At 68.2% G+C, this 44,065-nt stretch carries 38 protein-coding genes (1 of these 38 only partly in view); 23 read left to right on the forward strand and 15 right to left on the reverse strand.

What is annotated here, in order from left to right:
* Positions 1-85: the 3' portion of an RNA polymerase sigma factor gene (locus ABUE31_RS10175; RefSeq protein WP_367723421.1), read on the forward strand. Its footprint begins 1,178 nt before the window's first position; only the last 85 of its 1,263 coding nucleotides appear in the window; its start codon lies off the left edge, out of view; the stop codon is at positions 83-85.
* Here ABUE31_RS10175 and ABUE31_RS10180 read toward each other — a convergent pair.
* The 5 genes from ABUE31_RS10180 to ABUE31_RS10200 all read right to left on the reverse strand — a co-directional run bounded on the left by ABUE31_RS10180 (position 75) and on the right by ABUE31_RS10200 (position 7,048).
* Entirely contained in the window at positions 75-449 is a 375-nt protein-coding gene (locus tag ABUE31_RS10180; protein WP_367723422.1) for a DUF1850 domain-containing protein, read from the reverse strand. The genes ABUE31_RS10175 and ABUE31_RS10180 overlap by 11 nt on opposite strands.
* Positions 446-2,566, reverse strand: coding sequence for a TRAP transporter permease (locus tag ABUE31_RS10185; protein WP_367723423.1), 2,121 nt, complete (start codon positions 2,564-2,566; stop codon positions 446-448). The genes ABUE31_RS10180 and ABUE31_RS10185 overlap by 4 nt, the downstream gene beginning before the upstream one ends.
* A gap of 51 nt (positions 2,567-2,617) precedes the next feature.
* Positions 2,618-3,568 (reverse strand): TAXI family TRAP transporter solute-binding subunit, encoded by a 951-nt coding sequence (locus tag ABUE31_RS10190; RefSeq protein WP_367723425.1) that lies wholly within the window; start codon positions 3,566-3,568, stop codon positions 2,618-2,620.
* A gap of 148 nt (positions 3,569-3,716) precedes the next feature.
* Positions 3,717-4,025 carry a hypothetical protein gene (locus tag ABUE31_RS10195; protein WP_367723426.1) on the reverse strand — a complete coding sequence of 103 codons (309 nt, stop codon included), beginning with the start codon at positions 4,023-4,025 and terminating at the stop codon, positions 3,717-3,719.
* A gap of 743 nt (positions 4,026-4,768) precedes the next feature.
* On the reverse strand, positions 4,769-7,048 hold the full coding sequence (locus ABUE31_RS10200; protein WP_367723427.1) for an NADP-dependent malic enzyme: 2,280 nt from the start codon (positions 7,046-7,048) through the stop codon (positions 4,769-4,771).
* A 194-nt stretch (positions 7,049-7,242) separates the two neighbouring features.
* On the opposite strand from ABUE31_RS10200, the gene mutS reads away from it, so the two are divergent.
* Positions 7,243-9,888 (forward strand): DNA mismatch repair protein MutS, encoded by a 2,646-nt coding sequence (gene mutS / locus ABUE31_RS10205; protein ID WP_367723618.1) that lies wholly within the window; start codon positions 7,243-7,245, stop codon positions 9,886-9,888.
* Between the two features lie 19 nt (positions 9,889-9,907).
* Here the strand turns inward: mutS and ABUE31_RS10210 are convergent, their stop codons facing one another.
* The 3 genes from ABUE31_RS10210 to ABUE31_RS10220 are packed head-to-tail and all read right to left on the reverse strand — an operon-like array spanning position 9,908 to position 11,711.
* Positions 9,908-10,510: a methyltransferase domain-containing protein gene (locus ABUE31_RS10210; RefSeq protein WP_367723428.1), complete on the reverse strand. Its 603-nt coding sequence runs from the start codon at positions 10,508-10,510 to the stop codon at positions 9,908-9,910.
* Positions 10,511-11,317, reverse strand: a complete 807-nt coding sequence (locus ABUE31_RS10215) for a glycine-rich domain-containing protein (RefSeq protein WP_367723429.1) — start codon at positions 11,315-11,317, stop codon at positions 10,511-10,513.
* On the reverse strand, positions 11,229-11,711 hold the full coding sequence (locus ABUE31_RS10220; RefSeq protein ID WP_367723430.1) for a hypothetical protein: 483 nt from the start codon (positions 11,709-11,711) through the stop codon (positions 11,229-11,231). Before ABUE31_RS10220 ends, ABUE31_RS10215 begins: the two co-directional genes overlap by 89 nt.
* A gap of 186 nt (positions 11,712-11,897) precedes the next feature.
* On the opposite strand from ABUE31_RS10220, the gene ABUE31_RS10225 reads away from it, so the two are divergent.
* The 7 genes from ABUE31_RS10225 (at position 11,898) to ABUE31_RS10255 (ending at position 19,369) form a co-directional block, all read left to right on the forward strand.
* On the forward strand, positions 11,898-12,953 hold the full coding sequence (locus ABUE31_RS10225; RefSeq protein ID WP_367723431.1) for an aminopeptidase: 1,056 nt from the start codon (positions 11,898-11,900) through the stop codon (positions 12,951-12,953).
* A gap of 123 nt (positions 12,954-13,076) precedes the next feature.
* Complete coding sequence (locus ABUE31_RS10230; RefSeq protein ID WP_367723432.1) at positions 13,077-13,457, forward strand: hypothetical protein; 381 nt, start codon at positions 13,077-13,079, stop codon at positions 13,455-13,457.
* 156 nt (positions 13,458-13,613) lie between these two features.
* The gene (locus ABUE31_RS10235) at positions 13,614-14,141 is read left to right on the forward strand and encodes a YcnI family copper-binding membrane protein (protein WP_367723433.1); all 528 of its coding nucleotides are present in this window, start codon (positions 13,614-13,616) and stop codon (positions 14,139-14,141) included.
* A 103-nt stretch (positions 14,142-14,244) separates the two neighbouring features.
* A complete protein-coding gene (locus ABUE31_RS10240) occupies positions 14,245-15,801 on the forward strand; it encodes a copper resistance CopC/CopD family protein (RefSeq protein ID WP_367723619.1) in 1,557 nt (518 codons plus the stop codon).
* A gap of 32 nt (positions 15,802-15,833) precedes the next feature.
* Positions 15,834-16,289 (forward strand): copper uptake system-associated protein, encoded by a 456-nt coding sequence (locus tag ABUE31_RS10245; protein ID WP_367723434.1) that lies wholly within the window; start codon positions 15,834-15,836, stop codon positions 16,287-16,289.
* Between the two features lie 126 nt (positions 16,290-16,415).
* Complete coding sequence (locus ABUE31_RS10250; protein ID WP_367723435.1) at positions 16,416-18,050, forward strand: PEP-utilizing enzyme; 1,635 nt, start codon at positions 16,416-16,418, stop codon at positions 18,048-18,050.
* Positions 18,047-19,369, forward strand: a complete 1,323-nt coding sequence (locus tag ABUE31_RS10255) for a PEP/pyruvate-binding domain-containing protein (RefSeq protein WP_367723436.1) — start codon at positions 18,047-18,049, stop codon at positions 19,367-19,369. The genes ABUE31_RS10250 and ABUE31_RS10255 overlap by 4 nt, the downstream gene beginning before the upstream one ends.
* On the opposite strand, the gene ABUE31_RS10260 is transcribed toward ABUE31_RS10255, so the two are convergent.
* Genes ABUE31_RS10260 through ABUE31_RS10275 form a run of 4 tightly spaced genes read right to left on the reverse strand, consistent with a single transcriptional unit; the run spans position 19,320 to position 21,958 of the window.
* Positions 19,320-19,985, reverse strand: a complete 666-nt coding sequence (locus ABUE31_RS10260; RefSeq protein WP_367723437.1) for a CDP-alcohol phosphatidyltransferase family protein — start codon at positions 19,983-19,985, stop codon at positions 19,320-19,322. The two genes, ABUE31_RS10255 and ABUE31_RS10260, sit on opposite strands and share 50 nt — an antisense overlap.
* Positions 19,978-20,382: a hypothetical protein gene (locus ABUE31_RS10265; RefSeq protein ID WP_367723438.1), complete on the reverse strand. Its 405-nt coding sequence runs from the start codon at positions 20,380-20,382 to the stop codon at positions 19,978-19,980. Before ABUE31_RS10265 ends, ABUE31_RS10260 begins: the two co-directional genes overlap by 8 nt.
* A complete protein-coding gene (locus tag ABUE31_RS10270; protein WP_367723439.1) occupies positions 20,367-21,314 on the reverse strand; it encodes a phosphatidate cytidylyltransferase in 948 nt (315 codons plus the stop codon). The genes ABUE31_RS10265 and ABUE31_RS10270 overlap by 16 nt, the downstream gene beginning before the upstream one ends.
* On the reverse strand, positions 21,311-21,958 hold the full coding sequence (locus ABUE31_RS10275) for a lysophospholipid acyltransferase family protein (RefSeq protein WP_367723620.1): 648 nt from the start codon (positions 21,956-21,958) through the stop codon (positions 21,311-21,313). Before ABUE31_RS10275 ends, ABUE31_RS10270 begins: the two co-directional genes overlap by 4 nt.
* Positions 21,959-22,276: 318 nt before the next feature.
* Here ABUE31_RS10275 and ABUE31_RS10280 point away from each other — a divergent pair, with 318 nt between their 5' ends.
* The 12 genes from ABUE31_RS10280 (at position 22,277) to ABUE31_RS10335 (ending at position 38,952) form a co-directional block, all read left to right on the forward strand.
* On the forward strand, positions 22,277-24,967 hold the full coding sequence (locus ABUE31_RS10280; protein WP_367723440.1) for a bifunctional diguanylate cyclase/phosphodiesterase: 2,691 nt from the start codon (positions 22,277-22,279) through the stop codon (positions 24,965-24,967).
* A gap of 85 nt (positions 24,968-25,052) precedes the next feature.
* A complete protein-coding gene (locus ABUE31_RS10285) occupies positions 25,053-27,827 on the forward strand; it encodes a [protein-PII] uridylyltransferase (protein WP_367723441.1) in 2,775 nt (924 codons plus the stop codon).
* A 66-nt stretch (positions 27,828-27,893) separates the two neighbouring features.
* On the forward strand, positions 27,894-29,486 hold the full coding sequence (gene murJ / locus ABUE31_RS10290) for a murein biosynthesis integral membrane protein MurJ (RefSeq protein WP_367723442.1): 1,593 nt from the start codon (positions 27,894-27,896) through the stop codon (positions 29,484-29,486).
* A 168-nt stretch (positions 29,487-29,654) separates the two neighbouring features.
* Complete coding sequence (locus ABUE31_RS10295; protein ID WP_367723443.1) at positions 29,655-30,197, forward strand: dTDP-4-dehydrorhamnose 3,5-epimerase family protein; 543 nt, start codon at positions 29,655-29,657, stop codon at positions 30,195-30,197.
* A complete protein-coding gene (locus tag ABUE31_RS10300; protein ID WP_367723444.1) occupies positions 30,190-31,113 on the forward strand; it encodes a Gfo/Idh/MocA family protein in 924 nt (307 codons plus the stop codon). Before ABUE31_RS10295 ends, ABUE31_RS10300 begins: the two co-directional genes overlap by 8 nt.
* On the forward strand, positions 31,110-31,967 hold the full coding sequence (locus ABUE31_RS10305) for a glycosyltransferase family 2 protein (RefSeq protein ID WP_367723445.1): 858 nt from the start codon (positions 31,110-31,112) through the stop codon (positions 31,965-31,967). The genes ABUE31_RS10300 and ABUE31_RS10305 overlap by 4 nt, the downstream gene beginning before the upstream one ends.
* Positions 31,968-32,049: 82 nt before the next feature.
* Positions 32,050-33,117 (forward strand): tryptophan--tRNA ligase, encoded by a 1,068-nt coding sequence (gene trpS / locus ABUE31_RS10310; RefSeq protein ID WP_367723446.1) that lies wholly within the window; start codon positions 32,050-32,052, stop codon positions 33,115-33,117.
* A gap of 107 nt (positions 33,118-33,224) precedes the next feature.
* Complete coding sequence (locus ABUE31_RS10315) at positions 33,225-33,716, forward strand: universal stress protein (RefSeq protein WP_367723447.1); 492 nt, start codon at positions 33,225-33,227, stop codon at positions 33,714-33,716.
* A gap of 141 nt (positions 33,717-33,857) precedes the next feature.
* A complete protein-coding gene (locus tag ABUE31_RS10320) occupies positions 33,858-34,436 on the forward strand; it encodes a NifU family protein (protein WP_367723621.1) in 579 nt (192 codons plus the stop codon).
* A gap of 90 nt (positions 34,437-34,526) precedes the next feature.
* On the forward strand, positions 34,527-35,186 hold the full coding sequence (cmk, locus tag ABUE31_RS10325) for a (d)CMP kinase (RefSeq protein ID WP_367723448.1): 660 nt from the start codon (positions 34,527-34,529) through the stop codon (positions 35,184-35,186).
* A 197-nt stretch (positions 35,187-35,383) separates the two neighbouring features.
* Positions 35,384-37,084 (forward strand): 30S ribosomal protein S1, encoded by a 1,701-nt coding sequence (rpsA, locus tag ABUE31_RS10330; protein ID WP_367723449.1) that lies wholly within the window; start codon positions 35,384-35,386, stop codon positions 37,082-37,084.
* A 215-nt stretch (positions 37,085-37,299) separates the two neighbouring features.
* Positions 37,300-38,952, forward strand: coding sequence for an MFS transporter (locus ABUE31_RS10335; protein ID WP_367723450.1), 1,653 nt, complete (start codon positions 37,300-37,302; stop codon positions 38,950-38,952).
* 25 nt (positions 38,953-38,977) lie between these two features.
* Here the strand turns inward: ABUE31_RS10335 and ABUE31_RS10340 are convergent, their stop codons facing one another.
* The 3 genes from ABUE31_RS10340 to ABUE31_RS10350 are packed head-to-tail and all read right to left on the reverse strand — an operon-like array spanning position 38,978 to position 42,149.
* Positions 38,978-39,691, reverse strand: a complete 714-nt coding sequence (locus ABUE31_RS10340; RefSeq protein ID WP_367723451.1) for an SDR family NAD(P)-dependent oxidoreductase — start codon at positions 39,689-39,691, stop codon at positions 38,978-38,980.
* A 3-nt stretch (positions 39,692-39,694) separates the two neighbouring features.
* A complete protein-coding gene (locus ABUE31_RS10345; protein ID WP_367723452.1) occupies positions 39,695-41,281 on the reverse strand; it encodes a 5-guanidino-2-oxopentanoate decarboxylase in 1,587 nt (528 codons plus the stop codon).
* Positions 41,282-41,300: 19 nt separating this feature from the next.
* Entirely contained in the window at positions 41,301-42,149 is an 849-nt protein-coding gene (locus ABUE31_RS10350) for a dimethylarginine dimethylaminohydrolase family protein (protein WP_367723622.1), read from the reverse strand.
* 223 nt (positions 42,150-42,372) lie between these two features.
* Here ABUE31_RS10350 and ABUE31_RS10355 point away from each other — a divergent pair, with 223 nt between their 5' ends.
* Both ABUE31_RS10355 and ABUE31_RS10360 read left to right on the forward strand, forming a co-directional pair.
* The gene (locus tag ABUE31_RS10355; protein WP_367723453.1) at positions 42,373-43,188 is read left to right on the forward strand and encodes an ABC transporter ATP-binding protein; all 816 of its coding nucleotides are present in this window, start codon (positions 42,373-42,375) and stop codon (positions 43,186-43,188) included.
* Between the two features lie 54 nt (positions 43,189-43,242).
* Entirely contained in the window at positions 43,243-44,022 is a 780-nt protein-coding gene (locus ABUE31_RS10360) for a transporter substrate-binding domain-containing protein (RefSeq protein WP_367723454.1), read from the forward strand.
* The last annotated feature ends 43 nt before the right edge of the window (positions 44,023-44,065 follow it).

A 44,065-nucleotide genomic window follows, 5' to 3' on the forward strand; every position in this document is an offset into this window, starting at 1 on the left:
CCTCGAGACCGATCTTGCAGTGCGCGCCTTCCTGAAGCGCCGGAGGAACGAGGCGGCCCGGCGCGACGATGCGCTCAGCGGCTGACGCCGTCGGCGCAGGGACGAAGCGTCGCCGTCGTGCCGGCCTCGGCGCCAAGCGTGATGCAATCGGTGCCGGCGCAGAGCCGCCAGCCGCCGCCGGTTGCGCCGGACGCCGCAAGCACGAGTTCCGCACGCGGGCCGATCCCGGGCGTATAGACCCACCAGCCGTCCCTGAGCACCGCGCCCTCGGCCGGCTCCATGCCCGCGCCCGACCCTTCGACGCGCGCCTCGACGATCTCCAGGCCGGCGGGCGTCACCCGCCAGTCCTCCTCCCAGCGCGTCTTCTCGACGGAATGGCTCCAGGACAGCGTGAAGGCCGTTGCGGCGAGCACCGTCGTCTTGCCTGCGGCGAGGATGCAGAGGCTCATGGAGGCGAGGCGCTGCCCGGCGGCCCGGCCGGTCGGCTTGCGCGCGTGCGCAGCCAGTGCTGGCCGACCATCAGGGCCGCCAGCGCAAAGCCGATCTCGTCGGTCATCGGCAGCGCGGCGACGAGGGTGAATGCGGCGGCGGCGGCGAGCAGTCGTTCCCACGCTACCAGCGGCGCACGCAGGAACCCGATCACCGCGGCGCCCCACAGCGCGATCGCCAGCGCCGCCTTGACGACGATGTAGGCGACCGCCGGCAGATAGCCGATCGCGGCGGCGAGGGGGCCGCCGTCCTGCAGCATCAGCGCCGGGGTGTAGACGGCCATGAACGGGATGACGAAGCCGGCGGCGGCGACCTTGATGGCCTCCAGCGAGATCTTCAGCCCGCTCTCGCGTGCGATCGGCGCCGCCGCGAAACAGGCAAGCGCCACCGGCGGCGTCAGGTCGGCGAGGATGCCGAAATAGAAGACGAACATGTGGCTGACCAGCAGCGGCACGCCGAGTTCGAGCAGCGCCGGCCCGGCGATGGACGAGGTGATGATGTAGTTCGGGATGGTCGGGATGCCCATGCCGAGGATGATGCAGGTGACCATGGTGAGCACCAGCGACAGCAGCAGGCTGGACTCGCCGACCGAGACGATGAACTGGCCGAAGGTGGTCGCCACGCCGGTCAGCGTCATGGTGCCGATGATGACGCCCACCACGGCGCAGGCGACGCCGACCGGCAGCGCCGTCCTCGCGCCCTCGGCCAGCGAGTCGCGGCAGGCGGCCAGCGTGTCGCGGCCGCCGCTGACGAAGATGTTGGCGACCACCAGCACGGCCGCCGCCGCCAGGATGGCGTTGATGCCGATGCGGAAGAAGCTGGCGGCCACGACGCCGAGCCCGATCCAGAAGACGACGCGCAGCACCGTCGACGGCAGGCCGAGCGCCACCGACCCGCCGAGGATCAGCAGCACCGTCATCGCCAGCCCGATGGTGCCGGCGTAGAGCGGCGTGTAGCCGGAGAACAGCAGGTAGACGAGGACGGCGAGCGGCAGGATCAGGAACCACCCGTTGCGCAGCGCCTTCAGCGGCGACGGCAGTTCGGCCCTGGAGAGGCCGAGCAGGTTGTGCTTGCCGGCCTCGAGATGCACCATCCAGAAGGCGGAGGCGAAATAGAGCAGCGCCGGGATGAGCGCCGCCTTGACCACCTCGTAATATTCGACGCCCAGCGTCTCGGCCATGATGAAGGCGACCGCGCCCATCACCGGCGGCATGATCTGACCGCCCATCGAGGCGGTTGCCTCGACGCCACCGGCGAAGGCCGACCGATAGCCGAAGCGCTTCATCAGCGGGATTGTGAACTGGCCGGTGGTGACGACGTTGGCGACGCCCGAGCCGGAAATCGTGCCCATCAGCCCGGAGGCGATGACCGACACCTTGGCGGCGCCGCCGCGCGCATGGCCGACGAAACCGAGCGAGACGTCGGTGAACAGCCGGATCATGCCGGCGCGCTCGAGGAACGAGCCGAACAGGATGAACAGGAAGATGTAGGTCGCCGAGACGTAGACCGGGATGCCGTAGATGCCCTCGGTGCCGTAGGCCATCTGGTCGATGACCTGCGCGAAGTCGTAGCCGCGGTGGTCCAGCGGGGCAGGCAGGTACTCGCCGAACAGCGCGTAGAGCAGGAAGGCGCCGGAGATGATCGGCAGCGCCGACCCCATCATCCAGTAGGCCGCGAGGAACACGGTGGCCAGCGCGACCACGCCGAAGACGAGGTCGAGACTGTTGAGGTCGCCGGCGCGCAGGATCAGCGGCTCGTATTCGACATACTGGTAGACGGCGACGGCGACGCCGGCCAGCGCCAGCCCCCAGGCGAGCGCCTTGCCGGTCGGCCCGCTGCCGCGCGCCGAGGCGACGAGGGGAAAGGCGAGCAGCATCAGGAAGCCGACATGGTCGGCCCTGAGGATCTGGCTCGGCACGCTGAGCACATGCGCGGCGGTGGCGATCTGGAACGCCGAGAACGCCACCGCGATCCAGAACAGCAGCCGCCCCTCGGCGCCGGCGGCGAAGCCGCCGCCGGTCGGGTCGTGGGCGTCGCCCGCCGCGGTCGGCGCGCCCGGCTCCGCGCTGTTGGCCATGCCTGCCTCCGAACGGTTGTGCCGGCGGGGCTGGCCCCGCCCGGCGTCCGGCTACATCAGGCCCTTTTCCTTGTAGTAGCGCTCGGCGCCCGGATGCAGTGGGATCGGCAGGCCCTTGACCGCGTTCTCCAGCGAGATCGCCTTGGCCGCGTTGTGCGCGGCGACCATCTGGTCGAGGTTCTCGAAGAGCTGCTTGGTCATCTGGTAGGCCTGGTCGTCCGAGAGGCCCGAATGGGTGACCAGGATGTTGGTGATCGCCAGCGTCGGCACGTCTTCCGCCTGGCCCTCGTAGGTGCCGGCGGGAATGGTCGCCGCCTGGAACGGCGCGCCGAGTTTTTCGGCGACCTCGGCCGGCACCGCCACCACGGATATCGGCAGCGACGTCGCGAGATCCTTGATCGAGGCGACGCCGAGGCCGGCCGACTGCAGCGTCGCGTCGAGCTGGCGGTTCTTGATCAGCTCGACCGATTCGCCGAACGGCAGGTATTCGGTCCTGGCGAGGTCGTCATAGCTCATGCCGAGCGCGCCGAAGATGGCGCGGGCGTTGAGCTCGGTGCCCGATTTCGGCGCGCCGACCGACAGGCTCTTGCCCTTGAGGTCGGCGAAGGCGGCGATGCCGGATTCCTTACTGGCGACGATCTGCACGTAGTTGGGGTAGATGGCGGCGATGGCGCGCAGCTTGTCGAGCGGCTTGGCGAAGCCGGCCTCGGCGTTGCCCTCGGCCGCCGCCTTGACGGAATCGCCGAGCGCGAAGCCGATCTCGCCCTTGCCCTGCTGCAACAGGTTGAGGTTCTCGACCGAGGCCTTGGTGGACTGCACCTGGGTGCGCGCGCCCTCGATGGTCTTGCCGTAGATCTCCGACAGCGCCACGCCGAGCGGATAATAGACGCCTGACGTGCCGCCGGTCAGCACGTTGATGAAGTCCTGCGCCTTGGCCGGCACGGCGGCGAGCGCTGCCGCGAACACGGCGGCGGCGGCGAGGCGGGTTGCGGATCGCGGCATCTGTTCCTCCCTGGATGCGTCGGAGCGGCGAGTTTAGACGCCGCGCGCGATTTGCCAACCCGCTAACCGCTACGACGATGGGAGGGGATGCCCCGCCGGCAAATGCGGCCGGAAGGGTGTGCCCGGAGGGGCCGCCGGGGAGCCGGCGTCAGTCGCCGGGCGCGCCGATGATGCCGATATAGGCGCCGTTCTCCTCGAAGCGGCAGTCGAAGCCGGCGTCGCGGTCGGTGCCCTCGTCGTCCACCGTGCCCATCACGACGAGCTTGCCCTCGCGCCGCACCGGCGGGTCGGTGGTGATGGCGTCGGGCTGCACCTCGAAGCGCGCCGCCGCCGCCTTCTGGCAGAACATGGTCATCTCCCCCTCGGGAACGACGGTGCCGGCCTCCTGGGCGATGCCGCCGTCGGCCCAGCCGGTGATCGCGAGCGCCAGAACCAGGGTTTTCCCATATGTCGTCATCGGAGATACCTCCTCGTTTGAAGACGGCCGCGGGACTTTCGCCGCCCTGTCCGTGGCGGCACATGAGCTTACGCCGCGGCAGCGCCTGCGCCTAGTGCGCGCCATCGCCGTGCCGGGCGGGGCTTCCGGCGGCGAGCGCGTTTCGCCCTCGCCACGCCCTGCCTCCGCAGTCTGGCCTTTGTCAAAGAACGCTCCTCGCCGCGGGAGGAGAAGTCGGGAAGCGGGGCACGGGGCCTGCGCCTTCCTAGTCTGGTAACGTGGCGCGGCTTCCGCGCCCCGCCGGCGATTTCCGTCCGCGTCCGTTCCGCTGCGCCGGTTCTGGCGATGTCGGGCATTTTCGCCGCTCCACCGCCGCGTCTCGCTTTCGCGAGCCTTCGCCAGCTCCGCCTGTGTGCCTCGTCCGGCGCGCGCCGCCCGTAGTGGCGGCAGGGACCCCTGGACGCGGCCTCCCCGGGCGCGGGCTACGTTGGCCCACGCCGGAGGCGCCGTCTCCTCCCCACCTGACCACCGTCGCGACCGGCGTTCCCTCGGGAGGAGCGAGGTGGAGTATGGGGGCAGTGGGAAGAGGGTGGACTAAAATGTCGGGAGATTTTTTGGAGAAGCGCCGGCTAAGTGTCAGAAATCGCAAGTGAGGGGAGCGGTTCACGACAGACTTCCCCCCTCTCTTGCAAACCCCAAGGACTTGGCTGCGCCAAGCCCAGGAATTTGCTTTCTCCCCCGCAAGGGGGGAGATAAGGCTGGCGCTAGACGCCCGCGCTGTACGCCGCGATCGCGGCCATGTTGACGATGTCGCTGTCCTTCGCGCTCAGCGGGACGATCTGCACCGGCTTGTTGAGGCCGACCAAGAGCGGGCCGATGACGGTGGAGCCGCCGAGTTCCTGGAGCATCTTTGTCGAGATCGAGGCCGAGTGGAAGGCGGGCATGACGAGCACGTTGGCCGGGCCGGACAGGCGGCAGAACGGATAGCGCTTCATCACCTCGGGGTTGAGCGCCACGTCGGCGGCCATCTCGCCGTCATATTCGAAGTCGACGCGCCGCTTGTCGAGGATCTTGACCGCCTCCTGGACACGCTCGGAGCGCTCGCCGGCGGGGTGGCCGAAGGTGGAATAGGCGAGCATGGCGACGCGCGGTTCATAACCCATCCGGCGGGCGAAGCCGGCGGTCTCCTCGGCGATGTCGGCGATTTCCAGCGCGTTCGGCATGTCGTGCACGGCGGTGTCGGCGACGATCACCGTGCGACCCCGGCACAGCGCGATCGACACGCCGATGACGCGGTGGCCGGGCCGCGCGTCGATGACGCGCCTGATGTCGTCGAGCGCGGTCGAATAGTTGCGGGTGACGCCGGTCACCATCGCGTCGGCGTCGCCCTGCGCCACCATGCAGGCCGCGAAATGGTTGCGGTCGTTGTTGATCAGCCGCTGCGCGTCGCGGAACAGGTAGCCCTTGCGCTGCAGGCGCTCATAGAGGAAGTCGGCATAGACGCCGTTGCGGCGCGACAGGCGGGCGTTGATGATCTCGATGCCCGGACGGTCGAGGTCGACGCCGGCGGCGCGCGCGTTCTCGCGCACGATCTCCTCGCGCCCGACCAGGATGGCGGTGCCCAGCCGCTGCTGCGCATAGGAGGCGGCGGCGCGCATGACCTGCTCCTCCTCGCCCTCGGCGAAGACGACGCGCTGCGGCTTGCGGCGCACGCGGTCGTAGATGCGGCTGAGCGTCGAGGCGATCGGGTCGCGCCGCGCCGACAGTTCGAGCGCGTATTTGTCGAAGTCCTGGATCGGCTTGCGGGCGACGCCGCTTTCGATCGCCGCCTTGGCCACCGCCATCGGGATCGCCGAGATGAGCCGAGGGTCGAAGGGCACGGGGATGATGTATTGCGGGCCGAACTTCGGCCGGTTGCCCTGGTAGGCGGCGGCGACGTCGTCGGGCACGTCCTGGCGTGCGAGCTCGGCGAGCGCTTCCGCCGCGGCGACCTTCATGGCGTCGTTGATGGTGGTGGCGCGCACGTCGAGCGCGCCGCGGAAGATGTAGGGGAAGCCCAGAACGTTGTTGACCTGGTTCGGATAGTCCGAGCGGCCGGTCGCCATGATCGCGTCGGCGCGGATCGCTGCGACCTCCTCCGGCGTGATCTCGGGATCGGGGTTGGCCATGGCGAAGATGATCGGATTCTCAGCCATCGAGCGGATCATGTCCTCGGTGAAGGCACCCTTGGCGGAGAGGCCGAAGACGATGTCGGCGCCGTCGAGCGCGTCGGCGAGCGAACGCGCGTCGGTCTTCGCGGCATGCGCCGACTTCCACTGGTTCATGCCCTCGGTGCGGCCCTGCCAGACCACGCCCTTGGTGTCGCACAGGATGATATTTTCGGGCGAAAAGCCCATCGACTTGATCAGCTCGATGCAGGCGATGCCGGCCGAGCCGGCGCCGTTGCAGACGAGCTTCGCCGTCTTCATGTCGCGTCCCGTGAGGTGCAGCGCGTTGATCAGCCCGGCCGCCGCGATGATGGCGGTGCCGTGCTGGTCGTCGTGGAAGACCGGGATGTCCATCAGCTCGCGCAGCTTCTGCTCGATGATGAAGCAGTCGGGCGCCTTGATGTCCTCGAGGTTGATGCCGCCGAAGGACGGGCCGAGATAGCGCACGCAGTTGATGAAGGCTTCGGCGTCCTCGGTGTCGACCTCGAGGTCGATGGAATCGACGTCGGCGAAGCGCTTGAACAGCACCGACTTACCTTCCATCACCGGCTTCGAGGCGAGCGCGCCGAGATTGCCGAGGCCGAGGATGGCGGTGCCGTTGGAGATGACGGCCACCATGTTGCCCCGGGTGGTGTAGTCGAAGGCTTTTGACGGATCGTCGGCGATGGCCTTGACCGGCACCGCGACGCCCGGCGAATAGGCGAGGCTGAGGTCGCGCTGGGTGGCCATCGGCTTGGTCGGCACGATCTCCAGCTTGCCCGGGCGGCCCATCGCATGGAAATGCAGCGCCTCCTCCGGGCTGACGGACGGGCCTGCGTTTTCCGGTTTCCTGGCCATGCCGATGTCCCCTCCCAGGGATGCTGTCTGTGGACTGCAGCTTTGTTTTTGTGGAGCGTTCGGGATTAAGGCTACACTCGAAAGCCGTAAAGGGCCAAACAGATGGCCCATCCCGACAATCGGCCGCAACGGAAGACGTGGTGAACGACGAGACGCCGATCAAGCGCGAGACTGCCCAGCCGGCCGCCACGCCGATGATGGAGCAGTATGTGGAGATCAAGGCGGCGAACCCGGATTCGCTGCTGTTCTACCGCATGGGCGATTTCTACGAGCTGTTCTTCGGCGACGCCGAGGAGGCGAGCCGCGCGCTCGGCATCGTGCTCACCAAGCGCGGCAAGCATCTCGGCGAGGATATCCCGATGTGCGGCGTGCCGGTGCACGCCGCCGACGACTACCTGCAGAAGCTGATCGCGCTGGGGTTCCGGGTCGCCGTGTGCGAGCAGGTCGAGGACCCTGCCGAGGCCAGGAAGCGCGGCTCGAAATCGGTGGTGAAGCGCGATGTCGTCCGGCTGGTCACGCCGGGCACCATCACCGAGGAAAAACTGCTGGCGCCCTCGGAATCGAGTTTCCTGATGGCGCTCGGACGGGTCAAGGGCAGCGGCGACAACGCCTATGCGCTGGCCTGGACGGAGATCTCGACCGGCGCCTTCAAGGTGGCCGAGACCAATGCCGAGCGGCTGCTGTCGGACGTGCTGCGGGTCGACCCGAAAGAGCTGATCGTCGCCGACAGCGTGTTTTACGACGAGGAGTTGCGCCCCGTCTTCGACGTGCTGGGACGGGTGGCAAACCCCCAGCCGGCACAGCTCTTCGACAGTTCCGCCGCGGCGGGCCGCGTCGCGCGCTTCTACGGCGTGGCGACGCCGGACAGTTTCGGCACGTTCAGCCGCGCCGAGCTGTCGGCGATCTCGGCGGTCATCGCCTATGTCGAGAAGACGCAGATCGCCGAGCGGCCGCCGCTCGACCTGCCCGAGCGCGAGGAGAACGGCGCGACGCTGTTCATCGACCCGGCGACGCGCGCCAACCTCGAGCTGATGCGCACGCTGTCGGGCAGCCGCGACGGCTCGCTGTTCAAGGCGATCGACCGCACGGTGACGGGCGGCGGCGCGCGGCTGCTGGCCGACCGCCTGACCGCGCCGCTGACCGACCCCGGGGCGATCAACCGGCGGCTGGATTCGGTCTCCTTCTTCCGCAGCGAGGCGCGGCTCGGCGAGGCGCTGCGCGCGTCGCTGAAGGGCGTCGCCGACATGCCGCGTGCGCTGACCCGGCTGGCGCTCAACCGCGGCGGCCCGCGCGACCTCGGCGCGCTGCGCGCCGGCTTTGCGGCGGCGGGCGAGATCGCCGCGCAGTTCCGCAGCGCGCCGCTGCCGGACGAACTGGCCGAGGCGATGCGGGCGATCTCCGCCTTGCCCGCCGGTTTCGCCGGGCACCTGGAAGAGGCGCTCGCCGACGAACTTCCGCTCCTGAAGCGCGACGGCGGCTTCTTGCGCGAGGGCTATGACGGCGGCCTCGACGAGGCGCGCGGGCTGCGCGACGAGTCGCGAAAAATCATCCTCGGCATGGAGCGCGACCTGCAGGATCAGACGGGCATCCGCTCGCTGAAGATCCGCCACAACAACGTGCTCGGCTACTACATCGAGGTGACGGCCAATCATCAGGCCGCGATGAACGGCACCGACGAACTGAAGGGCCGCTTCATCCACCGCCAGACGATGGCGAACGCCATGCGCTTCACCACCACCGAACTGGCCGGGCTGGAGACGAAAATCGCCAACGCGGCCGACCGCGCGCTGACCATCGAGCTCGCCGCCTTCGACCGGCTGGCGGCCGAAGCGGTCGAGGCCGCCGACGCGATCCGCGCCGGCGCGCAGGCGCTTGCCGTGCTCGACGTGTCGTCGGCGCTGGCAGCCCTGGCGGCGTCGCAGGACTATTGCCGCCCGCAGGTGGACGACAGCCTCGCCTTCGCGGTCGAGGCAGGGCGGCACCCGGTGGTCGAGCAGGCTCTGCGCCGCCAGGCGGCGGCGCCGTTCGTCGCCAACGACTGCGACCTGTCGCCCGAGGACGGCGCCAGGAACGGCGCGATCTGGCTTCTGACCGGTCCGAACATGGGCGGCAAGTCGACCTTCCTCAGGCAGAACGCGCTGATCGCCATCCTCGCGCAGACGGGCAGCTACGTGCCCGCGCGCTCAGCCCATGTCGGCGTTGTCGACCGGCTGTTCTCCCGCGTCGGCGCATCCGACGACCTGGCGCGCGGACGCTCGACCTTCATGGTCGAGATGGTGGAGACCGCCGCGATCCTCAACCAGGCCGGCGAGCGGAGCCTCGTCATCCTCGACGAGATCGGCCGCGGCACGGCGACCTTCGACGGCCTGTCGATCGCCTGGGCGGCGGTGGAATACCTGCACGAGCAGAACCGCGCGCGCGCGATCTTCGCCACCCATTTCCACGAGATGACCGCGCTGTCGGGGAAATTGAGCCGGCTTCACAACGTCACCATGCGGGTCAAGGAATGGGAAGGCGACGTCGTCTTCCTGCACGAGGTGGCCAAGGGCGCGGCCGACCGCAGCTACGGCGTACAGGTGGCGCGGCTCGCCGGCCTGCCGGCCGCCGTGGTGGCGCGGGCGAAAGACGTGCTGGCGCAGCTCGAGAGCGGCGAGACCGCCAACAAGGCGGAAAAACTGATCGACGACCTGCCGCTGTTTTCGGCCGCCGTCCGGCGCGAGACGCCGGCCGTCGCGAAGGCCGATCCGGTGGCCGACGCGCTCGCCGCGATCAATCCGGACGAATTGACGCCGAGGGAAGCGCTGGAAGCGCTCTACCGGTTGAAGGGGCTGGGAAGATAAATTCGCTCAGTCGCGGCCTTCACACGTCCGGCTTTCGGCATATGCACTGATAGACGTGCCACCTCTTCGGTCGGCCTTTCGCATCTGCGCCCATGAACTTCCGTTCCCGCAGGACAAGTTGCTGGAGTTGCGCCAAGCCCGCCGCGACTTCCTTCCTTTCAAGGAAGATCAGCCGGGGTTTCGTGCCCGCCCACTCGTCCTGGCATCCGAACAGCGTGCAGCACAGCAGACCTCCCGATGTCAGGCCAGCGATGGCGGCAGCCGTCACACTCCGCAACTCGGCGCGAGAAAGGAACGGCAGCACGTGGATCGCAACGATCAGGTCGTAGGCGTCCGGGGCGATCACGAAGTCGCGGATATCGCGCTCAAACAGGCGAAGACGCGGATCGCCGATCGCCGCCGCGTCGGAAGCCACGGCCGGATCGCTATCGACGGCATCGACGAAAAAGCCATGACCCAGCAGAAGACGCGTTTCGTTGAGGGCACCGGCGCCAAGATCAAGTGCGCGTCCGCCTGTCGGCGGGCGTAGCGACAATGCCTCCAGCACCAGCGGATGCGGCGTCCGCGCCAAGCCGGCAACCGAAAGTCCTGGATGTGACGGCTTGGAGTCGAGGCGAACCATTCAGCCGGCCACCCGCAGGACGCCACTTTCGACAAGTGCGGCGGCCAGCCCGACCTTTTCCTCGTCGTCGAGACCGCCCGGCAGTTCACGAACGTAGAACGCCGGGCTCCTGGCGATGAAGGCCAGCGCATCGCCGGCGATGTCGTTGATCGTCAGGAGGATGTCGCCGGTGTCCGCGACAAGATCCAGCGTCTCGCCCTGCCGCCTGATCGTCAGCTTTCCCGCCAAAGCGTTCCGCAGGCGGCGGTCGGGCGCCAGGCTTCGCTCATCGTACCAGACGTCCGGCAGAGACTGGCCGAAGAGTTGGCGGTACCGAACGCAAAATTCCGCAAACGAAGCGACCGGCGCGGCGCTTCCGGCGCCGGATCGCGGCGCATTGTTCGGCGCGTGGTGAACATAGTGGCCAAAGTAGCTTTGGCAGAACCGGCTGTATTGCGCGGTATATAGAATAAACTGGTGCCAGACCTCGTCGACTCGAAGGGAATACATGTCCCAGACCCGGCTTTTGTCGGTTGCGGCAAGGACGAGATACTTCTTGACCTCGTCGAACAGCGCGTCTGCCTCATCGACCGAGGCGGCGAGCTGATGTTTGACAAGCCTTTCGACAAGATAGGGCGCTTCGAAGCCGAGAGCGGCAAGCGGGCTTGGAGCGCCGCCTGCCCCATCTTTCGTGGATTCGTCGGTTGCTTGGGCCATATGCGGATGCCGGCCGCTGCCGTCACTCCTCAAGCGCTTTGCACTCGGAACTGCACTCCCTGCAGTTGCACGGACTGATGCAAAGGCTGCACATGCTGATACAGTTGCCACAGGCATCGTCCCGGGCGCTGCGGATGCGCGTCAGCATCTTCAATCGCCCCTTGCTGATCGCCACGAGCTTTCTGTTTCCCAGGGCGGGTGTCATGTCCTCCGCGTCGCCGGTGCGGCGCCTGGTAATCTTTGCCTTGCTCCTGATCCAGATGCGCTTTGCTCCGAACGGCAACACCGCCTCCGGCACGTCCTCGACGTGGAGCACGTCCTCGGAGGGAACTTCGATGCAATCCGCCAGTTCGTTTAGGCTTGCGTAGAGGACCATCGATCCGTTGCCGGTGGATGGGCCGCAATAGCCCATGAAGGTCACCGAGTCGGTAGCCTCCTGCCTGTTCGCGCTTTCAAAAAAGGGGTGGACGGAGATTTCGGGTGTCTTGCCTCGAGCCTTGGCCATAGCCGTTGCCTCCCGACAACTGCCCAAGTCCCCGGCAAGACTATCTGCCCAGTTCTTCTTGTTGGCAATTTCTAATTTTTCAGGCCTTTCCAGTCTCGGCGTGGCGGTTGCGACCCGCCTCAACCGCACCGCCCGCTTGCCCGCCGCTGCGCGGGCGGGCTAAATCCGAGCCATGGATGGCAGGGCGTGAGGCGAACGTTGTTCCGGCTGCTTGCGGCGGCGGTCGTGCTGTGCGCCTTGACCGGCTGCGCTGGCTACTACGCGCAGTCGCTGAAGGGGCATGCCGAGATCCTGGCGGCGCGCAGGAACGTCGCAAGGCTGATCGACGATCCATCGACGCCCGAGGCGTTGCGCGCCCGACTGGCGACGGCGAGCGCCATCCGCCAGTTCGCGAGCGAACAACTGGCGCTGCCCGACAACAGCAGCTACCGCAGCTATGTCGACATCGACCGCGACTACGTGACCTGGGCCGTCTTCGCCGCGCCGGAGTTCTCGCTGGCGCCACGCATCTGGTGCGTCCCGGTCTATGGCTGCGTTCCCTATCGCGGCTACTTTTCCGAAAAGGCCGCGGCGGGCCAGGCGGCCGAACTGCAGCGGCAGGGATACGAAATCTACGTCTCGGGCGTCACCGCCTATTCGACGCTCGGCCTGTCGAGCGACCCGCTCCTGAGCACGATGCTGCGGCAGGGCGAAACCTGGCTGGCCGGCGTGGTGTTTCACGAACTGGCGCACCAACGCGTCTATGTGAAGGGCGATTCCGCATTCAACGAGGCGTTCGCCGTCGCCGTCGAGACCACCGGCGTCGAGAAGTGGCTGCGCGCGACCGACAATCCGGCCGAACTTCGCGGCTACGAGGCCGAGCGCAAGCGCGAGACCGACTTTTTCGCGCTGATAACGCAGGCCCGGGACGAACTGGCGCAAATCTATGCCGGCTCGGCGGGCGCGGAACGGAAGCGTGCGGCAAAGGCGGCGGCGATCGAGCGGCTGCGCGCGCGCTATCGCCGCATGCGCGAGGAACGCTGGGGCGGCTACAGCGGCTACGACGGCTGGTTCGACGGGCCGATCGACAACGCCAAGCTGGCCGCGGTTTCCGTCTACGGCGACAAGGTTCCGGCGTTCCTGCGCCTGTATAGCCTGTGCTCGGGCGACTATCCGCGCTTCTACGCGGCAGTCCGGCATCTCGGAGTGCTGGACCCGGCCGAGCGGGACAAGGCGCTGACGGCGGCGAACACATGTGAGTGAGCGGGGCTGGTGCCCGCAGTTCCGCCATGATCCGCCGGGATTTCCTTGCAGCCTCTTTGTCGCGTGAAATGCGGGTTCTCTCGCCACGGCGGCCGTGCTAACGGAACGTCACGGAGGTGCGGATTGAACGCAACCAAGCAGCAACGACGCTTGCCGCTCGCGCTTGTCGCGGCCGCGGTGCTCGTGCTGAATGCGCTGCTGTCGCCCTGGGCTTATGCCGCGCCGCAAGGAACGCTTGTCGACGCCTTCGGAAATCCGCTCTGCATCACCAGCGCGGACGGCCATGCGCCGAGTCCCGCCCGCGATCATTCCAGCTTTCCTGACTGCTGCACGCTCGGTTGCGCCGGCGCCGCTCACGCGCTGGCCGCGCCGCCTGGCGCAGGCGACGCGCTTGCCCATCCGCTCCTGCCGCGGGCTGTCGCCGCCTCGGCGAGTGAGCCGATAGTCTTGAAGCCTGCCGGGCACAACCCGGGCAGTCCGCGCGCTCCCCCACGGTCGATCTAGGGCCGCCGGGCGACGCCCGGCATTTTCTTCGTGGCAGCCTGGGCCGAAACGCAAGGCGGCGTCGCCTCGTCCGGCTGGCCGGTCGGGCAAGCGTTGCGCCGCGATCCTGTTCAGAGACAAGGCCGGCGCGCGCCGGCAGACCCAAGGAAAATTCCGATGAAAACCCATTTGTCCGCGCTCGCGGTCCTCGCCCTTGCCGCGAGCCCCGCTTTCGCCCATGTGACGCTGGAGAAGGGCGAGGCCCCTGTCGGCTCGACCTACAAGGCGGTGCTGCGCGTGCCGCATGGCTGCGAGGGCAAGCCGACCAACGTCGTCCGTGTCCAGATCCCGGAGGGGGTCATCTCCGTCAAGCCGCAGCCGAAGCCAGGCTGGACGCTGGAGAAGGTGCGCGGAGCCTACGCGAAATCCTACGACTACTACGGCACGCCGATGTCGGAAGGCGTGAAGGAGATCGTTTGGAGCGGCGGCAATCTCGGCGACGACGAGTATGACGAGTTCGTGCTGCGCGGCTACCTGACCGGCGACCTGCCGGTTGGGGAAATGCTCTACTTCCTCGTCGTCCAGGAGTGCCCGGACGGCGCGGCGGAGCGCTGGATCGAAATCCCTGCCGCCGGCAAGACGAGCGACGACCTCGAAATGCCGGCCCCGGGAATCCGGCTTCTGGAAAAGACCGGCGGTCATTGACCGGAGGGAAGCCGCAGCTGCGCCACAAGCGCACCGCGGCCGACCCGGGAGGAATTTCATGCGATATGTCTTCTCAAACTTGAGAGCATTCGGTCTGTTGGCGATGCTGCTGCTGGCTCTGGCCGCGGGCGCGGGGCCTGCTGCGGCGCATGCTTCGCTCAACGCGTCCGACCCCCCGGACGGCGCGGTGGTGGAAGCCGCCCCGAAAAGCCTGTTGCTGACATTCAGCGAACCCGTCTCGCCGCTGTCGTTGACGCTGGTCAGGCCGGACGGCTCCTCGATTGCGCTGACCGGCTTTGCGCTGCGCGACAGGTCGGTCGAGATCGCGACGCCCGACGACCTCGGACAGGGAACGCATGTGCTGAGCTGGCGCGTGGTGTCGGCGGACGGCCATCCGGTCGGCGGCGCGGTGGTGTTCTCGATCGGCGAGGCCAGCGCGGAAGCGCCGATGGTCGATGACAGCGTGGACTGGATGGTACGGTTTGCCCTTTGGGCCTCCAGGATCGCCCTGTACGTCGGGCTGTTGCTCGGCATCGGCGGCGTGTTTTCGCTGCGCGTGCTGATGCCTGGCATAGCAAGCGGGCGAAATGTGGCCGGCGCCGCGCTGGCGGTCGGCATCGTCGGCGCGTTCCTTTCGGCAGGCTTCCAGGGCCTCGATGCGCTGGGCGCGCCGATCTCCAGGCTCGGCGAGCGCCTCGTCTGGTCGACGGGCTTCGGCACCAGCTACGGCGACACGGTGCTGGCGGCCCTGGCCGCGAGCGGGCTTGCCGCGCTCGCGCTGGCCCGGTCCGGCCCGGCGGCGACGGTGGCGGCGTCGCTTGCGCTGCTCGGCGCGGGATTGTCACTGGCCCTGAGCGGTCATGCGAGCGCCGCATCGCCGCAATGGCTGATGCGCCCTATGGTGTTTCTGCACGCTGCGGCTGTCGCCGCATGGGCCGGCGCGCTGGCCCCGCTGGGGCTCGCTTTCCTGCGGCGGGAGCCTGGACGCGCGGTTGCGCTCGCGCGCTTCTCGCGAACGATACCCGCCGTTGTCGGCGTGCTGGCGGTCGCCGGCCTCGTCCTTGCGTTGGTTCAGGTGGAGCGCTTGGCGGCGCTGTTCGAGACGGACTACGGCGCGGTGCTGTGCGCGAAGCTCCTGCTGCTCGCGGGCCTGTTTTCGCTCGCCGCCGTGAACCGCTGGTCGCTGACCCGGCGTGCCGGGGCCGGCGAGGCGGTGACGGAGCGCCGGCTGGTGGCCTCGATCGTCGCCGAAACGCTGCTCGTTCTGGTGGTGTTGGCCGCGGTGGCCGCTTGGCGCTTCACGCCGCCGCCGCGGGTGCTTTTCGCGCAAGCCGCCGCGCCGGTCACCGAGTACATCCATACCGAAAAGGCGCTGGCCTACATCCAGTTCGCGCCCGGCCGTGCTGGCAGGGTGGACGCGTCGGTCAACATCCTGACCGGCGATTTCGAGAAGCTCGACGCCAAGGAGGTGACCCTTGTCCTGTCCAATCCGAAGGTCGGCATCGAGCCGTTCAAGCGCGCGCTGGCAAGGCGGGGCGAGGCCAACTGGCGCGCCGACGTCGACATCCCCATCGCCGGCTTGTGGCGCGTCCGCGTCGACGTGCTGGTAAGCGATTTCGAGATCGTCCGGCTCGAAGGCCAGGTCAGGATCGCGCCGTGAAGCCGGTCCCAAGAAAAAGAGGAGCACTACCGATGAGAACCATGTTGTCCCTGATTTCGGCCATCGCATTCGGCGCGGCGGTCGCCTGCTTTCCGGCGCTGGCCGAGGACGCCGTCGATGCAACTGCGATCCGCCACCTGATGATGGCCACTTTCGACAAGCCCGAAGCGCCACTGACAGTCGGGCCTATCACTGTCGCCGGCGATGTCGCCGTCGCCGGCTGGGCGCAGGGAGAAACGGGCGGCCGGGCCTTGCTGCGCCGCAAGGACGCGGCGTGGGCCTTGGCGCTGTGCAGCGGCGACGCCCTCAGGGAGGCGAAGGCGCTGCGCCATTTCGGCCTCACCCCTGCGGAAGCGGAGGCCATGGCCAGGGCGGTGGTCGAGGCCGAGGCGCGGCTCGATCCAGCCCTGGTCGCGAGGTTCTCAGCATTCGACGGCGTGGTGATGATGGACGAACAGGGGCATCATCCGCCTGCTCATGGCGGGTAGGACGCCGGAACGCTAGCGGCTTGCAGGGTGGCGTGCGCGGGCGCATGATCCCGCGCAAGAGGCCGGCATCGGGCAAGACCCACGCCTGCTGGGCAGGTGGCCGGCCGGGCTTGGGAGGGCCTGACCATGTCACGTGCCGCAACCCCTCTTGTCTTCGACCCGCCGGGGCCGGGTTCCTGGGAACAGGACCCGGTGCATTTCCCCCGGCCGATGACGCGCTATTTCCAGGACATGCATCCGCCGGCGTTTCGCAAGGGTACCGGCGACTTCGCCCGCTTCTACGGGATGCTGATCGACGGGCTGCAGATCGCCTATGTCAACGGCTTCGGCTACAATCAGGTGGTGCCGGCCCCCGACGCGGAAATCCCGGCGCGCCTGCGCCGCGCCGAAGAGGTGTTCGCCGGCAAGCTCTGGCGCGAGCAGCTGCGCGAATGGGACGAACGGCGCAAGCCGGCCACCATCGCGACGCACCGGGAGCTGCAGGCCATCGATCCCGCGGCGCTGCCCGACGCCGGACTTGCGGCCTATGTCAGGCGATGCGCGGACCATCATTCCGCGATGATCACCCAGCACATGCGCTTTACCGCCGCCGCGGTGCTGCCGACCGGCGACTTCCTCGCGCATGCGGCCGAGTGGACCGGCCTGCCGCAGTCCGACCTTCTCGGACTGATGCGCGGTTCCGCCGAGGTGTCCTCGGGCGGGTCCGACGAGATGGCGCGCCTGAAGCGGGCGTTCGCAGCCGACCCGGCGGCGGGCAGGCTGCTTGCCTCGGGCGGCGATCCGGCCGCGGTGCTTGAGGGCCTGCGCTCGCTCGGCGGCGATACCGGCGCGGCCGTCGCCGGCTATCTCGACCTGGTCGGCAACCGGATCATCGACGGGTTCGACATCAGCCAGCCATCGGCGCTGGAACTGCCAGATGCGCTGGTGCGCGCGATCCACGCGGCAGTCTCGGAGGAGGACGAAGACGGCTCGCATGTCGCCGACCGTATCGCCGACGTCCGCGCGATGGTTCCCGACGCCCATCGCGGCGCCTTCGACGAACTGCTCGGCGAAGCGCGTCTCACCTACCGTCTGCGCGACGAGCGCGGCGTCTACAGCGATATCTGGGCGTCGGGACTGATGCGCCGCGCGGCGCTCGCCGCCGGCAGCCGCATCGCGGCCCGCGGGCGGATCGCGGCGGTGGAGCACATGCTCGACGCCAGCCTCGACGAGATGTGCGCTCTGGTGGAGGACAAGGGCGGCCCGTCCGGCGACGAGCTTGCCGCCCGCGCGGCCTACCGCGCCGGCCACACCGCCAAGGAGGCGCCGCCCACGCTGGGCCCCCCGCCACCGCCCAAGCCCGACCTTTCCGCGCTGCCGCCGGCGGCCGCCCGGGTCATGCGCGCGACCTTCATCGCGATCGGCCACATCTTCGGCAGCTCGCAGGCGCAGAACGACCAGGCGGTGCTTTATGGCCTGGCCGCGAGCAAGGGCGTCTACGAAGGCCCGGCGCGCCGCATATCGAGCCCCGCCGAATTCGGCCGCATCGCCAAGGGCGACGTGCTGGTGACCGAATCGACCACCGAGGCGTTCAACATCCTGCTGCCGCTGCTCGGCGGCATCGTCACCGACAATGGCGGCCTGCTGTCGCATGCGGCCATCGTCTCGCGCGAATACGGCATCCCGGGCGTCGTCGGCACCCGCGAGGCGACCGAACGCATCGCCGACGGCATGGTCGTGCGGGTCGACGGGGATGCCGGCGAAGTGACGGTGCTTTCGTGAAGAAGGTCGTTCCCTTCGCCAAGGCGCAGGATACGTCGCTCTACGGTTCCAAGGCCGTCGGTCTCGGCGACGCCGCGCGCCACGGCCTGCCGGTACCGCCCGGCGTGGCGCTTTCCGGCGATCTCGTCGAGGCGGTCGCGGCGGGCGACGACGCCTGCATCGAGAAGGTGACGAAGGCGATCGCCGGCCTGTCGCCGCCCTTTGCCGTCCGTTCGTCGGCCGCCGACGAGGACGGCGCGGCCGCGAGCTTCGCCGGCCAGCACATCACCGTGCTCAACGTGCATTCGGCCGACGACGTGCCCGGCGCGATCCGCGAAGTCTGGTGGTCGGCCAACTCCGACGCGGCCATCACTTACCGGCAGCGCGTCGGGCTGTTCACCCGCCCGAGCGTCGGCGTCGTCGTCCAGACGCTGCTCGACCCGGCCGTCGCCGGCGTGATGTTCACCGAGCACCCGGTCACCGGCGTCGACGAGCGCCTGGTCGAGGCGAGCTGGGGGCTCGGCGAAGCCGTCGTCGCGGGCCTCGTGGTGCCCGACCACTTTCGCCTCGACCGCTCCGGCCAGGTGCTGGAACGCAGGCCAGGACGCAAGCGCATCGCGGTGCGGCCGCTTCCCAACGGCGGCACGTTCGAGGAGCAGGTGGCGCCGGCGCGGGCAAGCGAGCTCTGCCTCGGGGACGCGGAACTGGCTGCCCTCGGCGAGCTCGCGCTGCAGTGCGAAAAGGTCTACGGGCCGCGCCGCGACATCGAATGGGCCTACCAGGACGGAACGCTCTATCTGCTGCAGTGCCGCGCCGTCACGACGGGAAAGTCGGCGGGCCAGGCGCCGGCGGCTCCGCCCCGCGATCCCGTTGCGGCTCTGCGGCGCGTCGAACTGTTCGCGGACATGGACCGCCGGCAGGCCGAGCAGATCGCAAGGTTGCTGAAAGAACGTCCTTTCGCGAAGGGCGAGACCGTCATCGTGGAGGGCACGGGGGGCGCGGCGTTCTTCATCATCGAATCCGGCGAAGCGACCGTATCGAGCAAGGGCGTCACCCTGGCGACGCTTGGTCCCGGCGACTATTTCGGAGAGATCGCCCTGATCGACGGCGGGCCGCGTTCGGCGACCGTCACCGCGACGACCAACATGGTCTGCTACGGGCTCACTTTCTGGGAATTCCGTCCTCTGATCGAAAGGAACGGCACGATCGGCTGGAAGCTGCTGCAGGCGTTGGCCAAGCGGCTGCGCGCCGTCGACCAGGCGACGATCGCCGGCGCCCTCCAGCCGGAGGCTACGGCTGCCGCGCCCGCAACCCCCGCACCAGCCGCGCAGCCCTTCTGACGACGGTGACGCCCGCGCCGACCGCGACCAGCCAGAGCGCCGCCAGGAGAAGCTCGTTGTGGCCGTTCCACAGCGGCTCGAGCACCGAGGCGAGCGCCGCAGCGGTGACCAGCGCCATGCGGTGCGGCTTGGCCATCGGCCCCGAGAAGTCGGCGGACAGCCCGCAGGCGCGGCCGAGCTCGCGCACATAGGCGGTGAAGATGGCGAGCGCCACGGCGGCCCAGCCGAGCGCCGGCTGGCCGACGCCGTAGCCGAGACCGGCGAGGATGAGGAGATCGGACACGCGGTCCGGCATCTCGTTCCAGAACGCGCCGTCGGACGCGCTCTTGCCGGCCTCGATCGCGACCATGCCGTCGAGCAGGTTGCAGAGCAGCCTGAGCTGGCAGAACAAAGCCGCAGCGACCAGCAGGATCGCCCGCTGAAACGCGTCGTCGGCGAGCCCGGCGCTCCACAAGGCGGCGCCTGCGGCGGCCGCGGCGACCATGCTGGCGACCGAGATCTGGTTCGGCGTGATGCTGGTCTTCGCGAGCATGTGCGTCAGCGCCGCCGCCCATCCAGTCTGGCGGCTGGCGAGCGGGCGGCGGTTGTCGGGACCGGTCGGATTTGCGTTAGTCATGACTTACCTTTCGGGCGCGGAACAGCGCGGCGGCGTAGAGCGCCGAATAGAGCGCGGTGACGCTGGTCGGCAGTGCGATGGTCGTCGCGATTTCCGGTGTGCCGGCCAGCGCATGAATGGTCGTCAGCACGGCGATCGAAAGCAGCACCGCGGCGGCCGGCGGCGCCAGCAGCGCGGCGAGGCCGGAAAGCCGGGCCGCGAGCGCCTCGATCATGCGTTTCAGCGCCAGGGTGATCGCCCCGGACAGCGCACCCTGCACGAGGCCCGCAACGAGCGGTTCCGGCAGGGGGTGCGCGCGATTGGCGAACACCGCCCAGCCGCCCATCGCCAGGAAAGCGACCGCGACATGCACGAACGCGTTTTGCGCGAGCGCCTTCACGCTCAGCTTCCCGTCCACCAGTAGCGCACGACGTGGAAGAAGATCGGCGCGGAGAAGACGACGGAATCAAGCCGGTCGATGAAGCCGCCATGGCCGGCGATGACATGGCCCCAGTCCTTGACGCCGCGGTCGCGCTTGATGGCCGACATCACGAGGCCGCCGAAGAAGCCGAGGATGGCGATGAGGAAGGCGAGCAGGCCGGCCTGCCACACGGTGAAAGGCGTCATCCACCAGAGGCCGGCGCCGACGGCGGTCGCCGACAGGATGCCGCCGGCAAAGCCCTCGACGGTCTTGGAAGGCGACAACCGCGGCGCGATCTTGCGCTTGCCGATGAGCTTGCCCCAGACATATTGCAGCACGTCGGAAAGCTGCACGACGACGATGAGGAAGGCGATGAGCAGGACGTTGCGCCCTTCATAGCCGGGGATTTTCAGGTTGAGCAGCGCCGGCACGTGCGAGGCGCAGAACACCGCGATCATCAACGCCCACTGCAGTTCGGCGATGCGCACGAGGTAGTTTTCGGCCTCGCCGCGCAGCGCCGAGACGATGGGCAGGAGCAGGAAGACGTAGACCGGGATGAAGATCGCGTAGAGCCCGTACCAGTCGATCCAGATGAGATAGTACTGGTAGGGCAGGACGACGAAGAAGGCGGTGACCAGCGACCAGTGGTCGGCGCGGCGCACATTGGTAAGCGTCAGGAATTCGCGCAGCGCCGCGAAGGAGCAGAAGCCGAACAGCAGGATGACCCCGGTGCGCCCGCCGATGAAGGCGATGGCGAGCAGCGTCGCCATCACCCACCACGCGCGGATGCGATCGTTGAGGTTCTCGATCGCCTGGTTGGCGCCGTCCGGCGAGAAGCGCCGCTGCAGGACATAGCCGACCGCCGAGGCGACGACGAGAATCGCGCCGACGCCGACGAGAAGCTGGAGCAGGTCCGGATGGATGGTCATGCGGGGCTCCCGTTGCGCGTGGGCCTCAAGGCGAGCAGCGCCGAGCGCGCGCGATCGAGGAAGGCGTCGGCGCCCTCGGCGTCGGCGACCTGGAGGGCCGGGCCGAAGGTGACGCTGCACATCAGCGGAACAGGGATGAACTCGCCCTTCGGCATGACCCGGTTCAGATTGTCGATCCAGACCGGCACAAGTTCGATCTGCGGGCGCGAGCGGGCGAGGTGGTAGAGGCCGGCCTTGAACGGCAGCAGCGGCTCTTCGGTCTCGTTGCGCGTGCCCTCGGGGAACAGGATCAGCGAAGCGCCCCGATCGACGGCGTCCTGCATGATCGCGATGGGGTCGCCGGTGCGCGTCTCGCGGTTGCGGTCGATCAGCACGGCGTTGAACACGTCGCGGCCGATGAAGCGCTTCAGCGGCGACTTCAGCCAGTAGTCGGAGCCGGCGACCGGCCGCGTCTTGCGGCGAAGGCGCGGCGGCAGCACGATCCAGATCAGGATGAAGTCGCCATGGCTGGCGTGGTTGGCGAAATAGATCCGCCGCCTGCGCGACGGTTCGTTGCCAACCCAGGTGCCGTGCACCGCCGTGACGAAGCGGGCGAACAGCGTGACGACAAAAGCGAAGGCGCCGGCCGCCGTGCGCCGCGCCATCCCGGCATCGTTCGCACGGGTGGTGCTCATGTCGGCCCGTTCCGACCGCGCCAAACGGACATCTGCAATACCCCCTCGATGACCCAGGACCGGCAGCATCTTTCGGAGGAAACGGCGCCGCGCGCAAGATGCAGCATCACCCGCCCCGGCGCGGATACGCAATACTCGCGGGCACCTTCCGACTGCTTCTGTCGTCTGCCGCTGCGTAAGTGGACGGGCTGCTCTTTCCTTGAAACGCCGGGAATTTTTAAGGCCCTATTTAATGATTGAGCTTAGCGTCGCGGCGGATTGAGCCGAAACGACGCGCAGGCATTGTTCTTGGGAGAAGAGACCCATTCGCTGCGCAGCTTGCTGCGCCTGATCTGGAAGCCGACGAACGTGCCCGCCGCGCTCGCGCTGCTGGCGATTGCCTCGGTGGGCCTGCTTGCCGAGTACCAGAACCGCCGCCTGCACGAGGAGCGGTTGCGCACGGAGGTGCTCGGCCATGTCAGCCTGATCCGCGCCAAGCTCGAAGGCACCGTCAACGGCAACATCCAGCTGGTGCGCGGACTGGTGGCGACGCTGTCGACCGAGCCGGCGATGAGCCAGGCCCGCTTCTCCGAACTGGCCGCGAACCTGCTCGACGGCCGCTCGCACCTCAAGCTCGTCGCCGGTGCGCCGGACCTGGTGGTCTCGATGATCCATCCGGTCGAGGGCAACCGGCAGGCGCTCGGGCTGGACTACAACGTAAACGAGGCGCAGCGCGCCGCCGCGCTGCGCGCCCGCGACAGCGGCGAGCTGGTGCTGGCCGGTCCCATCGACCTCGTCCAGGGCGGCCGCGGCTTCGTCGGGCGCTTCCCTGTATTCGTCGGCGATGGCAACGGCGGCAGGCGCTTCTGGGGCATCGTCTCTGCGGTGCTTGACGTCGACAGGATATTCGAGGACAGCGGCCTTCTCGACGGCGACCTGCCCATCGACGTAGCGATTGCCGGGCGCGATGGTTCCGGCGCCGGCGGGGAGCCCTTCTTCGGCGACGCCGCGGTCACCGCAGACCAGCCGGTGACATCCGACGTCGTCCTGCCGGCCGGCACCTGGCAGGTGGCCGCCGTGCCGAAGGGCGGCTGGCACCAGGCCCCACCCAACGCCTGGATGCTGCGGCTGCTGATCTTCGCCGGCGGCGTGCTGATCATGATCCCGGCGGTCGCCACCGGCCGATTGATCGGCGAGCGCTTGAAGAACGTCGACGAACTGCGCCGGCGCGAAGGGGAACTCGAAAGCCTGTCGCTGCGCCTGAAACTGGCGCTCGACAGCTCGCAGTTCGGCGTCTGGGACCTGGACACCGAGACCGACGAACTGTTCTGGGACGCCCGCGTCAGCCAGATCTACGGCTACGAAGCCGACGGGCGGCTGCGCAGCTACGCCGACTGGGAGCGGCGGGTGCACCCCGAGGATCGCGCGCGCGTGCTCGAGGAGACAAAGCACGTCGCCGAGAGCGGCGAGGCGTTCCAGACGCAGTATCGCGTGGTGCTCCCCGATGGCGAGATCCGGCACGTGCGCGAGAGCGCCAAGGCCTATACCGACGGCAACGGGGTGCTGCGGCTGGTCGGCGTGAACTGGGACGTGACGGCCGACGTCGAGCTCAGCGAGAAGCTGAAGATCGCCAACATGCTGACCGAAGCGCGCAACGTCGAGCTGGAGACGGCCAAGGAGAGGATCGAGTTCAACGCGCTGCACGATTCGCTGACGGGGCTGCCCAATCGGCGCTATCTCGACGAGGTGATGTCACGGCACATCGAAGCGTTCTCCGGCGAGGACGAGCGCGCCGGCCTGCTGCATCTCGATCTCGATCGCCTCAAGCAGATCAACGACACGCTTGGCCATGCGGCCGGCGACGCCGTGCTGGCGCATGCCGCGCGCATCCTGAAATCCAACCTGCGGCGCGGCGACTTCGTGGCCCGGGTGGGCGGCGACGAGTTCGTCGTCGTCTGCAAGATCGAGGGACCGGATCGGGGGCGCTGGGAGGAGATCCTGGCCGGCCTCGCCGCGCGGATCGTCGAGGAAATGCACCAGCCGATCGTCTACCAGGGGCATGAATGCCGCTTCGGCGTGTCGATCGGCATCGCCTGCGACCTCGACCCGGTGGTCGACCCGCGCCGGCTGCTGGTCAATGCGGACCTCGCGCTCTACCGGGCCAAGAACCGAGGGCGCAACCGCTACCACTTCTTCAACGACGCGCTGCAGGCCGAGATCAGCGAAACCAAGCGCGTCGCCGATGACCTGCTGTCGGGCCTCGAGCGCTGCGAGTTCGTCGCCCACTACCAGCCGCAGTTCGATGCCACGACGCATGCGATCGTCGGCGTGGAGGCGCTTGCCCGCTGGAACCATCCGACAGCCGGGCTGCTTTCGCCGGACGACTTCATCGGCATCGCCGAGGAACTGAACGTCGTCGCCACGATCGACCGGATGATCCTCGAGCAGACGCTGCGCGACCTGAAGGCCTGGGAGGATGCCGGCATCGAGGTGCCGAAGGCGTCGGTCAACGTGTCGGCGCGGCGGCTGCACGACGAGGAGCTGATCGGCGGCCTCGCGGAGCTCGGGATCGCGCCTGGCACCATCGCATTCGAGCTGGTGGAATCGATCTTCCTCGACGAAAGCGACGAGCTGGTCACCTGGAACGTCGAGCAGATCAAGGGGCTCGGCATCGACATCGAGATCGACGACTTCGGAACCGGCTACGCCTCGATCGTCAGCCTGCTCAAGCTGAAGCCGCGCAGGCTGAAGATCGACCGGCAGCTCGTCACGCCGATCCTGAAGTCGCCGGCGCAGCGCCAGCTGGTGGGTTCCATCATCGAGATCGGCCGGTCGCTCGGCATCGAGGTGCTGGCCGAAGGCGTCGAGACGCTGCGGCACGCACGGGTGCTGAAGTCGCTCGGCTGCAGCGCCCTGCAGGGGTTCGCCTTCGCGCGGGCGATGAGCGCCGAGGAGTTCGTCGCGTTCGCGCGCGCCCACAAGCTTGCCCGGGCGTCGTAGGCCTGCGACCCCGGCCGGGCCGCGACGGCCGGATTCCACTTTTGCCGGAATTGCTCTATAGACGCCGCCGGGACCGCGAGGCTCAATGGCGAAAATTCCCCACAGGCTTGATGAGATAGTCGACGGCGCTGCGCTGCGCCGCGAGCTCGATTCCCTGGCCGGCAAGCCAGCCGACCGGCGTGCGCGGGCGCTCGGCGTCTTCAAGAGCGCGCTCGCTTCTGGCCGGGCGGCGGCCGAGGCGATGCTGCGCGAGGACGGCGGCGGCACCGCCTGCGCGACGCGATTGTCGCATCTCATGGACGAGATCATCCGGGCCCTGCACGACTTTGCGGCCTCGGCCCAGCCGGGGACGGCCAAGGCCGGCCCCCGCATGGCGGTCGTGGCGACCGGCGGCTACGGCCGCGGCACGCTGGCGCCGGGCTCCGACATCGACCTGCTCTTCCTGCTGCCGGCAAAGCAGACGCCGGCCGGCGCGGCGGCGGTCGAATACATGCTCTACATGCTGTGGGACATGGGCCTGAAGGTCGGCCATGCGACGCGCGACGTCGACGAATGCATCCGACAGGCGCGCGCCGACTTCACCATCCGGACTTCCGTGCTCGAGGCGCGCTTCCTGTGGGGCGACCAGGCGCTTTTCGACGAGCTGATGGAGCGCTTCGACCGGGACGTGGTGAAGGGCACCGGCGCGGAATACGTGCAGGCCAAGCTCGCCGAGCGCGACGAGCGCCACGCCAAGTCGGGCGACACGCGCTACCTGGTCGAGCCCAACGTCAAGGACGGCAAGGGGGGCCTGCGCGACCTGCAGACGCTGTTCTGGATCGGCAAGTACTTCTACCGGGTGCGCGCCGCCGCCGAACTGGTCGAGAAGGGCGTCTTCACGCAAGCTGAGTTCGACCAGTTCCGCAAGGCCGACGATTTCCTCTGGGCGGTGCGCTGCCAGATGCACTTCCTGACCGGCCGGGCCGAGGAACGGCTGCACTTCGACATCCAGCGCGATATCGCCGAGCGGCTCGGCTATACCAGCCATCCCGGGCTTTCGGCGGTCGAGCGCTTCATGAAGCACTACTTCCTGATCGCCAAGACCGTCGGCGACCTCACGCGCATCTTCTGCGCCGCGCTCGAGGAGGAGCAGGCCAAGCATGTGCCGGGCTTCAACCGCATCTTCCTCACCTTCCAGAGGCGCAAGCGCAAGCTTGCCGGCACCAGCGACTTCATCGTCGACAACCACCGTATCAATGTCGCGGACGACAAGGTGTTCGAGCGCGACCCGGTGAACATGCTCAGGCTGTTCTGGTTCGCCGACAAGCACGGGCTGGAATACCATCCGGACGCGCTGAAGCTTCTGACCCGCTCGCTCGGCCTCGTCGACAAGAGCCTGCGCCGCGACGCCGAGGCGAACCGGCTGTTCCTCGACCTTCTGACATCCGACCGCTACGCCGAACTCAATGTCAGGCGCATGAACGAGGCCGGGCTGCTCGGCCGGCTGATCCCGGATTTCGGCAAGATCGTCGCGATGATGCAGTTCTCGATGTACCACCACTACACGGTGGACGAGCACTTGATCCGCTGCATCGGCGTGCTGGCCGAGATCGAACGCGGCGGCGGCGAGAAGGTCCACCCGTTGTCGCACGCCTTGATGCCGGACCTGAGGAAGTATCGCGAAGTGCTCTACGTCGCGGTGCTGCTGCACGACATCGCCAAGGGCAGGCCAGAGGACCATTCGGTGGCCGGCGCCAGGATCGCGCGCCGCATCTGCCCGCATATGGGGCTGTCGCCGGCAGACACGGAAACCGTCGCCTGGCTGGTCGAGAACCACCTCGTCATGTCGATGACGGCGCAGACGCGCGACCTGAACGACCGCAAGACGATCGATGACTTCGCCTCGCTGGTTCAGTCGGTCGAGCGACTGAAGCTGCTGCTGGTGCTGACGGTCTGCGACATCCGCGGGGTCGGACCGGGCGTCTGGAACGGCTGGAAGGGCCAGTTGCTGCGCACGCTCTACTACGAGACGGAGCTGCTGCTGACCGGTGGCTTCTCGGAGGTGACGCGCGCCGAGCGGGCGGCCGAGGCGCGCGAGCGCCTGGCTGACGGGCTCGCCGACTGGCCCGAGAAGGCGCGCCGCAAATATGTGAAGCTGCACTACGAGAACTACCTGCTGACGGTGGCGCTCGACGACCAGCTGCGCCACGCCGAATTCATCCGCGACGCCGACGCCGCGAAGAAGAAGCTGGCGACGATGGTCAAGACGCACGAGTTCGAGGCGGTCACCGAGATCACCGTGCTGGCGCAGGACCATCCCCGCCTGCTGTCGGTGATCGCCGGCGCCTGCGCCGCGGCGGGCGGCAACATCGTCGACGCGCAGATATTCACGACATCGGACGGCCGGGCGCTGGACACCATCCTGATCGGCCGCGAATTCGACCGCGACGAGGACGAGCGCCGGCGCGCCGAACGCGTCGGCGGGCTGATCGAGGACGTGCTGTCCGGCAAAGCCTGGCTGCCGGAGATGATCGCCAAGCGGGCCAAGCCGCGGCGCGGCGCGAAGGCTTTCAGGATCGAGCCCAGGGTGGACATCCGCAACACGCTGTCGAACCGATTTTCGGTCATCGAGGTCGAGGGTCTCGACAGGCCAGGCCTGCTGTCGGAAATCACCGGGACGCTCTCCGACCTCTCGCTCGACATCGCCTCCGCGCACATCACGACGTTCGGCGAGAAAGTCATCGACACGTTCTACGTGACCGACCTGACCGGCGCGAAGATCGAGAACCCGACGCGGCAGGAGGCGGTCAGCAAGCGCCTGACGGCCACGCTGACCGGCGTTCAGGAGCGGCCCGCAAGGGCCAAGGCCGCGGCCGAATAGCCGCGACGGAGGGGCTGCAGACAGGATGCCAGGACGGGTGGACAAAAACCTTCGCGGGCTTGCGCCATGAGCCTGGTCAAGAAGTTCGCAACCGTCGGTTCGGGCACCATGCTCAGCCGGCTGTTCGGTTTCGCGCGCGAGATGATGATGGCCGCCGCGCTTGGCACCGGGCCGGTGGCCGAGGCCTTCTACGCGGCGTTCCAGTTTCCCAACACGTTCCGGCGGCTGTTTGCGGAGGGCGCCTTCAACGCGGCCTTCGTGCCGCTGTTCGCGCGCGAGATCGAGGCCGGCGGCGTCGCCGGCGCGAAGAAGTTCTCCGAGGAGGTGTTCGGCGTGCTGTTCAGCATCCTGCTGGTGCTGACCATCGCCATGGAACTGGCGATGCCGTTCGTCATCCGCTACGGCATCGCGCCGGGTTTCGCGGAAGACCCGGCCAAGCTGCTGCTGACCGTCGAACTCGCGGCGATCATGTTCCCCTACCTGATCTGCATGTCGCTCGGCGCGATGATGGCCGGCATGCTCAACTCGCTCCACCGCTACTTCGCGGCGGCGATCGCCCCGGTATTCCTGAACATCATCCTGGTCGGCATCCTGGTCGTCGCCTGGTACGGCGGCTATGACGGCCGCGAGGTGGGCTGGGCGCTCGGCTGGGGCGTGCTGACGGCCGGCATCGTGCAACTCGCCATCGTCTTCTTCGCGGTGCGCCGCGCCGGCGTGTCGATCGGCTTCCGGCGGCCGCGCCTGACCAAGAATGTCAGGCGGCTCCTGTGGCTGGCGCTGCCGGCCGCAATCACGGGCGGCATCACCCAGATCAACACGCTGGTCGGCACCGCCATCGCCTCGGGGCTGCCGGGCGCGGTGCCGTCGCTCAACCTTGCCGACCGCGTCTACCAGCTGCCGCTTGGCGTCGTCGGCGTCGCGGTGGGCGTCGTCCTGCTGCCGGAATTGGCGCGCGCGCTGCGGGCGGGCAACAACATCGAGGCGGCGAACCTGCAGAACCGTTCGGTCGAGTTCACCCTGTTCCTGACGCTGCCGGCGGCAGCGGCGCTCCTGACCATGGCCGAGCCGATCGTGCGCGTGCTCTACGAGCGCGGCGCCTTCACGCCGCAAGACACCGCGCTGGTCGCGCAGGTGCTCTCCATCTTCGGCGTCGGCCTGCCCGCCTTCGTCCTGGTCAAGGCGTTCACGCCGGGCTACTTCGCGCGGGAGGACACGCGCACGCCGATGATGTTCGCGGCGGTCTCGGTGGCGGTGAACATCTCCACCGCGCTGTGGCTGTTCCCGACGATGGGCGCGCCTGGCATCGCGACGGCCGCGGCGGTCGCCGGCTGGGTCAACAGCGGCCTGCTGCTAGGCGTTCTGATCGCGCGCGGCCACTGGTCGGGAGACGCCGGCCTGCTGAGGAGGACGCCGCGGCTGCTCGTCGCCTGCGCCCTGATGGCCGGCGCGATCCACCTCGCGGTGACCTGGCTGGAGCCTCAGTTCGCGCCGCAGTCGCCGATCTACGTCCAGGCGAGCGCGCTCGCCGCGGTCGTTGTCGGGGCGATGGTGATCTATTTCGGAGCGGCCTTCGGGCTCGGCGGCGCCGATCTCGGCATGATCCGCAGGAACGTCAGGCGCAAGGGCGACGCCAGCGCCGCCCCGGCCGATCCGGATTGAGCGGCCGCGTTGACCCGAGGCCATCGTGAGCGTTGACGACCGCGATCCGCTGCGGGGGGGGGGGGGCATCATTGCCTTTGACGAGGGGCGGGCCGATAAGATGCCGTAGTTTGCGCGATGGCTTGAGCAAGCCCACGACTCGCGCTTTTCGAGAGGGGGAAATCCGGGGTGAAGCTACCGCATGGCTGCACAATTCGCGATCTGACCACCCACGGTGATGAGCGCGGGAACCTCACGGAGATATTCCGGCTCGAATGGGGCGCCGGCATCGAGCCGGTGCAATGGAACTTCGTGCGCAGCACGGCCAATGTGCTGCGCGGGGTCCATGTCCATGTCATCCACTCCGACTATCTTGTCTGCCTCGAGGGAACGCTGGTGCTCGCGCTTTCGGACATTCGTCCGGAATCGCCGACGCGCGGGCTTGCGACGACGATCGCGCTCAAGGGGTCGTCGATGCAGGCGGCGCTGATCCCGCCCGGGGTCGCCCACGGCTTCCATTTTCCGGAGCCTTCCAGCCTTTGCTATTCGGTGTCGCATTACTGGAACGTGATCGACGAGATCGGCTGCCGCTGGGACGACCCCGCGCTCGGTCTCGACTGGCAGGTCAGCGACCCGGAGCTTTCGCCGCGCGACACGACCGCCGGCAGCGCTGCCGAGATGACGAGACAGTACCTGGCCGTGCGCGAGCAGCTGAGAACAGGCCGTGAATGAAGCGCCGCATGTCGGGCTGATCGGCTGCGGCGGCTGGGGCAAGCTGATCCTGCGCGACCTCAAGGCGCTTGGCGCCACCGTCACCTGCGTGGCGCCGGGTGAAACGTCACGCGCCAACGCCAGGGCGCACGGCGCGGATGTCATCGTGTCGTCGGTGGCCGAGCTTCCTGCGGTCGACGGCGCGGTCGTCGCCACGCCAAGCGACAGCCATGGCGAGGTGTTGCTCGGCCTGTTGCCCCGCAACGTCCCGCTTTTCGTCGAGAAGCCGCTGACATCCGATCTCGCCAGCGCGCAGCGGCTGGCGACCATGGCGTCGGGCCGCATCTTCGTCATGGACAAATGGCGCTACCACGCCGGCATCGATCGCATCGCGCGCTATGCAAGAAGCGGCGAGATCGGCGATGTGCTGGGGTTGAGACTTTTTCGGCTCGGCTGGTCGATGACCCACAACGAGGTCGACCCGATCTGGAACCTGCTGCCGCACGACCTGTCGATCTGCCTGCACATTCTCGGCGAGGTGCCGCCGGTCGATGCCGCGTTTTCGGACGCGCTTGGCCCGGCATCGAGCGGCCTTGTCGCGATGCTCGGACGCCGCGGCGGGCCGCGCGTGGTGATCGAGACCTCGGCCCATCATCCGGTCAATCGGCGATCGGTGATCCTGGCATGCACCGCCGGCACGGTGACGTTGAACGGCAGCCTCGACGATCATCTGATCCTTCGGCAGGGAACCCCCGACGATCTCGACGCACCGGAAATCAAGGTGTTTTTTGAAAACGAAATGCCTTTGAAGGCCGAACTCGCGGCGTTCCTTCGCCATCTGCGCGGCGGGCCTGCGCCGATGAGTTCGGTCGAGGAGGGGGCGCTGGTCGTTGAACGTGTCTGCGAGATCAGGCGCATGGCGGGGCTGCTCGCGTGAAGGACAAGCCGTTCGCCACGGTCCTGATGCCGACGCACGATCATGCGCATCTGATCGGTTATGCCGTGCGCAGTATCCTTGACCAGACGTACCGGGATTTCGAACTGCTGATCGTCGGCGACGGCGCCTCGGCAGCGACACGGGCCGTCGTCGAGGCGCTCGCCATCGGCGACCCGCGCATCCGCTACTACGATTTCTCGAAGGGCGAGCGTCACGGCGAGGCGCACAGGCATCTCGTGCTGCGGGAGGCGCGCGGCGCGATCGTGGCCTATTGCGGCGACGACGACCTCTGGCTGCCGGACCATCTTGCAAGCCTCGCGCGACTTCTCGAACGCTTTGACTTCGGACACATGGTGCAGATCAATGTCCACGGCCGCAACGAGTTTGTCGTCTATGGCGGTGATTTCGCGGCGCCCAACTGCTGGCGCAAGGTGCGCGATGGCGAGACGGGCTTCTTCGGCCTGACGGTGGGCGGCCACCGCATGAAGGCGTATCGCGAACTGCCGGTCGGCTGGAGCCCGGCGCCGCCTTCCGTGGCGACCGACCAGTTCATGTGGCGCAAGTTCCTCAGCCAGCCGGGCCTGCGTTTCGGTACCGGGCTGGCGGCTACGTCGATCCATGTCGCCTCGCCGCTGCGTACCGGCTGGACGGCGGCCGAACGTGAGGAAGAGCTGCGCGACCTGTTCGAGCGCCGAGCCGAGCCCGAACTGCGCAGGCAGCTCGAGGCGGCCATCCGCAGGGCGCACAAGGGCTGGACCGCGCCGACCGACCCGATCGCCCGGCGCATTGCCGGCGGCGCCAAGCGTCTCGGGCGGCGCATCAAGTGGAGGGTCAGGAGCTGGCGTCCCTCTTGATAGGCGCCGTGCCATCGTCCATAAGCGCCGCTCGCATTTCGCCGCGCGCGAAACGGCCCTCCACAAGCCACGGGATCAATCCATGACCGCCTTCAAGCCCCTCGTCTTCTCCGGCGTCCAGCCGACCGGAAACCTGCATCTCGGCAACTATCTCGGCGCCATCAAGAAGTTCGTGGCCCTGCAGGACACCAATGACTGCATCTATTGCGTCGTCGACCTGCATTCGCTGACGGCGCAGCTCGTCCACCAGGACCTCGGCGAACAGACACGCTCGATCACCGCCGCCTTCCTGGCGTCCGGCATCGACCCGAAGAAGCACATCGTGTTCAACCAGGCGCGGGTGATGCAGCACGCCGAGCTTGCCTGGATCTTCAACTGCGTGGCGCGCATCGGCTGGATGAACCGCATGACGCAGTTCAAGGACAAGGCCGGCAAGGATCGCGAGAACGCCTCGCTCGGCCTGCTCGCCTATCCGAGCCTGATGGCGGCCGACATCCTGGTCTACCGCGCCACCCACGTGCCGGTCGGCGAGGACCAGAAGCAGCATCTGGAGCTGACCCGCGATATCGCGCAGAAGTTCAACAACGATTTTTCGGCACGCATCGCGGAGCTCGGCGTCGGCGTCGAGATGAAGGTCGGCGAGGAGACGGTGAACGGCTTCTTCCCGATCACCGAGCCGGTGATCGGCGGCCCGGCGGCGCGCATCATGAGCCTGCGCGACGGCTCCAAGAAGATGTCGAAGTCGGACCCGTCCGATCTCTCGCGCATCAACCTGACCGACGATGCCGACACGATCTCGAAGAAGATCAAGAAGGCCAAGACCGACCCCGACGCCCTGCCCGGCGAGGTCGAGGGACTGGAGGGACGCCCCGAGGCGGAAAACCTGGTCGGCATCTACGCCGGCCTCGCCGACATGTCGAAGGAGGCGGTGCTCAGCGAGTTCGGCGGCCAGCAGTTCTCGGTGTTCAAGCCGGCCCTGGCCGACCTCGCGGTGGAGAAGATGGCCCCGGTCGCCGGCGAGATGCGCCGGCTGATGGCCGACCCGGCCTATATCGACAGCGTGCTGCGCGACGGCGGCAACCGGGCCCGCGTGATTGCCGAAGGCACCATGAAGAAGGTGCGCGAGATCATCGGGCTGCTCGGCGACTGAGCCCGGATGGCAGGAGCCGACGCGGCGTCAAGCCGCGCCGGCTTGCCCGGCGTCACGCCGGATGGCAGATTGCGCGCCCGACCGTTGCCGCCTTGAGGGAGTAGCTGATGGTCTCGAAACGTCTGAGCCGCGAGGCCGGGCACCGCCGCAAGTTCCTGGCGATCATCGACGAGACGCCCGAATGCGAGCGCGCCGTGGCCTATGCCTCCAAGCGCGCCAAGAGCACGGGCGGCGTGCTCGTGCTTCTCTACGTCATCGAACCCGGTGACTTCCAGCACTGGCTGGGGGTCGAGAAGATCATGCGCGAGGAAGCCATGCAGGCGGCCGGCGCCGCGCTCGACGTCCACGCGACCAAGGCGCGCGAGCAGGTCGGCATCGAGCCGGAGCTGGTCGTCAAGGAAGGCAAGCCGGCGGAGGAGATCCACAAGCTGATCGAGGACGACCAGGACATCGCAATCCTGGTGCTGGCGGCGGGCGCCGGCAAGGAAGGGCCGGGGCCGCTGGTGGCCTCGATCGCCGGCAAGGGCGCCGCCTTCCCCATTCCGGTCACCGTCGTGCCGCAGAACCTGTCGGACGAAGACATCGACAGCCTGGCCTAGGCGCGGAGCCGTGGCGGGAAAAACAATCCCCTGCGGGCGCGAAAGCGGCATCGCTTTCGCTTGAATGCGCGCGGAAACAGGCCTATTTAGAACCATTCCAAAGAAGCGGCCGCCGGAGACCGGGCGGCCATGGAGAAGACCATGTTCATCCAGACCGAGGCGACGCCGAACCCGGCGACCCTGAAGTTCCTGCCCGGCAAGGAAGTGCTGCGCGAGGGCACCGCCGACTTCCGTGACGCCGAAAGCGCCGGCGCGGCCTCGCCGCTCGCCGGCAAGCTGTTTTCCGTTCCCGGTGTGACAGGCGTGTTCTTCGGCTACGACTTCGTCACCGTGACCAAGGGCGACGGCCATGAATGGCAGCACCTGAAGCCCGCCATCCTGGGCGCCATCATGGAGCATTTCCTGTCCGGCGCGCCGGTGATGTCGTCGGGCGACCGCGACGTCGCCGACGATGCCGAGCGCGCCGCCGAGTTCTACGACAAGGCCGACGAGGAGATCGTCGTCACCATCAAGGAACTGCTGGAGACGCGCGTGCGCCCGGCGGTGGCGCAGGACGGCGGCGACATCACCTTCCGCGGCTACGAGAACGGCACGGTGTTCCTGCACATGAAGGGCGCCTGCGCCGGCTGCCCGTCGTCGACGGCGACGCTGAAGCACGGCATCCAGAACCTGCTGCGCCATTTCGTGCCGGAGGTCCAGCAGGTCGAGCAGATCGCCTGAGGCGGCCGGCCAAATAGGGCGCGACTCCGGGGGCGAAGCACGCTAAGCCAGCCGCGAACCCCTCCGAGCAACGCTGGCGCGAGAGACTGCGTGAACGGCAAGCCGCTTCCCCTGACGATTGCGATCGACGGTCCAGCCGCCTCCGGCAAGGGCACGCTGGCGCGCCGCCTGGCGGACTACTACCACCTGCCGCATCTCGACACCGGCCTGACCTACCGGGCCGTCGGCCATGCGCTCATCATCCACGGGCTGCCTCTGGACAACGTCTCGGCTGCCGAGACGGCGGCCCGGCAGGTGGATCTGGGCAATCTCGACCGCGAGGCGCTGTCGGCCCATGAGGTCGGCGAAGCGGCGTCCAGGGTCGCGGTGTTCCCGACGGTCAGGAAGATGCTCGTCGACAAGCAACGCGCCTTCGCGGCGCAACCGGGCGGGGCGGTGCTCGACGGGCGCGACATCGGCACGGTGGTATGCCCCGACGCCGACGTGAAGCTCTACGTGACGGCCAGTCCCGAGGTGCGCGCCGGCCGCCGCCTGCGCGATATCGAGTCCAGAGGCGGCCACGCCGACCTCAGCGAAATCCTGGCCGACATCGTGCGCCGCGACGAGCGCGACATGGGCCGCGAGGACTCGCCGCTCAGGCCGGCGGCGGACGCGCACTTGCTCGACACCACGGAAATGTCTATAGAAGCCGCGTTCCAGGCGGCCCGGACGGTGATCGACGCTGTCCTCGCCAAGCGGAACGGCGCCTGAAAGGTCCTGGCTTCCGGCTCGCGGAAGCGCCAGCATGCCCGCCGGGCCAGAATACCCGAACCAGCCTGCCAGCATTCTCATGCGCCGGTTTCGCCGCGACAGCGGCATCAGGGCCCCAGGGCCCGGAACGCCGGCAGGCCAACGCAACGCGAACCACGGCGCCAGCCCCGCAAGACCGGGGCTTTCCAGGAGAAAATATGTCTGTAGCTAATCCCACCCGCGACGATTTCGCGTCGCTTCTCGAAGAGTCGTTCTCGGACGGACATTCGGGCGAAGGCCAGGTCGTCAGGGGCCTCGTCACGGCGATCGAAAAGGACATGGCCATCATCGACGTCGGCCTGAAGGTCGAAGGTCGCGTGCCGCTGAAGGAGTTCGGCGCCAAGGGCAAGGACTCCACGCTGAAGGTCGGCGACACCGTCGAGGTCTATGTCGAGCGCATCGAGAACGCGCTTGGCGAAGCCATGCTGTCGCGCGACAAGGCCCGCCGTGAAGAGAGCTGGGTCCGCCTCGAGGAGAAGTTCTCGAAGGGCGAGCGCGTCGAAGGCGTCATCTTCAACCAGGTCAAGGGCGGCTTCACCGTCGATCTCGACGGCGCCGTGGCCTTCCTGCCGCGTTCGCAGGTCGACATCCGTCCGATCCGCGACGTCACCCCGCTGATGCACAACCCGCAGCCCTTCGAGATCCTCAAGATGGATCGCCGCCGCGGCAACATCGTCGTGTCGCGCCGCACCGTTCTCGAGGAGAGCCGCGCCGAGCAGCGCTCGGAGATCGTCCAGAACCTCGAAGAGGGCCAGGTGGTCGAAGGCGTCGTCAAGAACATCACCGACTACGGTGCGTTCGTCGACCTCGGCGGCATCGACGGCCTGCTGCACGTCACCGACATGGCATGGCGCCGCGTCAACCATCCGACTGAGATCCTCAACATCGGCCAGACGGTCAAGGTGCAGATCATCCGCATCAACCAGGAAACCCACCGCATCTCGCTCGGCATGAAGCAGCTCGAGGCTGATCCGTGGGGCGACATCGGCACCAAGTTCCCGATCGGCAAGAAGATCACAGGCACGGTCACCAACATCACCGACTACGGCGCGTTCGTCGAGCTGGAGCCGGGCATCGAGGGCCTCATCCACGTTTCCGAGATGAGCTGGACCAAGAAGAACGTGCACCCCGGCAAGATCCTGTCGACGACCCAGCAGGTCGACGTGGTGGTGCTCGAGGTCGATCCGGCCAAGCGCCGCATCTCGCTCGGTCTCAAGCAGACGCTCGAGAACCCGTGGGAGGCCTTCCGCCGCGACCACCCGGTCGGCTCGGTGGTCGAGGGCGAGGTCAAGAACAAGACCGAGTTCGGCCTGTTCATCGGCCTCGAGGGCGATGTCGACGGCATGGTGCACCTCTCCGACCTCGACTGGAACCGTCCGGGCGAGCAGGTCATCGAGGAGTACAACCGCGGCGACATGGTCAAGGCGCAGGTTCTCGACGTCGACGTCGAGAAGGAGCGCATCTCGCTCGGCGTCAAGCAGCTTGCACGCGACGCCGTCGGCGAGGCCGCCAGCTCGGGCGAACTGCGCAAGAACGCGGTCGTCACCTGCGAGGTCATCGGCATCAAGGATGGCGGCCTGGACGTGCGTCTGGTCGACCATGGCGTCGAGACCTTCATCAAGCGTTCCGACCTCAGCCGCGATCGCGACGAGCAGCGCCCCGAGCGCTTCGCCGTCGGCCAGAAGGTCGATGCGCGCGTGATTTCCTTCGACAAGAAGACGCGCAAGCTGCAGGTCTCCATCAAGGCGCTCGAGATCGCCGAGGAGAAGGAAGCGGTCGCCCAGTACGGCTCGACCGACTCCGGCGCCTCGCTCGGCGACATCCTGGGCGCCGCGCTGAAGAAGCAGGGCGACAAGTAAGCCTCAGGCATTCGCTGCGCCGTCCCCGACGGCTCAGCCGACACGAACAGAAGCCCGCCGGATCGTCCGGCGGGCTTCTTTTTTGTCCCAGGTGGGAGGCCGGGCGTTGCAGCCTGCGCCGCCAACTGGAATAGTGCGGCTGGCGGCGATGCCGGGACCGTCCGTGGCCGGCCCGCCGACACCGATGTCGAATTCAAGAGCCGGACGCCGGCCGCATGCCTGATCAACCCCTTCCCGCACGCCAGGGCGCCCTTGCCCCCTTCAGGTCGGCCATCTTCCGCAATGTCTGGTTCGCGACGCTCGGATCGAATCTCGGTTCGCTGATCCAGGGTGTCGGCGCGGCCTGGATGATGACCCAGATCTCCCATTCCGACGATCTCGTGGCGCTGGTCCAGGCGTCGACCACGCTGCCGATCATGCTGTTTTCGCTGGTGTCGGGCGCGCTCGCCGACAACTTCAATCGCCGCACCGTCATGCTGGTCGCCCAGTGCTTCATGCTCGTGGTGTCGGCGGCGCTCGCGCTGGCCGCCTATGCCGGCGTCATGACGCCGTGGCTGCTGCTGTCGTTCACCTTCCTGATCGGCTGCGGGACGGCGCTGCACAATCCCTCGTGGCAGGCCGCGGTCGGCGACATGGTGCCGCGCAGCGACGTGCCTGCCGCGGTGGCGCTGAATTCGATGAGCTTCAACCTGACGCGCAGCGTCGGCCCGGCGATCGGCGGCGCGATCGTCGCCGCGGCGGGCGCGGCGGCGGCCTTCGCCGCCAATGCGGTGAGCTATGTGGCGCTGATCCTGGTGCTGCTACGCTGGAAGCTCGAGACGCCGGCGTCCACGCTACCGCGCGAACGCCTCGGCCTCGCCATCTCGGCGGGACTTCGCTACGTCGCGATGTCGCCCAACATCGAGAAGGTTCTGCTGCGCGGGTTCATCTTCGGCCTGACGGCGATCTCGACGCTGGCGCTGCTGCCGCTGGTGGCGCGCGACATCATCGTCGGCGGGCCGCTGCTCTACGGCGTGCTGCTCGGAGCGTACGGCGTCGGCGCGATCGGCGGCGCGCTGCTCGGCGGGCGGCTGCGCGGCGTCATCGCCAACGAGTGGATCGTGCGCATCGGCTTCCTCGCCTTCGCCGCCTCGGCCACCATCCAGGCGCTGTCGACCGTCGCCTGGCTGAGCTGCATCGGTCTGGTTGTCGGGGGCGCGAGCTGGGTGCTGACGCTGTCGCTCTTCAACGTGACCGTGCAGCTGTCGACGCCGCGCTGGGTGGTCGGCCGCGCCATGTCGCTCTACCAGATGGCCACCTTCGGGGGCATGGCGCTGGGCAGCTGGGTCTGGGGCACCGTCGCGGAGAACTACGGCCCGGCCGAGGCGCTGCTGGCGTCGGCCGTGCTGATGCTGGCCGGGGTCGCCATCGGCTTCGTGTTCAAGCTGCCCGACCACGCCGCCCTCAACCTCGATCCGCTGAACCGCTGGCGCGAACCGAGCGTGGCGCTCGACCTCAAGCCGCGCTCCGGGCCGATCGTCATCTCGATCGAATACGTGATCCGCGAGAGCGACCTGCACGAGTTCCTCGACGCCATGGCGGAACGGCGGCGCATACGCCGGCGCGACGGGGCTCGGCAATGGGCGCTCGCGCGCGACCTGGAGAACCCCGAGATCTGGACCGAGACCTACCACACGCCGACCTGGCACGAATATGTGCGCCACAACATGCGCGCCACCCATTCGGACGCCGTCGTCGGCGACACGCTGCGCCGGCTGCACAGCGGCACGGAGCCGATCAAGGTGCGTCGCATGATCGAACGGCCGACCGACTGGTCCGCATCCCAGGACCAGTTGAAGCCGATGATGGACATTCACGGCTCGTCCTAGCGGCGGCCCCTTTCCGAGCCGGGATTCAGGCGCGGCCGTAGATCGGGACCAGCGCGCCGCTGACGGCGCTGTTCTCCGGCGCGGCGAGGTGCACGATCGCCTCGGCGGCGGCCTCCAGGCTCACCCATTTCGAGAAGTCCGCCTTCGGCATGGCCCTGCGGTTGGCCGGCGTGTCGAGTGTCGAGGGTGCGACCGCGTCGACCAGGATGCCGGCGCCTTTCAACTCTTCGGCAAGCGCGACCGACAGTGCCGCGACGGCCGCCTTGCTGGCCGCGTAGGCGGACATGCCCGCGCCTTTGCGCGGATCGAGCCCGGGCCGGGCGGCGACATTGAGGATGCGCCCGGCAGTGCCGGCCGCCAGCATGGCGCGCGCCGCCGCACGGGAGCACAGGAAGGCGGTTCGGGCGTTGGCGTCCATCATTTCGGCAAAGACGTCGGAACCGTCGTCGGGATCGGCGACCGGCGACATCGCGAAACCCCCGGCGAGGTGGATCGATGCCCAGAGATTCGGCACTTCACGGTAGAGTGTGTCGACCGAGGCGATGTCGCCGAGATCGACGCCCGGCACGACAACGACCCGCGGGTGCTTGGCCAGCGCGAAATCCTCGGGCATGGCGGCTTTCGCCGTCGGCACGCGGCAGCGCGCACCGTCCGCGACGAGCCGCGCCAGCACGGCGCCGCCGAGCGCGCCGGTTCCGCCCGTGACCACGACCGTCCTGCCCTCGAACAGCCCGGCCATCGTTCAGTCCACCGTGATTTCGACCAGATAGGGTCCGCTTGCCGCCTTGGCCCGCGACAGCGCCGCTGGCAGGTCGGCCGGCGACGAAAGGCGTTCGGCCGGGATGCCGTAGGCCTCGGCGATCCGGCAGAAATCCGGTGGAACCGGCGACACCCCGACCGGTTCGACACCGACGTCGCGCATCGACGTCTCGATCTCGCGGTAGCCGCGGTTGTTCCAGATGACGAAGATGACGGGTGCGCCGACGTCGGCGGCGACGCCGAGCTCCGGTAGCGTGAACTGGAAGCCGCCGTCGCCGCAGATGCACACCACCGTTGCTCTCGGCGCGGCCAGCGCGGCGCCGATGGCGGCGGGCGGGCCGTAGCCGAGCGTGCCGTAGCCTGTCGCCGCATTGAACCAGCCGCCCGGCCGGTCGTGGTCATAGTAGAGGTTGGCGGCGTAGATTGGCTGCGTGGAATCGCCGACGATGATCGCGCCGGGCAGCGTGTCCCGGATCATCTCGACAGCGGCGAGCTTGTCGACAAGGGCGGGCGGCAGATCGGCGCGCGCGCCGGCCCGCGCTGCCGTGGCGCGGCCTGCCCCGTCGGCCTGCCCGACGCGGCCCGGAAGCGCTGCAAGCAGGGCGTCGAGCGCCGCGCCGGCGTCGGCCTGGATGGCGATCGCGGCCGGATGGCGCGCCAGCTGCTCGGCGTCGATGTCGATCCGCACCAGGTTGCGCGGCGGCTGGAAGCCGCCGTCGCCATACATGTCGTAGTCGGTCGGGCCGAATTCCGTTCCGACGGCGATGGTGACGTCGGCCTCGGCCATCAGCCTTCGCACCGGCCCAAGGCTAGGGCTGGCCGGCACCACCAGCGGGTGGCCGTGCAGCAGGCCGCGCGCATTGGCCGTCAGCACGACCGGCGCGTCGAGCAGCTCGGCGAGACGCCGGAGCGACGCCTCGGCGGCCTTGGCGCCGCCGCCGGCCAGGATGAGCGGGCGGTCGGCTGCTTCGACCAGCCGCGCCGCGCCGGCGATCCCTCCGGCGTCGGGCACAGGCGGCGCGGCGTTGACCAGAAGCGGCGACAGCCCGTCGGCCGCCTTCGTCATCACGTCGATCGGGATCTCGATATGGACCGGGCCCGGCCGCGCGCTGGCGAACAAATGGAAGGCGTCGGCGAGGGCGCGCGGCAGTTGTTCCGCACGGGTGACGTGGTGGGTGGCCAGGGCGACCTTCCCGGCAAGGCCGGCCTGGTCGGGGAGTTCGTGGAGATGGCCGAGCCCGCGGCCGAGCGTGTCGGTCGCGTTGACGCCGGAAATCACCAGCATCGGCACGGAATCGGCGCGCGCCTGCCCCATCGCGGTGATCGCATTGGTCAGGCCAGGGCCGGTGATGACGAAGGCCACTCCCGGCCTGCCCGAAGCGCGGGCATAGCCATCGGCCATGAAGCCCGCGCCCTGTTCGTGGCGCGGCGTGACATGGCGGATTTTCGAGCGGGCAAGCCCGCGATAGAGCTCGACCGTATGCACGCCCGGGATGCCGAACACGGTATCGACGCCGTGCGCCTCGAGCAGGTGGATCAGCGCTTCGCCGAGGGTCGTCTTGCCGGTCATCGTCGCATCTCCCCTGGTGCTAGGCCCGCAGCACCGGCCTGGTCAGGCAGGTCGGGCCGCCCTCGCAGGCGATGCAGAGCGCGTCCGCCTCGAAGGTCTGCACCCGGCATCCGGCCGCCTCCATGGCCGCCGCCGTCTTCGGGAAGCCGGCGACCGCGATCACTTCGCGCGGCGCGGTCGGCAGCACGTTGAGGCTCAGCCCGAAACTGTCGCGGAACTCATCGGCGTCGCCTTCGATCAGGGTGATGCCGCGCCGCCGCAGCATCTGGTAGAAGGCCGTCGGCAGCAACGGCGCATGGACGAGCGCGAGATCGTCGGCGAGCGGGCTGATGACCGACATCAGGTGCAGGCAGGCATCCTCGCCATGCCAGAGCGGCAGGTCGTAGCCGAACACGTCGACGCCGAGCGGCCGCAGCAGGTCCGCCATCTGGCCGATGCCGGCTTCGTTCGTCCTGACCCCGCGCCCGATGGCCAGGGTTTGCCGATCGACCCAGACGCAGTCGCCGCCTTCCACGGAGCCGGGGAATTCGATCCGACCGAGGATCGGGACGCCCATGCGGGCGTAAGCGCTTTCGTGCAGGGCCGGTTCGGAGCGCCTGAGCGCCTTGCCCATGGCAAGGATGATTGCGCCCTGCTCCGTCACCAGCGACGGGTCGTGGGTGAACACGGAATCGGCGAGGCCGTCGTCGTCGTCGGTCAGCCATTCGACCTCGGCGCCGGATGCCGCGACCAGCTCGGCGAAGGCTTGGTGCTGTCGGGCGGCGCGCGCTGCGTCGAAGCCGGGGCCGTAGTGCCATTCTGCCGGCTTGGCGTGGCGCATGGCGCTGGCCGCCGAGCGCATCAGCACGCGCCTAAGCTTCGCGGCCATGGACTGCGACCCGTAACGCTGCGTCATCTGAACGGTCATGCCGGCTCCCTGCAATTTTCCCCGGTTACGGCCACTAAACATGCCCTACCGGCACCCGCAAGGGCCACAGAAGCCGGGTTGACGGAGGCAAGCGGCCCGGTCCATCCTGACGCCGAGGGCACGATTTGTGACGGGTGATGGGTCAGGGATTGCGTAGAGTTGCCGAAAGCGCCGGGTGCCGCCAGTGACGCGGGGCGCTGCCAATGCCGGACCGGAAACGGTTTCGCAATCAGGCGCGGCCGAAGCCATCCATATCGAGAACCTGCACAAGCGCTTCGGCAACCTCGAGGTGCTGAAGGGCGTCTCGCTGTCGGCGAAGGACGGCGACGTGGTCGCCATCATCGGCGGCTCCGGCTCCGGCAAGTCCACCCTCCTGCGCTGCATCAACTGCCTCGAGAACCCGACCAGCGGCCTGATCCGCGTGAACGGCGAGGAAATCAAGCTGAAGGCCGACAGCCACGGCCATACAGCGCCGGCGGACCGGCGCCAGATCGAGCGCATCCGCTCGCGCCTCGGCATGGTGTTCCAGAGCTTCAACCTGTGGAGCCACATGACGCTGATCGAGAACGTCATCGAGGTGCCGATCCATGTGCTCGGCGTCAATCGAGACGAGGCGGTCGCCAATGCCGAGCGCCTGCTTGCGCGGGTCGGACTGGCCGAGAAGCGCGACGTCTACCCCGCCTTCCTGTCGGGCGGCCAGCAGCAGCGCGGCGCGATCGCCAGGGCATTGGCCATCGACCCCAGGGTGATGCTGTTCGACGAGCCGACCTCGGCGCTCGACCCGGAACTGGTCGGCGAGGTGCTGAAGGTGATCGGCGACCTCGCTCAGGAGGGCCGCACCATGATCCTGGTCACGCACGAGATGAAGTTCGCGCGCAAGGTCGCGACGCATGTCGTCTATCTCTACAACGGGCTGGTCGAGGAGGAAGGCCCGCCCGACCAGATATTCGGCGAACCGAAAGCGGAACGGCTGAAACAGTTCCTTCACAACGTCCACTAGGGCGAACCAAGAACCGGAAGCGGGAACGACCAACAAGAAACTGGGAGAACAACGATGTTGAAGACATTCAAGATGACCGCGGCGGCAATGGTGATCGCCGCGTCGGGCGTGGCGGCCGCGAACGCCGAGCCGCTCAAGGTAGGCTTCTCGCCGGAAGCCTACCCGCCCTTCTACGAGGCCGACGCCTCGGGCAACTGGACCGGCTGGGAAGTCGAGATCGTCAACGCGATCTGCGCGGAGGCGAAGTACGAATGCGAGCTGGTGCCGATCCCGTGGGACGGCCTGATCCCGGCACTCACCACCAAGAAGATCGACGCCATCATGAATTCGATGTCGATCACCGACGAGCGCAAGAAGACCATCGACTTCTCCGACAAGTACTACAACACGCCGACCGCCGTGATCGGGCCGAAGGGCGAGATCTTCGACGCCACGCCGGAGGGGCTGAAGGGCAAGATCATCGGCGTGCAGGTTTCCACGGTCCACGCCGACTATGTGAAGAAGCATTTCACGGACGCTGCCGAGATCAAGGAGTACCAGACCCAGGATGAAGCCAACCAGGATCTGGCCGCCGGCCGCATCGACGCCACGCAGGCCGATTCGATCGCGCTCGACGCCTTCCTGCAGTCGGACCAGGGCAAGGCGTGCTGCGACCTGAAGGGCAACGTCGCGGAAGACCTGGCGATCCTCGGGCCGGGCGTCGGCGCCGGCGTGCGCCAGGGCGACACCGCGACCAAGGACCGGATCAACGCGGCCATCAAGGCGATCCGCGACAACGGCAAGTACGAAGAGATCACCAAGAAGTACTTCACCTTCGACATCTACGGAGGCTGACGGGCACGTCCGCCGGCCGCGCCGAAACGCGCGGCCGGCGCCG

The organism is Mesorhizobium marinum, from assembly GCF_040813675.1.
Lineage (GTDB): Bacteria > Pseudomonadota > Alphaproteobacteria > Rhizobiales > Rhizobiaceae > Mesorhizobium_K > Mesorhizobium_K marinum.

What these genes read in the sequence shown, in the direction of transcription:
- ABUE31_RS10335 (WP_367723450.1), top strand. Translation starts at nt 37,300, where the DNA reads ATGCCTGATCAACCCCTTCCCGCACGCCAGGGCGCCCTTGCCCCCTTC.
- murJ (WP_367723442.1), top strand. Translation starts at nt 27,894, where the DNA reads ATGAGCCTGGTCAAGAAGTTCGCAACCGTCGGTTCGGGCACCATGCTC.
- ABUE31_RS10250 (WP_367723435.1), top strand. Translation starts at nt 16,416, where the DNA reads ATGTCACGTGCCGCAACCCCTCTTGTCTTCGACCCGCCGGGGCCGGGT.
- ABUE31_RS10190 (WP_367723425.1), bottom strand. Translation starts at nt 3,568, where the DNA reads ATGCCGCGATCCGCAACCCGCCTCGCCGCCGCCGCCGTGTTCGCGGCA.
- ABUE31_RS10240 (WP_367723619.1), top strand. Translation starts at nt 14,245, where the DNA reads ATGCTGCTGCTGGCTCTGGCCGCGGGCGCGGGGCCTGCTGCGGCGCAT.
- ABUE31_RS10340 (WP_367723451.1), bottom strand. Translation starts at nt 39,691, where the DNA reads ATGGCCGGGCTGTTCGAGGGCAGGACGGTCGTGGTCACGGGCGGAACC.
- ABUE31_RS10195 (WP_367723426.1), bottom strand. Translation starts at nt 4,025, where the DNA reads ATGACGACATATGGGAAAACCCTGGTTCTGGCGCTCGCGATCACCGGC.
- ABUE31_RS10345 (WP_367723452.1), bottom strand. Translation starts at nt 41,281, where the DNA reads ATGACCGGCAAGACGACCCTCGGCGAAGCGCTGATCCACCTGCTCGAG.
- ABUE31_RS10200 (WP_367723427.1), bottom strand. Translation starts at nt 7,048, where the DNA reads ATGGCCAGGAAACCGGAAAACGCAGGCCCGTCCGTCAGCCCGGAGGAG.
- ABUE31_RS10360 (WP_367723454.1), top strand. Translation starts at nt 43,243, where the DNA reads ATGTTGAAGACATTCAAGATGACCGCGGCGGCAATGGTGATCGCCGCG.
- trpS (WP_367723446.1), top strand. Translation starts at nt 32,050, where the DNA reads ATGACCGCCTTCAAGCCCCTCGTCTTCTCCGGCGTCCAGCCGACCGGA.
- ABUE31_RS10315 (WP_367723447.1), top strand. Translation starts at nt 33,225, where the DNA reads ATGGTCTCGAAACGTCTGAGCCGCGAGGCCGGGCACCGCCGCAAGTTC.
- ABUE31_RS10185 (WP_367723423.1), bottom strand. Translation starts at nt 2,566, where the DNA reads ATGGCCAACAGCGCGGAGCCGGGCGCGCCGACCGCGGCGGGCGACGCC.
- ABUE31_RS10245 (WP_367723434.1), top strand. Translation starts at nt 15,834, where the DNA reads ATGAGAACCATGTTGTCCCTGATTTCGGCCATCGCATTCGGCGCGGCG.
- ABUE31_RS10320 (WP_367723621.1), top strand. Translation starts at nt 33,858, where the DNA reads ATGTTCATCCAGACCGAGGCGACGCCGAACCCGGCGACCCTGAAGTTC.
- ABUE31_RS10260 (WP_367723437.1), bottom strand. Translation starts at nt 19,985, where the DNA reads ATGACTAACGCAAATCCGACCGGTCCCGACAACCGCCGCCCGCTCGCC.
- ABUE31_RS10180 (WP_367723422.1), bottom strand. Translation starts at nt 449, where the DNA reads ATGAGCCTCTGCATCCTCGCCGCAGGCAAGACGACGGTGCTCGCCGCA.
- rpsA (WP_367723449.1), top strand. Translation starts at nt 35,384, where the DNA reads ATGTCTGTAGCTAATCCCACCCGCGACGATTTCGCGTCGCTTCTCGAA.
- ABUE31_RS10350 (WP_367723622.1), bottom strand. Translation starts at nt 42,149, where the DNA reads ATGGCCGCGAAGCTTAGGCGCGTGCTGATGCGCTCGGCGGCCAGCGCC.
- ABUE31_RS10235 (WP_367723433.1), top strand. Translation starts at nt 13,614, where the DNA reads ATGAAAACCCATTTGTCCGCGCTCGCGGTCCTCGCCCTTGCCGCGAGC.
- mutS (WP_367723618.1), top strand. Translation starts at nt 7,243, where the DNA reads ATGATGGAGCAGTATGTGGAGATCAAGGCGGCGAACCCGGATTCGCTG.
- ABUE31_RS10210 (WP_367723428.1), bottom strand. Translation starts at nt 10,510, where the DNA reads ATGGTTCGCCTCGACTCCAAGCCGTCACATCCAGGACTTTCGGTTGCC.
- ABUE31_RS10285 (WP_367723441.1), top strand. Translation starts at nt 25,053, where the DNA reads ATGGCGAAAATTCCCCACAGGCTTGATGAGATAGTCGACGGCGCTGCG.
- ABUE31_RS10220 (WP_367723430.1), bottom strand. Translation starts at nt 11,711, where the DNA reads ATGGCCAAGGCTCGAGGCAAGACACCCGAAATCTCCGTCCACCCCTTT.
- ABUE31_RS10275 (WP_367723620.1), bottom strand. Translation starts at nt 21,958, where the DNA reads ATGGCGCGGCGCACGGCGGCCGGCGCCTTCGCTTTTGTCGTCACGCTG.
- ABUE31_RS10270 (WP_367723439.1), bottom strand. Translation starts at nt 21,314, where the DNA reads ATGACCATCCATCCGGACCTGCTCCAGCTTCTCGTCGGCGTCGGCGCG.